This is a genomic window from Paraburkholderia ultramafica (assembly GCF_902859915.1).
GTDB classification, from domain to species: Bacteria; Pseudomonadota; Gammaproteobacteria; order Burkholderiales; family Burkholderiaceae; genus Paraburkholderia; species Paraburkholderia ultramafica.
This window is the reverse complement of sequence record NZ_CADIKK010000041.1, coordinates 1-56,782: the sequence shown is the minus strand read 5'-3', so window position 1 is coordinate 56,782 and position 56,782 is coordinate 1. Positions and strand designations below refer to the sequence as shown.

At 61.3% G+C, this 56,782-nt stretch carries 54 protein-coding genes, 3 tRNA genes and 1 pseudogene (1 of these 58 cut by a window edge); 19 read left to right on the top strand and 39 right to left on the bottom strand.

Annotation, left to right across the window (positions count from 1 at the left end):
* The 4 genes from glmM to HV744_RS31070 form a co-directional block, all read right to left on the bottom strand.
* Positions 1-231 carry the 5' end (the start) of a phosphoglucosamine mutase gene (glmM, locus tag HV744_RS31085; protein ID WP_175153160.1) on the bottom strand. Its footprint begins 1,128 nt before the window's first position, so 231 of the gene's 1,359 nt are visible here — the first part of the coding sequence; the start codon lies at positions 229-231; the stop codon falls past the left edge of the window.
* Between the two features lie 27 nt (positions 232-258).
* A complete protein-coding gene (gene folP / locus HV744_RS31080) occupies positions 259-1,158 on the bottom strand; it encodes a dihydropteroate synthase (protein WP_175153159.1) in 900 nt (299 codons plus the stop codon).
* Positions 1,159-1,241: 83 nt separating this feature from the next.
* Positions 1,242-3,131 carry an ATP-dependent zinc metalloprotease FtsH gene (ftsH, locus tag HV744_RS31075; protein ID WP_064268398.1) on the bottom strand — a complete coding sequence of 630 codons (1,890 nt, stop codon included), beginning with the start codon at positions 3,129-3,131 and terminating at the stop codon, positions 1,242-1,244.
* Positions 3,132-3,321: 190 nt separating this feature from the next.
* Positions 3,322-3,984: an RlmE family RNA methyltransferase gene (locus HV744_RS31070; protein WP_175153158.1), complete on the bottom strand. Its 663-nt coding sequence runs from the start codon at positions 3,982-3,984 to the stop codon at positions 3,322-3,324.
* Positions 3,985-4,176: 192 nt separating this feature from the next.
* Between HV744_RS31070 and HV744_RS31065 the strand changes: the two genes are divergently transcribed.
* Positions 4,177-4,704 (top strand): YhbY family RNA-binding protein, encoded by a 528-nt coding sequence (locus HV744_RS31065; RefSeq protein WP_175153157.1) that lies wholly within the window; start codon positions 4,177-4,179, stop codon positions 4,702-4,704.
* Positions 4,705-4,850: 146 nt separating this feature from the next.
* On the opposite strand, the gene HV744_RS31060 is transcribed toward HV744_RS31065, so the two are convergent.
* The 7 genes from HV744_RS31060 to gloB form a co-directional block, all read right to left on the bottom strand.
* Positions 4,851-5,360 carry a DUF4149 domain-containing protein gene (locus HV744_RS31060; protein ID WP_175153156.1) on the bottom strand — a complete coding sequence of 170 codons (510 nt, stop codon included), beginning with the start codon at positions 5,358-5,360 and terminating at the stop codon, positions 4,851-4,853.
* Between the two features lie 19 nt (positions 5,361-5,379).
* Positions 5,380-5,856, bottom strand: a complete 477-nt coding sequence (gene greA / locus HV744_RS31055; RefSeq protein WP_175153155.1) for a transcription elongation factor GreA — start codon at positions 5,854-5,856, stop codon at positions 5,380-5,382.
* Positions 5,857-6,009: 153 nt separating this feature from the next.
* Positions 6,010-9,264, bottom strand: coding sequence for a carbamoyl-phosphate synthase large subunit (gene carB / locus HV744_RS31050; protein WP_175153154.1), 3,255 nt, complete (start codon positions 9,262-9,264; stop codon positions 6,010-6,012).
* Positions 9,265-9,461: 197 nt separating this feature from the next.
* A complete protein-coding gene (carA, locus tag HV744_RS31045) occupies positions 9,462-10,616 on the bottom strand; it encodes a glutamine-hydrolyzing carbamoyl-phosphate synthase small subunit (protein ID WP_175153153.1) in 1,155 nt (384 codons plus the stop codon).
* Between the two features lie 438 nt (positions 10,617-11,054).
* Positions 11,055-12,296, bottom strand: coding sequence for an MFS transporter (locus tag HV744_RS31040; protein ID WP_175153165.1), 1,242 nt, complete (start codon positions 12,294-12,296; stop codon positions 11,055-11,057).
* Between the two features lie 202 nt (positions 12,297-12,498).
* Positions 12,499-14,193: a transglycosylase SLT domain-containing protein gene (locus HV744_RS31035; RefSeq protein ID WP_175153152.1), complete on the bottom strand. Its 1,695-nt coding sequence runs from the start codon at positions 14,191-14,193 to the stop codon at positions 12,499-12,501.
* Positions 14,194-14,348: 155 nt separating this feature from the next.
* A complete protein-coding gene (gene gloB, locus HV744_RS31030; protein ID WP_175153151.1) occupies positions 14,349-15,140 on the bottom strand; it encodes a hydroxyacylglutathione hydrolase in 792 nt (263 codons plus the stop codon).
* 19 nt (positions 15,141-15,159) lie between these two features.
* On the opposite strand from gloB, the gene HV744_RS31025 reads away from it, so the two are divergent.
* The 5 genes from HV744_RS31025 (at position 15,160) to HV744_RS31005 (ending at position 18,542) form a co-directional block, all read left to right on the top strand.
* Positions 15,160-16,011, top strand: a complete 852-nt coding sequence (locus HV744_RS31025) for a class I SAM-dependent methyltransferase (RefSeq protein ID WP_175153150.1) — start codon at positions 15,160-15,162, stop codon at positions 16,009-16,011.
* Positions 16,008-16,457, top strand: coding sequence for a ribonuclease HI (rnhA, locus tag HV744_RS31020; RefSeq protein WP_175153149.1), 450 nt, complete (start codon positions 16,008-16,010; stop codon positions 16,455-16,457). Before HV744_RS31025 ends, rnhA begins: the two co-directional genes overlap by 4 nt.
* 71 nt (positions 16,458-16,528) lie before the next feature.
* Positions 16,529-17,263 (top strand): DNA polymerase III subunit epsilon, encoded by a 735-nt coding sequence (gene dnaQ, locus HV744_RS31015; protein ID WP_175153148.1) that lies wholly within the window; start codon positions 16,529-16,531, stop codon positions 17,261-17,263.
* 48 nt (positions 17,264-17,311) lie between these two features.
* A tRNA-Val gene (locus HV744_RS31010) sits at positions 17,312-17,386 on the top strand.
* Between the two features lie 265 nt (positions 17,387-17,651).
* On the top strand, positions 17,652-18,542 hold the full coding sequence (locus tag HV744_RS31005; protein ID WP_343056481.1) for a site-specific integrase: 891 nt from the start codon (positions 17,652-17,654) through the stop codon (positions 18,540-18,542).
* 46 nt (positions 18,543-18,588) lie between these two features.
* Here HV744_RS31005 and HV744_RS31000 read toward each other — a convergent pair whose 3' ends face one another.
* The 7 genes from HV744_RS31000 to HV744_RS30970 form a co-directional block, all read right to left on the bottom strand.
* The gene (locus tag HV744_RS31000; RefSeq protein ID WP_175153146.1) at positions 18,589-18,759 is read right to left on the bottom strand and encodes a hypothetical protein; all 171 of its coding nucleotides are present in this window, start codon (positions 18,757-18,759) and stop codon (positions 18,589-18,591) included.
* Between the two features lie 111 nt (positions 18,760-18,870).
* On the bottom strand, positions 18,871-19,101 hold the full coding sequence (locus HV744_RS30995) for a hypothetical protein (RefSeq protein WP_175153145.1): 231 nt from the start codon (positions 19,099-19,101) through the stop codon (positions 18,871-18,873).
* A gap of 54 nt (positions 19,102-19,155) precedes the next feature.
* Positions 19,156-20,118: a FitA-like ribbon-helix-helix domain-containing protein gene (locus HV744_RS37765; protein WP_246279275.1), complete on the bottom strand. Its 963-nt coding sequence runs from the start codon at positions 20,116-20,118 to the stop codon at positions 19,156-19,158.
* Positions 20,119-20,121: 3 nt separating this feature from the next.
* The gene (locus HV744_RS30985; protein ID WP_175153144.1) at positions 20,122-20,403 is read right to left on the bottom strand and encodes a hypothetical protein; all 282 of its coding nucleotides are present in this window, start codon (positions 20,401-20,403) and stop codon (positions 20,122-20,124) included.
* 143 nt (positions 20,404-20,546) lie between these two features.
* On the bottom strand, positions 20,547-21,629 hold the full coding sequence (locus HV744_RS30980; protein WP_175153143.1) for a hypothetical protein: 1,083 nt from the start codon (positions 21,627-21,629) through the stop codon (positions 20,547-20,549).
* Positions 21,630-21,794: 165 nt separating this feature from the next.
* Complete coding sequence (locus tag HV744_RS30975) at positions 21,795-22,322, bottom strand: DUF4411 family protein (protein ID WP_175153142.1); 528 nt, start codon at positions 22,320-22,322, stop codon at positions 21,795-21,797.
* Complete coding sequence (locus HV744_RS30970; protein WP_175153141.1) at positions 22,294-23,439, bottom strand: ImmA/IrrE family metallo-endopeptidase; 1,146 nt, start codon at positions 23,437-23,439, stop codon at positions 22,294-22,296. Before HV744_RS30970 ends, HV744_RS30975 begins: the two co-directional genes overlap by 29 nt.
* 249 nt (positions 23,440-23,688) lie before the next feature.
* Between HV744_RS30970 and HV744_RS30965 the strand changes: the two genes are divergently transcribed.
* Positions 23,689-23,982: a nucleotidyltransferase family protein gene (locus tag HV744_RS30965; RefSeq protein ID WP_246279274.1), complete on the top strand. Its 294-nt coding sequence runs from the start codon at positions 23,689-23,691 to the stop codon at positions 23,980-23,982.
* On the top strand, positions 23,979-24,428 hold the full coding sequence (locus HV744_RS30960) for an AlbA family DNA-binding domain-containing protein (RefSeq protein ID WP_246279273.1): 450 nt from the start codon (positions 23,979-23,981) through the stop codon (positions 24,426-24,428). Before HV744_RS30965 ends, HV744_RS30960 begins: the two co-directional genes overlap by 4 nt.
* 259 nt (positions 24,429-24,687) lie before the next feature.
* Here the strand turns inward: HV744_RS30960 and HV744_RS38340 are convergent, their stop codons facing one another.
* From HV744_RS38340 to HV744_RS30945, 3 genes are read right to left on the bottom strand one after another with little or no spacing between them, the layout of a single operon-like run.
* Positions 24,688-25,767, bottom strand: a complete 1,080-nt coding sequence (locus HV744_RS38340; RefSeq protein WP_343056480.1) for a 3'-5' exonuclease — start codon at positions 25,765-25,767, stop codon at positions 24,688-24,690.
* 46 nt (positions 25,768-25,813) lie between these two features.
* Entirely contained in the window at positions 25,814-26,125 is a 312-nt protein-coding gene (locus HV744_RS30950) for a hypothetical protein (RefSeq protein WP_175153138.1), read from the bottom strand.
* A 56-nt stretch (positions 26,126-26,181) separates the two neighbouring features.
* On the bottom strand, positions 26,182-26,667 hold the full coding sequence (locus tag HV744_RS30945) for a 3'-5' exonuclease family protein (RefSeq protein ID WP_175153137.1): 486 nt from the start codon (positions 26,665-26,667) through the stop codon (positions 26,182-26,184).
* 387 nt (positions 26,668-27,054) lie between these two features.
* On the opposite strand from HV744_RS30945, the gene HV744_RS30940 reads away from it, so the two are divergent.
* Positions 27,055-27,336, top strand: a complete 282-nt coding sequence (locus HV744_RS30940) for a hypothetical protein (protein ID WP_175153136.1) — start codon at positions 27,055-27,057, stop codon at positions 27,334-27,336.
* Between the two features lie 106 nt (positions 27,337-27,442).
* Positions 27,443-27,802, top strand: a complete 360-nt coding sequence (locus HV744_RS30935; protein ID WP_175153135.1) for a hypothetical protein — start codon at positions 27,443-27,445, stop codon at positions 27,800-27,802.
* Between the two features lie 46 nt (positions 27,803-27,848).
* On the opposite strand, the gene HV744_RS30930 is transcribed toward HV744_RS30935, so the two are convergent.
* From HV744_RS30930 to HV744_RS30920, 3 genes are all read right to left on the bottom strand, one after another.
* Positions 27,849-30,131, bottom strand: coding sequence for a DotA/TraY family protein (locus tag HV744_RS30930; protein ID WP_175153134.1), 2,283 nt, complete (start codon positions 30,129-30,131; stop codon positions 27,849-27,851).
* An 11-nt stretch (positions 30,132-30,142) separates the two neighbouring features.
* Complete coding sequence (locus HV744_RS30925; RefSeq protein WP_175153133.1) at positions 30,143-30,403, bottom strand: hypothetical protein; 261 nt, start codon at positions 30,401-30,403, stop codon at positions 30,143-30,145.
* An 886-nt stretch (positions 30,404-31,289) separates the two neighbouring features.
* Positions 31,290-31,640, bottom strand: a complete 351-nt coding sequence (locus tag HV744_RS30920; RefSeq protein ID WP_175153132.1) for a helix-turn-helix domain-containing protein — start codon at positions 31,638-31,640, stop codon at positions 31,290-31,292.
* A 192-nt stretch (positions 31,641-31,832) separates the two neighbouring features.
* On the opposite strand from HV744_RS30920, the gene HV744_RS30915 reads away from it, so the two are divergent.
* The 3 genes from HV744_RS30915 to HV744_RS30905 are packed head-to-tail and all read left to right on the top strand — an operon-like array spanning position 31,833 to position 35,135.
* Entirely contained in the window at positions 31,833-33,332 is a 1,500-nt protein-coding gene (locus HV744_RS30915) for a recombinase family protein (RefSeq protein WP_175153163.1), read from the top strand.
* The gene (locus tag HV744_RS30910; protein WP_175153131.1) at positions 33,325-34,239 is read left to right on the top strand and encodes a ParB/RepB/Spo0J family partition protein; all 915 of its coding nucleotides are present in this window, start codon (positions 33,325-33,327) and stop codon (positions 34,237-34,239) included. Before HV744_RS30915 ends, HV744_RS30910 begins: the two co-directional genes overlap by 8 nt.
* Complete coding sequence (locus HV744_RS30905) at positions 34,236-35,135, top strand: plasmid partitioning protein RepB C-terminal domain-containing protein (RefSeq protein WP_175153130.1); 900 nt, start codon at positions 34,236-34,238, stop codon at positions 35,133-35,135. Before HV744_RS30910 ends, HV744_RS30905 begins: the two co-directional genes overlap by 4 nt.
* A gap of 411 nt (positions 35,136-35,546) precedes the next feature.
* On the opposite strand, the pseudogene HV744_RS30900 reads toward HV744_RS30905, so the two are convergent.
* From HV744_RS30900 to HV744_RS30885, 5 genes and pseudogenes are all read right to left on the bottom strand, one after another.
* Positions 35,547-35,954: pseudogene (locus tag HV744_RS30900) on the bottom strand (3'-5' exonuclease); the annotation flags it as partial.
* 12 nt (positions 35,955-35,966) lie between these two features.
* The gene (locus tag HV744_RS38335) at positions 35,967-36,131 is read right to left on the bottom strand and encodes a hypothetical protein (protein ID WP_343056479.1); all 165 of its coding nucleotides are present in this window, start codon (positions 36,129-36,131) and stop codon (positions 35,967-35,969) included.
* Positions 36,132-36,415: 284 nt separating this feature from the next.
* Positions 36,416-37,390, bottom strand: a complete 975-nt coding sequence (locus tag HV744_RS30895) for a site-specific integrase (RefSeq protein WP_175153129.1) — start codon at positions 37,388-37,390, stop codon at positions 36,416-36,418.
* Positions 37,391-37,847: 457 nt separating this feature from the next.
* Positions 37,848-39,275, bottom strand: coding sequence for a shufflon system plasmid conjugative transfer pilus tip adhesin PilV (gene pilV / locus HV744_RS30890; protein ID WP_175153128.1), 1,428 nt, complete (start codon positions 39,273-39,275; stop codon positions 37,848-37,850).
* 305 nt (positions 39,276-39,580) lie between these two features.
* Positions 39,581-40,561 (bottom strand): hypothetical protein, encoded by a 981-nt coding sequence (locus tag HV744_RS30885; protein ID WP_175153127.1) that lies wholly within the window; start codon positions 40,559-40,561, stop codon positions 39,581-39,583.
* Positions 40,562-41,032: 471 nt separating this feature from the next.
* Between HV744_RS30885 and HV744_RS30880 the strand changes: the two genes are divergently transcribed.
* Complete coding sequence (locus HV744_RS30880; protein ID WP_175153126.1) at positions 41,033-41,629, top strand: hypothetical protein; 597 nt, start codon at positions 41,033-41,035, stop codon at positions 41,627-41,629.
* Between the two features lie 722 nt (positions 41,630-42,351).
* Complete coding sequence (locus HV744_RS30875) at positions 42,352-44,229, top strand: ABC transporter ATP-binding protein (RefSeq protein ID WP_175153125.1); 1,878 nt, start codon at positions 42,352-42,354, stop codon at positions 44,227-44,229.
* 26 nt (positions 44,230-44,255) lie between these two features.
* Here the strand turns inward: HV744_RS30875 and HV744_RS30870 are convergent, their stop codons facing one another.
* The 3 genes from HV744_RS30870 to HV744_RS30860 all read right to left on the bottom strand — a co-directional run bounded on the left by HV744_RS30870 (position 44,256) and on the right by HV744_RS30860 (position 47,033).
* Positions 44,256-44,720, bottom strand: a complete 465-nt coding sequence (locus HV744_RS30870) for a DUF2214 family protein (RefSeq protein ID WP_175153124.1) — start codon at positions 44,718-44,720, stop codon at positions 44,256-44,258.
* Positions 44,721-44,872: 152 nt separating this feature from the next.
* Positions 44,873-45,727, bottom strand: a complete 855-nt coding sequence (locus HV744_RS30865) for a hypothetical protein (protein ID WP_175153123.1) — start codon at positions 45,725-45,727, stop codon at positions 44,873-44,875.
* Positions 45,728-45,968: 241 nt separating this feature from the next.
* Positions 45,969-47,033: a glycosyltransferase family 4 protein gene (locus HV744_RS30860; protein ID WP_175153122.1), complete on the bottom strand. Its 1,065-nt coding sequence runs from the start codon at positions 47,031-47,033 to the stop codon at positions 45,969-45,971.
* Between the two features lie 698 nt (positions 47,034-47,731).
* On the opposite strand from HV744_RS30860, the gene HV744_RS30855 reads away from it, so the two are divergent.
* Positions 47,732-49,567, top strand: coding sequence for an ABC transporter ATP-binding protein (locus tag HV744_RS30855; protein ID WP_175153121.1), 1,836 nt, complete (start codon positions 47,732-47,734; stop codon positions 49,565-49,567).
* Between the two features lie 122 nt (positions 49,568-49,689).
* On the opposite strand, the gene otsA is transcribed toward HV744_RS30855, so the two are convergent.
* Both otsA and otsB read right to left on the bottom strand, forming a co-directional pair.
* Positions 49,690-51,150: an alpha,alpha-trehalose-phosphate synthase (UDP-forming) gene (otsA, locus tag HV744_RS30850; protein ID WP_175153120.1), complete on the bottom strand. Its 1,461-nt coding sequence runs from the start codon at positions 51,148-51,150 to the stop codon at positions 49,690-49,692.
* Positions 51,151-51,205: 55 nt separating this feature from the next.
* Positions 51,206-51,955: a trehalose-phosphatase gene (gene otsB / locus HV744_RS30845; RefSeq protein WP_175153119.1), complete on the bottom strand. Its 750-nt coding sequence runs from the start codon at positions 51,953-51,955 to the stop codon at positions 51,206-51,208.
* Between the two features lie 360 nt (positions 51,956-52,315).
* Here otsB and HV744_RS30840 point away from each other — a divergent pair, with 360 nt between their 5' ends.
* Genes HV744_RS30840 through HV744_RS30830 form a run of 3 tightly spaced genes read left to right on the top strand, consistent with a single transcriptional unit; the run spans position 52,316 to position 54,391 of the window.
* The gene (locus HV744_RS30840; protein ID WP_425497889.1) at positions 52,316-53,011 is read left to right on the top strand and encodes an SCO family protein; all 696 of its coding nucleotides are present in this window, start codon (positions 52,316-52,318) and stop codon (positions 53,009-53,011) included.
* 18 nt (positions 53,012-53,029) lie between these two features.
* A complete protein-coding gene (locus tag HV744_RS30835; protein WP_175153118.1) occupies positions 53,030-53,491 on the top strand; it encodes a copper chaperone PCu(A)C in 462 nt (153 codons plus the stop codon).
* A gap of 9 nt (positions 53,492-53,500) precedes the next feature.
* Positions 53,501-54,391, top strand: coding sequence for a cytochrome c oxidase assembly protein (locus HV744_RS30830; protein ID WP_175153117.1), 891 nt, complete (start codon positions 53,501-53,503; stop codon positions 54,389-54,391).
* A 71-nt stretch (positions 54,392-54,462) separates the two neighbouring features.
* Here the strand turns inward: HV744_RS30830 and HV744_RS30825 are convergent, their stop codons facing one another.
* The 5 genes from HV744_RS30825 to HV744_RS30805 all read right to left on the bottom strand — a co-directional run bounded on the left by HV744_RS30825 (position 54,463) and on the right by HV744_RS30805 (position 56,747).
* Positions 54,463-54,963, bottom strand: coding sequence for a GNAT family N-acetyltransferase (locus HV744_RS30825; protein WP_175153116.1), 501 nt, complete (start codon positions 54,961-54,963; stop codon positions 54,463-54,465).
* Between the two features lie 243 nt (positions 54,964-55,206).
* On the bottom strand, positions 55,207-55,956 hold the full coding sequence (locus tag HV744_RS30820) for a TraB/GumN family protein (RefSeq protein ID WP_175153115.1): 750 nt from the start codon (positions 55,954-55,956) through the stop codon (positions 55,207-55,209).
* Positions 55,957-56,177: 221 nt separating this feature from the next.
* The gene (locus tag HV744_RS30815) at positions 56,178-56,327 is read right to left on the bottom strand and encodes a hypothetical protein (RefSeq protein WP_175153114.1); all 150 of its coding nucleotides are present in this window, start codon (positions 56,325-56,327) and stop codon (positions 56,178-56,180) included.
* A gap of 166 nt (positions 56,328-56,493) precedes the next feature.
* Positions 56,494-56,567 (bottom strand) — tRNA-Cys (locus HV744_RS30810).
* A 104-nt stretch (positions 56,568-56,671) separates the two neighbouring features.
* Positions 56,672-56,747 (bottom strand) — tRNA-Gly (locus tag HV744_RS30805).
* Positions 56,748-56,782: the final 35 nt, after the last annotated feature.

Genomic DNA, 56,782 nt, shown 5'->3' with positions numbered 1-56,782 from the left:
GACGCCGGCCGCCGAGAAGCCCGCCTCGAGCGCGGCTTCGAGCATGTAGCCCGACACCCGCGTGTCCTTACCGATCAGCACCGTTGGCCGAGCGCTCGATCTGGCTCTGCGATCCGCGCCCGCGAGCACCTTGCCGGCGGCGTAACCCAGCCGCAGCACAAATTCCGGCGTAATAGGCCCTTCGCCGACCTTGCCCCGAATCCCGTCCGTTCCGAAGTAACGACGTGTCATGTTTTCTCTCCCTCGTTAGCTTTGGGTTCAACCGCGCGCGCGGCTGTGATTCGCCGCGTCGCGCATAGCTGCCCATACTTTCAATGCGTCTGCTGTTTGCGCGACATCATGGACGCGCAGAATCGCAGCTCCCCGTTCGGCCGCGCACACGGCTGCGGCAATACTGCCGGCAATGCGCTCCGCGGCCGGACGCCCGACCACCGCGCCGATCATCGACTTGCGCGACATGCCCGCGAGAATCGGATACGGCGGCACGGCTTGCGGCGCGGTGTCCGGCAAATGCGCAAGCAACGCGTAGTTATGCTCAAGCACCGCCTTGCCGAAGCCGAAGCCCGGATCGACGCTGATGCGCGCACGCGCAATACCCGCTTGCTGCAGCGTCGCCACCCGCTCCTCCAGGAAACGCCGAACCTCGCTCACCACATCATCATAGGCGGGCTCGCCGAGCTGCATGGTCTGCGGTTCGCCGAGCATATGCATCACACATAGACCACATGCGCTGTCGCGTACCGCGTCGATCGCGCCGGGCATCCGGAAACCCCATATATCGTTGATCAGATCGGCGCCTGCACTCAACGCGTGGCGCATCACCTCCGGCTTATACGTATCGACCGACAACGGCACGTTCGCCCCGCGCAGTTGCTCGACCAGCGGAATCACTCGCTCCAGTTCTTCGTCGAGTGGTACTGGCGGAGCGCCGGGGCGAGTCGATTCGCCACCAATGTCGATGATGTCCGCGCCCTCGAGCATCATGCGCTCGGCCTGGCGCAGCGCATCGCCGCGCATCGCGAATTTGCCGCCGTCGGAAAAGGAATCGGGCGTGACGTTCAGGATGCCCATGATCAGCGGGCGCTCGAAGGTCAGCTTGAAGCGGCCGCATTGCAGCGGCTCAGGGATGGGAAGAGAAGATAGATCGGCTTTCGACACGTAGCAATGCTTCACGTAAAACGGATAAATGCAAAACGGGCCGGTGTGAAACACACCGGCCCGCACTTTCTACTGGTCGCCTATCAGGCCGGCGCGGTCGCGCTGCCCGGCTTGACCTCAGTGCCCGGGCTACCGCCCGACGAGGCGTCGCTTGCCGACGGCGGCGAGCTCTTCGGCGAACGCGGCGGACGGCCAGCCATGATGTCGTTGATCTGATCGGCGTCGATCGTTTCCCACTCCATCAGTGCGGCGGTCATCGCTTCGACCTTGTCGCGGTTTTCATCCAGCAGGCGCTTCGCGAGAGTGTACTGCTCGTCCAGCACGCGGCGGATTTCCGCGTCGACCTTCTGCTGCGTCGCTTCCGAAATGGTGCGCGTGAAGCCACGGCCAAACGGCGTTGCGTCGTTTTCGTCGTCGACGTAGACCATCGGTCCGAGCGCGTCCGTCATGCCGAAGCGAGCCACCATAGCGCGAGCCGTTTGCGTCGCCTTGTTGAAGTCGTCCGACGCGCCGGTGCTGATCAGGTTCAGGAACAACTCTTCCGCCACCCGGCCACCGAACAGGATCGCGAGACGATCCAGCAGATAGTCCTTCGAGTACGTCTCGTTGTCATGCTCCGGCAACTGCCACGTCACGCCCAGCGCGCGGCCACGCGGAATAATAGTAACCTTGTGCACCGGATCGGCCTTCGGCAACAGCTTGGCGATCACCGCATGGCCCGACTCGTGGTAAGCCGTAGCGCGCTTCGACTCTTCGCGAATCACGGCAGACTTGCGCTCCGGACCCATGAAGATCTTGTCCTTCGCATCTTCAAAGTCCGTCATTTCGACGATGCGCTTGCCGCGGCGAGCCGCGAACAATGCCGCTTCGTTCACGAGGTTCGCGAGATCGGCGCCCGAGAAGCCCGGCGTGCCGCGTGCAATCACTGCTGCGTCGACGTCGTTCGAAATCGGCACCTTGCGCAGGTGAACCTTCATGATGTGTTCGCGGCCGCGGATATCCGGCAAACCGACATACACCTGACGGTCGAAACGGCCCGGACGCAGCAGCGCCTTGTCGAGCACGTCCGAACGGTTCGTTGCAGCGATCACGATCACGCCCGAGTTCGCTTCGAAGCCGTCCATCTCGACCAGCATCTGATTCAACGTCTGCTCGCGTTCGTCGTTACCGCCGCCCATGCCTGCGCCACGATGACGGCCAACCGCGTCGATTTCGTCGATGAACACGATGCACGGTGCATGCTTCTTGGCCTGCTCGAACATGTCGCGCACACGAGCCGCGCCGACACCGACGAACATTTCAACGAAGTCCGAACCCGAGATGCTGAAGAACGGCACCTTCGCTTCGCCGGCGATAGCGCGCGCCAGCAGCGTCTTACCGGTTCCCGGCGGGCCGACCAGTAGCACCCCGCGCGGAATGCGGCCACCCAGTTTCTGGAATTTCTGCGGATCGCGCAGGAAGTCGACCAGTTCGGAGACTTCTTCCTTGGCTTCGTCGCAGCCGGCGACGTCGGTGAAATTGATAGCGTTGTTGTTCTCGTCAATCAGACGAGCACGCGATTTGCCGAACGAGAACGCACCGCCTTTCCCGCCCCCCTGCATCTGTCGCATCATGTAGAACCAGAAACCGATGATCAGGATCGTCGGCCCGAGGTAGTACAGCGCGGACACCAGCGCATTCGGTTCGTCGTCAGCCTTGCCGCTCACCTGAACGCCATACTTCATCAGATCGCCGACCATCCAGATGTCGCCGGGCGACACGATCTGGTACTTCTGGCCGTCTGCTGGAGTGACCGTGAGGTTCCGCCCCTGGACAATGACGTTCTTGACTTTGCCGTTCTTCGCGTCGTCCATGAACTGCGAATAGGAAACGCCTTCCTGGACACGGGGCTTGTCGAACTGCTTGAACACCGTAAACAGCACCAGTGCGATAACCAGCCACACTGCTGCCTTCGAAAACATATTGTTGTTCAAAGCACCACTCCTTCACTTAGACGGGCGCCTACATTTGCCTTGCGGCACCACGAAAGCATTCTAATCCAGTCCGCAGACCCCTGCCATAAGGTTTCGCTACCACAGAAATAGTGTAGCGCGCCATTAAAGCGCCAATTTCAGCGCCATGAGCACTCTACCGGCAGATGCGGAACCGTCCTGCAGCGCCCCTCTATGCGGGCCGCTTGAGATGCTTACCCAAAATAAACGTTTCTGACGATTTATCCCGCGACGCCTTCGGCTTGCGGGCCGCCACCACCTTGAACTGACGCTTGAACTTTTCGACAATCTGGCTATAACCGCTGCCGTGGAAGCATTTGACTAAAAGGGCACCATCCGGTTTCAGGTGATTTTGTGAGAATTCCAGCGCGAGATCGCACAAATGCTCGATTCGCGCGGCATCCGCCACCGCCACTCCGGACAGGTTGGGCGCCATATCCGAAATTACAAGGTCGACCTGGCGTTCTCCGACCAATTCTTCCAGTTGGCCCAGCACCGAGTCCTCGCGGAAGTCGCCCTGGATGAAGTGAACGTCGGCCACCGGCTCCATCGGCAGGATGTCCAGCGCGATGATCGTACCGTCGATACCGCCTTCCCGCTCGGCGTCGCGCTGCGTACCTTTGGCGAGCTTGTTGCGCGCGTACTGGCTCCAGCTGCCCGGCGTGGAGCCAAGGTCGACGATCACCTGCCCCGGGCGGATCAGCTTGTCCTGCTCGTCGATTTCCTTGAGCTTGTAGGCCGCGCGGGCGCGATAGCCCTCCCGCTGCGCCATTTTCACGTACGGGTCGTTGATGTGGTCATGCAGCCACGCGGTATTGAACTTGTTTTTTGCCATTAAAGATTGAACTCTTGCTGCGTGGTGTCGCGCTTTAGGGGATAATACGCGGTTAATTCGCGCGGCCACCGCCAAAACTGGCGATCATCCGCGATTCTGTTGTTCTGACGCGCCGCCCTGTTGAATCGACCCGATCGAGCAAATCGACCGGGAACGCAGGTGCCGCCATTTTAGTCGAGTCTTCCACTTTCCATGCCAGCCCTCAAAGTCTCTTCCGACCAACGCGCCGAGTTGCGCTCCCAGGCACATGCGCTCAAACCGGTCGTGCTCGTCGGCGCCGAAGGCTTGACCGACGCTGTGCTCTCCGAGATCAAGGTTCACCTTGATGCTCATCAGCTCATCAAAATCCGCGTATTCGGCGACGAACGCGAAGAACGCATCGCGATCTATGAAGAGATCTGCGACAAGCTGAATGCCGCGCCGATCCAGCATATCGGCAAGCTGCTGGTGATCTGGAAGCCGGAATCGGCGCAGCCGGCGGTGAAAGCGAAGCGCGGCGCGTTGCCGAGCGCCCGCGAAGCGGCCGTTGAAGCCAAGCCGGGCAAGGGCCGCGCACCGCGCGTCGTCACGGTCGTGAAACCCAGCGAAATTCCGATGCGCAAGCCGAAGGCAAAAGCGGTCCTGGTGCGCGGCAATGAACGCGTCACGCAAGGCGGCAACATCAAGCGCGCCAAGAAGCGTCAAACCAGCGCGAAGCGCTCGCATCAGTCGTCGAAGTAAGCAAGCGGCGATAGGTGCGGCGAGGTCCGCACCTTGATATAAGCTAACCTGAAAACGAAAGGCTGAATGCTCAGGCGAACGCCTGGGCAAATCCGCTAAAACCGGAACGGTCGGCCAGCAAGCGCAAGCGGTCTCCGCTCAGCATCTCAGCCCGTCACTTTCCCCGCGGCACTGTGAGCGCCCGGCTCCGTCGCCGCTACGCCGATGCTCGCAGGCAGCTTCCACACGAGCGCCACGCCCAGCAGGCTTTCGATCAGATAGAACAGACTCGACACGCCGTGCAGGATGCCGAAGCGCGTCGCATAAACCGAATGCCCGACGTCGCTGCCCGCTTCGAGCGCGGCCACGCGCATTGCATTCATGAACGGCTGCAACGCGAAGTAACCCACCAGCACGCACACCAGCATGCCGGCGATCAGCCAGCGCAAACGGCGATAAGCATCGCTGCCGCGGCGAACCAGCAAGTTGGCAAGACCGAGCAGCAATATGCCGCACACTACACCGAGCACGCCCTGAATGCGAAACAGCTGTGCCGCCACCGCGCCCGCCGTCATCCGGTCGAGCGACGTGAACAGCACGGGCGCGACGGCATAGCCGATAGTCAGCAGACTACCGACCCACACCACCGTCAAAAGACGAAAAAATCGATGTGGCATCTGGGACACCCGGGTCACCTCAAACGTAGCTAACCGCGATGATTTCGTATTCGCGCACGCCGCCCGGCGCCTGCACCGACGCAACGTCGCCTTCCGACTTGCCGATCAACGCGCGCGCGATCGGCGAGCTGATCGAGATCAGACCATGGTCGATGTCCGCTTCGTCGTCGCCGACGATCTGATATTTAACCGACGCACCGGACTCCAGGTCTTCCAGTTCCAACGTTGCGCCGAACACCACGCGACCGTCCGCGTCCACCTTCGACGGGTCGATCACCTGCGCGCCTGCCAGCTTCGATTCGATCTCGGCAATCCGGCCTTCGATAAAGCCCTGCTTTTCCTTCGCCGCTTCGTATTCCGCGTTTTCCGACAGATCGCCTTGGGCACGCGCTTCCGCGATCGAGTTGATCACCGACGGACGTTCAACCGATTTCAGGCGCTGCAATTCGTTGCGCAACATGTCCGCGCCGCGCTTAGTCAATGGAATAGTGCTCATAAACAACTCTAGAGGCAAAAAACGACCGTAAAAAAAATCACCGCGGTTAAGTGCATCCCGCGGGAGCCAGCGACCCGGGCAAAACCCGGGCCACAACACCTGCGGAACGCCGCTTAACCGCGGCACTTACATGTTGGACAGATATTCGACGCCTTAGTTTAGGCGAGCGTGGAGCCCTTGTAAATCATAGACTTCCAGGTTCTTCAGATAACGCAAACCTTCCACTGCGGCCCGTGCGCCGGACATCGTCGTATAGTACGTGACCTTGTTCGCCTGCGCGCTCATGCGAATCGAACGTGAATCGGCGATCGCGGCGCGCGTTTCGTCGACGGTCGTAAAGACCAGCGCGATCTCGCCATTCTTGATCATGTCCACAATGTGCGGGCGCCCGTCCTTCACCTTGTTGACGACCTTCACCGGCACGCCGGCCGCTTCGATCGCGGCAGCCGTACCCTTGGTCGCAACGATCGGATACCCGAGTTCGTGCAGCATGCGCGCGACTTCGACAGCCTTCGGCTTGTCGGCGTCCATCACGGTCAACAGTACCGTACCCGACTCCGGCAGACGCGAACCCGCCGCGAGCTGCGACTTGAACAGCGCTTCACCGAATGTCTGACCCACGCCCATCACTTCGCCGGTCGAACGCATTTCCGGTCCGAGCACCGGGTCGACTGCCGGGAACTTGACAAACGGGAACACGGCTTCCTTCACGCTGAAGTACGGTGGATCGATTTCCTTCGTCACGCCCTGTTCGGCGAGCTTCTGGCCGACCATTGCGCGCGCCGCGATTTTCGCGAGCGGCAGGCTGGTCGCCTTCGACACGTACGGCACCGTACGCGACGCACGCGGATTCACTTCGAGCACGTAGATGACGTCTTCTTTCGAGCCGTCCGCCTGCGGAACCTGCTGGATCGCGAACTGCACGTTCATCAACCCGATCACATTCAGCGCCTTCGCCATCGCGCCCGTCTGGCGCTTGAGTTCAGCAACGGTTTCCTTCGACAGCGAATACGGCGGCAGCGAGCAAGCCGAGTCGCCCGAGTGCACGCCCGCCTGTTCGATGTGCTCCATCACGCCGCCGATGAACACGGCTTCGCCATCCGAGATGCAGTCCACGTCGCACTCGATCGCGTCGTTCAGGAAGCGGTCGAGCAGCACCGGCGAATCGTTCGACACCTTCACGGCCTCGCGCATATAGCGCTCGAGATCGCGCGGCTCGTGAACGATTTCCATCGCGCGGCCGCCGAGCACGTACGACGGACGCACCACCAGCGGATAGCCGATTTCGTCGGCGAGCTTGAGCGCTTCGTCTTCCGCGCGCGCGGTGCGGTTCGGCGGCTGACGCAAGCCGAGGTCCTGCAACAGTTTCTGGAAACGCTCGCGGTCTTCGGCCGCGTCGATCATGTCCGGCGACGTGCCGACGATCGGCACACCGTTCGCTTCGAGATCGAGCGCGAGCTTCAGCGGCGTTTGGCCGCCGTATTGCACGATCACACCGACCGGCTTTTCCTTGTCGACGATTTCGAGTACGTCTTCGAGCGTCAGCGATTCGAAGTACAGACGATCGGATGTGTCGTAGTCGGTCGAAACGGTTTCAGGGTTGCAGTTGACCATGATCGTTTCATAGCCGTCCTCGCGCATTGCGAGCGCGGCATGCACGCAGCAGTAGTCGAACTCGATACCCTGGCCGATCCGGTTCGGGCCGCCGCCCAGCACCATGATCTTCTTGTTGTTGGTCGGGTTCGCTTCGCACTCTTCCTCGTACGTCGAGTACATGTACGCGGTTTTGGTGGCGAACTCGGCCGCGCAGGTGTCGACGCGCTTGTACACCGGACGCACGTTCAACTCGATACGGCGTTGACGCACTTGCGCCGGCTTCGCGCCGAGCAGCTTCGCCAGACGGCGATCCGAGAAGCCGCTCTGCTTCAGGTACTTCAGTTCTTCCTTCGACAGGCTGGCGAGCGTACGGCCTGCCAGCGCCTTTTCCTTCAGGATGATCTGTTCGATCTGCGCGAGGAACCACGGGTCGATCGCGGTCTCTTCGAAAATTTCCGCGGCCGTCATGCCGACACGGAACGCGTCGCCGACGTACCAGATGCGATCCGGACCGGCTTCGCCGATCTCGCGGATGATCTCGTCGCGGTTGCCGGTCTTTTCGTCCAGCCCGTCGACGCCGACTTCGAGACCGCGCAGCGCCTTCTGGAACGACTCCTGGAAGGTGCGGCCGATCGCCATCACTTCGCCGACCGACTTCATCTGCGTGGTCAGGCGTGAATCGGCTTCGCGGAATTTTTCGAACGCGAAACGCGGAATCTTGGTGACGACGTAGTCAATCGTCGGTTCGAACGATGCCGGGGTCTGGCCGCCGGTGATTTCGTTCTTCAGTTCGTCGAGCGTATAGCCGACTGCGAGCTTGGCCGCGACCTTGGCGATCGGGAAGCCGGTCGCCTTCGACGCCAGCGCCGACGAGCGCGACACACGCGGGTTCATTTCGATCACGATCATCCGGCCGTCTTTCGGATTGATCGAGAACTGCACGTTCGAGCCGCCGGTATCGACGCCGATCTCGCGCAGCACCGCGAGCGACGCGTTACGCAGAATCTGATATTCCTTGTCGGTCAGCGTTTGCGCCGGCGCGACGGTGATCGAGTCGCCGGTGTGGATGCCCATCGGGTCCAGGTTTTCGATCGAGCAAACGATGATGCAGTTGTCCTTGGTGTCGCGGACCACTTCCATCTCGTACTCTTTCCAGCCGAGCAGCGATTCTTCGATCAGCAGTTCGCGCGTGGGCGACAGGTCCAGACCGCGCTTGCAGATCTCTTCGAATTCGTCGCGGTTGTACGCGATGCCGCCGCCCGAACCGCCCAGCGTGAACGACGGACGAATCACGACCGGATAGCCGCCGCTGCCGGTTTGCGCGGCGATCTCCGCTTGCACCTGCAACGCTTCTTCCATCGAATGCGCGGTGCCCGATTTGGCCGAACCGAGGCCGATCCTGGTCATCGCGTCCTTGAACTTCTGGCGATCTTCCGCCTTGTCGATCGCTTCCGGCGACGCGCCGATCAGCTCGACCTTGTACTTTGCCAGCACGCCGTGCGCGTGCAGATCGAGCGCGCAGTTCAGCGCGGTCTGGCCGCCCATCGTCGGCAGGATCGCGTCCGGGCGCTCTTTGGCGATGATGCGCTCGACCACTTCCCACGTGATCGGCTCGATGTAGGTCACGTCGGCCGTGTTCGGGTCGGTCATGATCGTCGCCGGATTGCTGTTGACGAGAATGACCTTGTAGCCTTCCTCACGCAGCGCCTTGCATGCCTGCGCGCCCGAGTAGTCGAACTCGCACGCCTGGCCGATGATGATCGGACCCGCGCCGATGATGAGGATGCTCTTGATGTCTGTCCGCTTGGGCATAACGCTCTCGCTAATGTATTCCTGAATTCTTTCCGTCGGCGCGCGTCGGTGCTACGTTGCGCGCGCTCTGCTTTGCTCTGTTCCGTGCGGCTCGCGGAGCGTGCGCCTGGTGCGCGGGGCACACCGATCGCGTGACGAACCGCGCGCTGCCGGGCTGTGCTTTGGACACACCCACAGACAGCGCCGCGCCGCTTGCCTTACGCCGCCGCGCTCTTGCCGCCCTTCTTCGCGTCCATCAACGCGGTGAAACGGTCGAACAGATAGGCGATGTCGTGCGGACCAGGCGACGCTTCCGGGTGGCCCTGGAAGCAGAACGCCGGCTTGTCGGTCAGCGCGAAGCCTTGCAGCGTGCCGTCGAACAGCGAGACGTGCGTGACGCGGGCATTGGCCGGCAACGTGTCGGCGTCGACCGCGAAACCGTGGTTCTGCGACGTGATCACCACGCGGCCGTCTTCAAGATCCTTCACCGGATGGTTCGCGCCGTGGTGGCCCGTCTTCATCTTCATGGTCTTTGCGCCGACCGCGAGGCCCATGATCTGATGGCCGAGGCAGATGCCGAAAGTCGGAATGCCGCGTTCGATCAGTTCACGGGTTGCCGCGATCGCGTAGTCGCACGGTTCCGGATCGCCGGGGCCGTTCGACAGGAAGATGCCGTCCGGGTTGAGCGCCAGCGCGTCGGCCGCGCTTGCCTGCGCCGGCAGCACGGTGACGTGGCAGCCGCGCTCGGCCAGCATGCGCAGGATGTTGTACTTGACGCCGTAGTCGAACGCCACCACGCGGTGCTTCGGCGCATTCTGCTTGCCGTAGCCGCTGCCCAGACGCCATTCGGTCTGGGTCCACTCGTAGGTTTCCCTGGTCGACACGACCTTCGCGAGGTCCATGCCCGCGAGGCCCGGGAACGAACGTGCGAGTTCGATGGCCTTGGCTTCGTCGTCCGAACCGGCCAGGATCGCGCCGTTCTGCGCGCCCTTGTCGCGCAGAACGCGGGTCAGCTTGCGGGTATCGAGGCCGGCGATGGCGACCACGCCTTCGTCCTGCAGGTATTGCGGGAGCGTGTGCTCCATGCGGAAGTTCGACGCGAGAACCGGCAGATCGCGAATGATCAGGCCGGCGGCATGGACTTTCGTAGCTTCGACGTCTTCGGCATTCACACCGACGTTGCCGATATGCGGATACGTGAGGGTCACGATCTGGCGCGCGTAGCTCGGGTCAGTCAGGATTTCCTGATAGCCGGTGATAGCGGTGTTGAACACGACTTCGCCGATGGTATGCCCGGGGGCGCCGATCGAGTAACCACGAAAGACCGTGCCGTCGGCGAGCGCGAGCAGAGCGGGAGAAAATGACGGCAACACGGGAGACTCCTTGGGGGAACACCCTGTTGCCGACCAGCCTATCCGACTGCGAGCCGCAGCGAAACACATCCACGGGATGCGCGCGCAGACTCGCTCGCGACCTGCTGTTGACGTTGCAAGGGGCGCGATGGGCCCATTGTGTGGACGGATCGGCTGGCTGCGGGCCCTTCTTGCTACGCCAATGGCGCGCGGCGGATGAACGGTATGGGAGAGGTAGGCGCTAGGGTGCGGGTTGATAAGCTCAAACCTTGAAATTATAGCCTGAAAACGCCCTTCCTTCCAAATCCGAGATGGCAAGCTGATGTGGAGAAGCCCATCCGCAAGTCGGCCAAAGCCTTGTGGGGCTTGGCCCGGGAGCCGGCAAACAAAAATTCACCTGATCGGATCGGGATAACGCCGGCAAATTTGCCTCGCGCTGCGAACTGCCGCGCGGCAGGCTCAGGCCTCCTGCCCGGCGCGCACTTCGGACGGCCGAGCCAGCTTCCGGCTGGGCAACGCGTACCAGATCGCGCTCAACACCTGCAGCGTCACCAGAATCCCCCAGGCAGTCAGATGCGCGGCCGCCGGATAATGGCCGCCGCTCGCCTGCCAGTGCGACAACACCGCGCCGACACCGATCTGGAAGCCGAAAATCAGCAGAAAGATAATCAGCGTCAGCGTGGTATTGACCCGGCCGATCATCTGCGCCGGGAAGTGCCGGGCCATCGCAGCGTAGCTGAGAATGCCGGTGCCGCCGAAAATCCCGTACGCCGCCCACAACAGACTCGCGGGCAGCGGCGCCTTGAACATGATCAGCAACTGCGTCAGCAGATAGAGCGCCATGCCGACGCCGCAGAACGCGTAAAGCGAGATGCCGCGCCGCTCCAGACTGCGCGCTGCCGCGCCGAAACCGACGCAGCCGGCCATCATCGCGAAGCCGAGAATCGACACCAGCGCGGCGGCCTCGCGTGGCTCGAAACCCTGCACGTCGCGCAGCCACGCGCCGACCCACAGCGACTGCATCGCGTAAAAGACGCCTTGCGTGACGACCGAGAACCACGCGATTTTCCAGAACGCGACGCTGCGCAAAATATGCAAGGTGCCTTTGAACTGCGCGCCGAGGCTTGCCTGATGATGAGTCTCCTTCGTGTCCGGCGCGAGCGTCCACTGCGCGAGCGCCACCAGCACGGTCAGCAGACCCAGCCCGACGCACACCGCGCGCCAACTGGAGAAGCCCAGCACCCACGTGAGCGGCGACCCGACCATCACGCCGCCCGAACCGCCGATCGCCATCACCAGCCCGTTCATCAGCGGCAGGCGCGCACTCGCGAAGTGCTGCGCCAGCGCCTTGAAGGCAGCGCCAAGACACACGGACACGCCGACCCCGATCAGCAGGCGCCCGATCATCATCACGCCGAGGCTTTGGGCAGCGCCGAACACCCAGATGCCCAGCGCGGCAAATAACAACGTGACCGCCGTCACCCGCCGCGCGCCGAAGTGATCGAGCAGCACGCCGGCAGGAATCTGCGCCCCCGCAAAACCGAGGAAATACAGGCTGGTCAGCAAACCCAGATCGCTGGCCGACAAGCCGAGATCGTGCGTGATGAACGGCGCGAAGCCAAGGTTGACGCCGCGAAACACGTAGGAAATGAAATAGCCGGCGGAAAAGAGGAAAAAGACGCGCAGTTGGGTCGACGACATAAGCTTCGAAGTGGGCGGCCGACGTGGCCAACGCACGAACGATAAAGGAAATACGCCCGCTTCGCCCGAAATGATCTGCACCATGAAAAACGCCGTCACCACAGGTGACGGCGTTGGAAGAAACACGGTGCGTGATCGGAGCGCAATTCATGCGCTGCCCCCCGCAACGCAGGTGGTCACTACCGTGGGAGCCGCTATTGGTCTACTTAACCTTCTTCGCGTTGGCCGCGGTCTTCGGGTGGCTCTCTACCGCAGCCTTCGACGCCTTGCTGGACGTGGGAGCCGGCACCTTGGTCACCTTGCCCTTGCTGACGCTGGATGCCGTCGGCTTGCTGACTTTCCCCACCGGTTCGGAGACCTTCACCACGGCTGAGCGGCCACGACCCTTGTGCTTGTCGTAGCGCGACTCGCTGCGCGTGTCCGCGACGCGGGTGCCGATCTTCTCGACGCCGCCGCCTTGAACGTCGGTCGCGATGCGTTCGGGACCCGGCTCGCTCGGGATCGCCTTGCCGACCGGCACGTGCAGCACGACCACCTGCCCACGCGACACTTGATCGCGATGCGTGTGGTTCCATGCCTTCAACTGGCCGACCGACACGCCATAACGCACGGCGATGGCCGCCATCGACTGATTGCGGCGCACGCGGATCAGCATCTTGCGGGTATCGGGGACGTCGGGCTCCATCGCCAGCACCGCGCTTTCGGCAACGTCGGCGCTGATGTCTTCGTCGTCGTCCGAACCGCGCGGCACCACGATCGTGGAGCCGGGTTTCAGACGCATGCCGACCGGAATCTTGTTCACTTCCATCAGCGTGTCGGGGTCGACGCCGATCTTCTGCGCGATCGCCGCCGGCGTCGCGCGTTGGTCGACCGTGTACGTGGTCCACGACGACAGCGAGCCGGAATAGGTTTTCAGATTGCGCTCGAAGGCGCTGGCGTTGTCGAACGGCAGCAGTATTTGCGGCTGCGTCGCGCCGAGAATCACCGGCTTTCGGAACGACGGGTTCAGCGAGCGGAATTCATCCGTGGAGAGATTCGCGAGCTTGGCGGCCATCTCCACGTCGATATCGTGCGAGGTGGTCACCGTGACGAAATACGGGTGGTTCGGAATCGACGGCAACGCGAGCCCGTACATCTGCGGGTTCATGACGATGTTCTTCACCGCCTGCAGCTTCGGCACGTAGTTGCGCGTCTCGTTCGGCATGCGCAGGCTGAGGTAGTCGGTGGGCAGACCCGCCGCTTCGTTACGCGCGATCGCGCGCTGCACGTTGCCCTCGCCCCAGTTGTACGCGGCGAGCGCCAGCTGCCAGTCGCCGAACATGTCATGCAGACGCGACAGATAGTCGAGCGCGGCGCTGGTCGAGGCCAGCACGTCGCGGCGCTCGTCCTGCCACATGTTCTGCTTGAGGTTGTAAGTGCGTCCGGTGCCCGGCATGAACTGCCACATGCCGGCGGCCTTCGCGACCGACAACGCCTGCGGGCTATACGCGGATTCGATGAACGGCAGCAACGCGAGCTCGGTCGGCATATGGCGCGCTTCGAGCTCTTCGACGATGTGGTACAGGTACTTCTGCGAGCGCTCGGTCATGCGCTGCACGTAATCGGGACGCTGCGCGTACCAGTTGACCTGCATGTCGACGAGGTCGGTTTGCAGGTCCGGCATCTGGAAACCACGGCGAATACGGCCCCACAGATCGGCGTCGGAACTCGTCAGCTGACTGACCGAACCCTGGTCTACGTTGATCGTTTCCTTGGCGGTGGCGGTCTTGCGAAGGGCGTCGGCTATGGCTTGCTGAGTGGCGGGATTGGTTGCGGTGGTGGAACTGCTCGTCGTCGGCCCCTGACTCGCGCAAGCGGCGAGTGTCAGGACCAAAAACGCACTGAAGATAAATCGCATGAACGTCTCGGCTTCCACAAGGGCTGGAATTTGCCGCCGATAGTACGAAACGGCAACGTTTACGTCAATCGGAATATTAGTGAAAAAAATCAAGGAAATCTTGGAGTTGGCGAATTTTTCCGATTCTTCGCGTGAAGAGCACTCAATCGGCCGGATCAACGGAAGCGGTTCTTCCATTCGCGCATCAATGTGAATGCCGTCAACCGATCGGGCACTTTTTCGTGCAACTGGTCCTGCAAGCTCGCCTGAACCGCCGGATGGTCGGCGCGCAGGAACGGATTCACCGAGCGTTCGTGGGCGATGGTGGTCGGCAGCGTCGGCACGTGGCGCGCCCGCAGCTCGCTCGCCTTGTCGCGCCAGGCTTGCAGTTCAGCGTTGTCCGGTTCGCAGGCGAGCGCGAAACGGATGTTCGACAGCGTGTACTCGTGCGCGCAATGAACCTCGGTTGCGCCCGGCAGCGCGGCGAGCGCATCCAGCGACGCGAGCATCTGCTTCGGCGTGCCTTCGAACAGCCGGCCGCAGCCGCACGCGAACAGCGTGTCGCCGCAAAAGACGTGCGGCGTGCCGCGCGGGTCGGCCGCCTGAAAATAGGCAATGTGGCCGCTGGTGTGACCCGGCACCTCGAGCACGCTGAATTCGAGCGCAAGCGCCGCAATCGTCACGTGATCGCCACTTTTGAGACGCTGCGTGAGATGCCCGATCGCTTCACCGGCGGGGCCGTAGACAGGCACGGCCTGGCCGTTCAGCAGATCGGCCACCCCGCCGACGTGGTCTTGATGATGGTGCGTGAGTAAAATAGCGCTGAGCCGCCACCCGCGTTTCGCCAGATAGGCGCGCACGGGGGCAGCCTCACCCGGATCGACGACGACCGCATGGTGTCCGTCGGAAACGACCCAGATGTAATTGTCTTCAAACGCCGGGACCGGTACGTACTCGAGCGCATTCATAGGCGACGCATTCTTTGATATGACTGACCGATCGATTATAGACTGGCCCGCCTGGACCGATTCGCCGCCTGGCCGCTACGTGCTCGACTGGGAACAGACCCAGCTCGACCGCGTGGTGTCGGACGTGTTCGGCTATCATGCGCTGCAACTCGGCCTGCCGCAGTTGGACGCGTTGCGCGAAAACCGCATGCCGTGCCGCGGCCTCGTGCTCGACGCCGCCAGCGGGGCCAGCGCGCCCTACACTTTTCCACGCGGCTTGCGGCATGCCGGCAACGGCCTCGGCAACGGCGCGGCGCAAGACGGCCCGGCGGGCCTGCCCGCGCCGGCCGGACGCAGCGCGGTCTGGTGCGACCTGCTGGACCTGCCGTTCGAAGCACAGAGCGTCGATCTGATCGTGATGCCGCACACGCTGGAATTCACGAGCGACCCGCACCGGCTGCTGCGCGAAGCCGAGCGCGTGCTGATGCCCGAAGGCCAGCTGATCATTCTCGGCTTCAACTCGCTGTCGCTGTGGGGCGCGCGGCAGTCGGTCGGCACGATGACCGGGCGGCCGTTCGTGCCCGCGGCGGTCGACCTGATCGCCTTCACGCGCCTGAAAGACTGGATCAAGCTACTGGGCTTCGACCTTGAACGCGGACGCTTCGGCTGCTATCGTCCGCCGCTCGGCAGCGATCAATGGCTGTCCCGCTATGGTTTCATGGAAGCCGCCGGCGACCGCTGGTGGCCGATCTTTGGCGCCACCTACCTGATCAAGGCGATCAAGCGCGTGCGCGGCATGCGCCTCGTCGGCCCGCTGAAAGTGAAGAAACCCGTGCTCGCCCCAGGCCTCGCGCCTGCCGCCACACCGAATACACGCAACCACACTCAATGACTTCCGATCTCATCGACATTTATACCGACGGCGCCTGCAAGGGCAATCCCGGCCCCGGCGGCTGGGGCGCGCTGCTGCGCTTCGGCGACCAGGAAAAAGAACTGTTCGGCGGCGAAGCCAACACGACCAACAACCGCATGGAGCTGATGGGCGTGATCGCCGCGCTCGAAGCGCTGAAGCGCCCCTGCAAGGCGGTCGTGCACACCGACTCGCAGTACGTGCAGAAAGGCATCAGCGAATGGATTCACGGCTGGAAAAAGAAAGGCTGGATCACCGCGGCCAGGCAACCGGTGAAGAATGCCGACCTGTGGAAGCGGCTCGATGCGCTGGTCGCGCAACATGAGATCGAATGGCGCTGGGTGCGCGGACACAATGGGCACCCGGAAAACGAGCGCGCCGATCAACTGGCCAATCGCGGGGTCGCGTCACTCGCGCAAATCGGCTGAGCGCCGCGCTGCGCGCGCCCTTTCCGCGGTCTTTTTCTTCGCTGCAATTTTCTGAGGCAGGCTAATCCGACATGCGTCAACTCATCCTCGATACCGAAACCACCGGCCTGAATGCCCGCACCGGCGACCGGATCCTCGAACTCGGTTGCGTCGAGCTGGTGAACCGCCGGCTCACCGGCAACAACCTGCACTTCTACATCAACCCCGAACGCGACAGCGATCCGGGCGCGTTGGCCGTACACGGCTTGACCACGGAATTCCTCAGCGACAAACCCAGGTTCGGCGAGATCGCCGACCAGTTTCGCGACTTCATCCAGGGCGCGGATCTGATCATTCACAACGCGCCGTTCGACATCGGCTTTCTCGATGCCGAGTTCGCGTTGCTGGGCTTGCCGAAGGTGAGCACCTACTGCGGCGAGATCATCGACACGCTCGCGCGCGCCAAGCAGATGTTCCCGGGCAAGCGCAATTCACTCGATGCGCTGTGCGACCGCTTCGGCGTCAGCAACGCGCACCGCACGCTGCACGGCGCGCTGCTCGACTCGGAACTGCTCGCTGAAGTCTATCTGGCGATGACGCGCGGCCAGGAAAGCCTCGTCATCGACATGCTCGGCGAATCGCATGCCGGCGGCGGTGCGCATGCGCCGCGCGTCGCGCTCAATTCGCTGGATCTGCTCGTGATCGCCGCCACCGACGACGAAGTCGCCGCGCACCAGGCGGTACTCGACGGTCTCGACAAGGCGATCAAAGGCACAAGCGTGTGGCGCCTCGAACCTGCGCCGGCTGCGGATGAGCAAACTGCTTAAAAAGTGCTAGACGACCGCGAAAATCCCTGACATAATTCGGCTCTCTTCGGGTGGTTAGCTCAGCGGTAGAGCACTGCCTTCACACGGCAGGGGTCACTGGTTCGATCCCAGTACTACCCACCAGAATCGGAAGGGCCGGCAATCGCCGGCCCTTCTTACTTTCTGGCGATCGAACACCCTCCTCGTTCGATTTCTGTCCTCCCCTGAATCGGGTTGTTTGCCACAAATTTGCCACTGTTCACTTTGGCGAGGCATTTGCATGGCAACGATTCGGCAACGAGGGAAGTACTGGGAAGCTCAAATTCGGCGACGTGGGTGGCCATCACTCTCGCGTAGTTTCGATACCAAGGCCACCGCTGAGGCTTGGGCACGCCGCGCAGAGTCCGAGATGGACCGCGGTGTATTCGTCGACCGGACAGAAGCCGAGCGAAACACATTCGACGACCTACTGAAACGGTACGCTGAAGAAGTTTCACCGCACAAAAAGGGCGGCGCCGGCGAAATCTTACGAATTCGCAAGATTAGGACGGATGCGCTTGCCCAATACAAAATCTCCGCCATTACCAGCAAAATCATTGCTGACTACCGCGACCGCCGGATGGCGAAGGTATCCGGGTCTACCGTGAACCGTGAGCTCACGCTTATCGGGCACGTTCTTAATGTCGCTCGCAAGGAATGGGGAATCCACCTCGATACGAACCCGGTATCTGTCATCCGTCGCCCGCGCGAGAACCGAGCGCGCAATCGCCGGCTCTCACCTGATGAGGAACAACGGCTACTCGCCGAGCTCGCGCCCAGCCCCCGTGACGATCAGGGCCGTTTCGAAGCCGGTGGAAGCCGCAACGAGTGGATACGCCCGGTGGTCATCATCGCTATCGAAACAGCGATGCGTCGCAGCGAAATCCTCTCGCTCCGGTGGGCGGATGTTTTTCTCGAAGACCGCTATGTCAGACTCCATGACACGAAAAACGGCGAGGCGCGCGATGTCCCGCTTTCCAGTCGAGCCGTGGCAACACTATCCGCGCTGCCGCGCCATGTCAGCGGTCGCGTCTTTCCGACCACACCCGACGCCCTGAAAAAAGTTTTCGTCCGTGCGTGCGAGCGCGCGAAGCTAGAAGACTTCCACTTTCACGACCTCCGGCACGAGGCGACGAGCCGGATTGCCGAGCGCCTCGACAACATTCTCGAACTGTCGGCCGTGACGGGGCACAAGACCGTCCAAATGCTTAAGCGGTACTACCACCCACGGGCGACGGACCTCGCGCTGAAACTAGGCTAGCCCCACACGATGCACGATCCGTCATCGCAGCGCACGGCGAACTTGCTCATCGATTTCCCTCTGGATGGCCTGCGTCATCGGCGTGTTGTGGCTGCACGCCGAGGATCGCGCCCGTTTTCAACAGATACGCCGACCGGCGATCGAGCTCGCTCGGCCACGCGCGCATGCGCAGTCGGTGCCACAGGTTTGGCCAAGGGCTGAAAATCAACCGGTCCATGAAGTACGCCGCGAGCGTCACGTGTTCAACGCATAGGTTCGGGTGGTCGATCGAGTGGGCGCTCGCGCTATCCTGACTGGTCATGTGGGTTGCCCCCGCTTTTCCATGCCGTTATCGGATATTGGGATCCACCGCCGCAAGCAATGCGAAGTCGTACTCCAACCCGCGGAGGTCGCTAGCGACCTGTGCGAGTCGCCGCTTCACGTCCTCGAATCTAGGATCAGTCAAAACAGATGATGCAAGCACCTGAGTCTGAACCCCGTTCGCGGCCGATGCGACAATCATCAGCAGCTCATCCGCCGTTGAGGCGGCGCCGACGTTCCATTCTTCGACGATAGACACTTCTGTTTTCTCCTTTGGCTACCGGCCGTTTCCATTGATCACCATCGATCCTTTTTAGGCGATGCCGAACTCATGCGGGAACAGCGGATGCTGCTTTCGGGCGATCTGTTCACGCAATTGGTTCAGGCGATCGTCATTCGACACGACGCGGAAGATCCGCTCGCAGATCGCTTTCCAGCCCACCCAGTAATCGGCGTGCTCGCGGAACTGTCCCTCGTCCCAAAAATCCTCCCACCAGGGCCGCTCATAGCCGTCTTGCAGTGGCACCAGCGGATGTGTCGCGCCTCCCCGGATTGCTTTGCACGCTTCGCTTGGCAACTGGTAGCTCTTGACGAGCACTCGCGTGCCGCGGCGTGACGTGTAATACGCGTATAGCAACTGCAGGGTCACCGAGAGACAGGAGAGCGCGCGCTCTCCGCCAGCGCCGATCGCGTCGGACACATGAATCGGCGTCGTCCAGGTTGCGCAGCGCCAATCGTCGTACTGCTTGATGATCAGCAACTCGCCGGCCGCGCTTTCCTCGCGCACCAAATGCAGGAACGTAACGGGACGCTCGGCGTTAAGATCAAGCAACTGCTCGACGGCCTCACCGGCGCTTTCCGATAGACGCTCGGTATGCACCTTGAACATCTTGCCGTCGCCATGTTGTAGCCAGTCGCGGGAACATCCCAAGTAGTCAGCGATGGACGCGAGCTGCGTGAAGGTCGGCTCTTCCTGGCCGATAAACCAATCCTCAACCTCCGAGGCTCTATCCTCGCCGATTGCCTGCGCGATGTGCGATGGTTTCAGCGTCCGCGTGCCGCGTACCTGGTTGACCTGTTCGAGGACGTTGGTTAGCCGCGTGCCGACTTCGGCTACGCGCGTGTTGCGGATTTCCCGCTCCACTGTAGGCTGCACGTGCGATCGGAGCGCAATGCGCGCTTCGGCCTCGACTGAACGATCGTTGCGCGCAGCGAGCGCCTCAAGGGCCGTCAATACCTCTTCCGGGATGTTGCGAATCGCCATTTTGCCGAACATGATTCACCGTGATATCAAAATGATAGCGTTTTGATTATTCATACAAAACGCAATGACGTCAATATGATTCAGCGCGTTAAGCATGGCGGCATAGCCACCAACCCCGGCGAGCCACGCAGAGAACAGCACCGAATCACAGCTCACTTGGCGACGCTTGATGCGGTGACGGTGAAACGACTGATGTTTGATGCGTGGTGACGGAAGGGGGTCACCATTCGCACAATCCTCGACATTGCCGACGACGTGCTCGCCGTTGTTTGCGAGCGCGCGCGGAGCGACAGGCATAGCGTCGGCTAGGTGCTCTAGCAGCTGGGGCGGCCGCGCTGCAGCCGGCCGCCCCAGCTCCACGGAGCTGGAATGGTTTTCCCATGTTCCCGACCGTCCCAACTTGCGCACCTTTGACCCTCGCCCCTCACGCGGTCGCAGACTTACCCCCGGGAGCGTGCAGTGCCCGGGCTCCGCTTTTCTGATCGTCCGAAAGCAGACACTAGAGAAGATGTGGTTTCTTTTATGATGGAGTTGATTTTATCGCTTTCCACTCTTATTTTCTCAAGCTCTACGGTTGTCTCACCTTTCTTTAAAATGTGATTTCGCTCTGTATTCGAGAGATTTTTTACAATTTCGGCCAAGAGTGATTTGTCTTCTGCGAAGAAGACGGCTTGAAGTGCCACATGTTTTGCCTCAACATTGGTTAATTCGTTCTGAAAATATTTTACATCATCCAAATTTGATTTGTACAATCGGAGGAAAAAATAAGCAAATAGCTCTATCAAAACAACCAGCGTGAGCCTAGGGAAGTAGTGCGAAAAGAAATCCCATGCACTGGCCACCCCTATCGGGGATGAAGTTAGGGTTAAAACTAAAGTTGTCACGCCGGCCGCAGTTATCAAGATGCCAAGGAATAAATTGGCATTTCCTCGGCGCTTTAATGCGTCAATCTCTGCAGAGAGTCGTTGTCTTGTGGTAGAAAATTGCAAGCGTATCGTTCGATCTCGCATCCGTGCTGAAAAATTTTCTTTCGCGCGGGCTTCCAGCTCAGAAATGGCATGCCCGATACTTTGGTCTGTGAGTTTTTCAGACGCGGTCTTATAAAGACCCTGGCGATCCGCCTCGGTTACGTTGAGTGTTTGATTTCGCAGATGTTCCAGTTGATCATCTATTTTTTGAAATCTATTTTCGATTTTATCGGCTAGGCTTAAGGTCCGCGATTGCTCGGATGGCTGTGGTTCCGCATCCAGATAGGCAAAGAGTTTCCTTCTCAAATAGGAAACTATCGCCGCCGCCAGTAGGAAAATTGAGCCAATTGACTTTATGTAACTGAGGTCGAAACTTATTTTGAAAAATTGAAGCGCCAAAGCTAAGGGCTCCCAAAAACTATTGGGTGCGATCCAGATGGCGACAATAAACAAGATCGGAAGCCCGAGGCTGGGTAAAAAATCAATAGCCCAGAAAATCAAGTAATCCCAAACAGAATTTATTGCCCTTTTATCGTTTTTCTTTGCTGTATTCATATTCGAATCGGATTACATAGAAAATGCGGTAGTGAAAGTCGTGATGTTTAAATTCTGCAGTTTCGATGAGAGTATGCCACGAGTGGAAACGCATCGCCCGCGGCGCGTTTATTCTTTCCCGGAATCAAGGTCGGCATCCTATCGACACTCGTAGGTGTCAGCACGCTACATCTGAAACGAGAACGTTCCGTGCGCGTGGAGCTGCAGCAACTCAAAGAGCGTGATGGTTTTCACGCCCAAGGCAGCAGCAGCGTCAGGCAACTTGATTGACTTCTTGCTAGCGGGTTCAGCTTTCTCGTTGGTGACTACCGTCACGTCTGTTTGTGTGGAGGCGTACGCGATCAACCAGGCGTCAGCCGACTTCACATCCAGGAATTTATCCTGGGCAGCCTGGAGATATTTGGGCGTGCGAGTCGTTGCCCACACTGCCAATTTTCGCCACTGCGCAGTCGCGGGTTTGCTGGATACGAAAAAATCCGATAGTTCGGGCCGTTGTGACCAGGAGTGCAATACGTCTTCCTGTTTTCCGACCTGAAGTTCGTCCCGCACCTTATCGATGCTGAGAATCTTTCCGACCTGATGCGCCTGTAGAATCCAATCCCAAAACGCTCCGCAATACTTGGGGTTGTAATGGAGATTTTTTGCGCTGATCAAGACGTCGGAGTCAAGCAGAAAGCGCTCGTTGCTTGGCATGGAAGACCGCTACGTTATTTGGATTCGTATTGAGCAGTTGACCTGCTTCCCGGAAACTAATCCCGCCGGAGGTCGCCAGCGCTGCAACCTTGCGCGAAAACGATTTGCTGTTGCGGACAGCCAGTGTCAAATAGAAATCACCGCCGCCTTCCCCGTCCTTGCCGGCCGATCGTTTGCGCGCGTCTTGATAGAACGCGTCGTACACGTCATGCGGTACGAGCCGCAGATCGAGCGCTCGTCGCACAACAACGAGACTGCTTACCCGGAATTGCTGCCGCAGCAGCGTGACCTTTTCGGTTGCCGTTCCTCGAGCGGCCGACCATGCGCTCGCAAATTTCTCTTCGGGTACGAGTACTTCGGCCGCTATCGCATTGCACAGTATCTCGTGCTTGTTGTGACTCGCTGGCGAGCTGTCAGAGATACCAGATTCACCGAGCCAGATATGTGCCAGCTCGTGCATCAGCGTAAACGGCCAAGCGGCGGGCGCATCTGCCCCATTGACGAAAACCACCGGCGCCAATTCGTCGGTGATCACAAAGCCGCGAAACTCAGATACGGAAAGGGGCCGATGAGTGTTGTTGCCGACAATGCCGTTCTTGAAGATAAGAACCCCTGCCGCTTCTGCTTTGGTGACGAGAAACGAATATAGATCGTCAGCGTTGCGAGCTGCGGCCCCGCCGGCTTCGAGCTTCAACGTGGCACGAATATCATCCGCAACCGCGCGAGCCTTGATCCGTTGTCCCTTGAAGCGGCCGACGAACGGGAGTGGTGCCGCTCCCTCGCGCAACAGGTACTCTCGATACCAAGCCTGCTTGAACTCCATGTCATCAAAGACATCGTAGAAGTCCCTGCTGAGGGGCTGCTTGTCTGGCAGCGTACGAAAATCTGCAATCGGCAATGGCTCGCGTTTAGCTGGGGGTTCCGGCAAAAACAGGTATCCGAATGGGACGCCGGCTTCCTTCGCGAACTTCATCGCTTGCGCGGCTGTAAGCTCGCCGCGCTCGATGTTTGGTGCAGCTCGAGTCGAGACGCGCTCCGCCAGCTCACGTAAGGAGCTGCCCGCTTGATGGGCGGCCCAATCGAGCACAGTTGCAGATAGATGGAGGGCGTCGGTCATTTCAGCGTAGGACGGTTTTCATGGATTCTAGCATCCGAGCCATTCCGGCTTTCGGATGCGTCGCAATGTTAGCTAGGCCTCGTGGATGCATGGCGCGATTGCGGCCCAACACGGCGCATGCTTTTCCTAGCGAAAATCGGATCATTGCCGAACGACGTCGCCCCGAAGTAAGCTGCTCATTCCTCTCCCAATGCACAATCCGCCAGCGTCATGAGGCCGTCTGAAGCGCTCGCTAGACACCGTGTTGAAGTGCTTCGCATACTTGATGCGGCCGGCGTGCAAAGCGTCCGGGTATTCGGCTCGGTCGCACGTGGCGAGGATACGGAGGAAAGCGATCTTGACCTTTGGATCGATGCACCACCCGGCTTCACGCTGCTCGATCTCGGCAGGCTGATTGCCGATCTTAAAGAGCTTCTTGGAGTGCCGGTCGATATCGGAACAGGCTTTCGGACACAGCGGATTGCGGATGACGTAGCGCGTGACGCCAAGCCGTTACGCGTCTGGCTTGCGTCGATGGCCGACGGAGAAGGAAATGCTACATGACCGACGACGAATTGCTCGCCCGGCTTCGGGATCCCGAAGACAACTATGTTGAACGCAAGCCCGACGGCGTCAACCAGGAGCAGCTGCGAAGGACGTTGAGCGCGTTCGCAAATACGCTGGCGCCCGATCAGACCGGCGTGCTTTTTATCGGCATCCACGATAGGACGGGGGCGGCCATCGGCGTTGCGAACTCCGACGCCGTTCAGCGACGCGTACGTGAGGCTGCGGAGACATGTTATCCGCCGATTCGCTATACGGCTCGGGTTCTGAATGCGGAAGGCACCGCAGTCGTCGCGGTCGAGATCTGTGGGAGCGATGAGCGGCCGCACTTTACGGGCCCGGCATTCGTTCGACGAGGCTCCGAATCGGTGAATGCCTGGCCTGAGCAATTCGACGAGCTGATCGCCAGCCGTAACGACAAAGCGCGCGCTATTTTGCACATGTGAGGACGGCCGGTCACGCTCGAAAGTCGTGGTCGGCGTTTGCAAGATGATCGGCCAGCCCCCGGTGCACGGGAGCAGACCGAAGGGCGCGTCGAGCACTGCGATGCGCACCACGTGCGGCTGAACGTTTGCGCCGCAGGTGTGCCCGGGTGGTCGACGGCCGAACCTCTTTCGCGCCTCGAGGTGAGCTACGATAGGCGGCAAGACCGCCCCATGCTGATCTTGACGCCATAAATGTGATGGACCGCGGCCGCGGTGGCGCCTACCGGCGAGGAAATCGGCTCAGCAGCCAGTCGGACCAATCCCACGCGTACGCACACTCGCCTTCACCGACGATCGCCGGACAGCCCGAACCTTGCAATGCGGTGCGAAACTCATCCCGCCACGGTTGCGGAATGTCGGCGAGTCGCACGTAATACGGACACGGACGACCGTCAGCGCGCAGTTGCACCGAAACCGCCTGCAGCTGCGCGGCTACTTCCACCCTTAACCCAAGAGGCGCGTCGAAATCGGGTGCGGCCGCGACGCGCCCCGCGAGCGTGCCAAAGCGCCTCGTCCGTCCTGCCTGTTGCTGATCGCCGCGACCTTCGTCCAGGAAGCCGGGCGAACTGCCCATCCACTCGCCTTCGATATGGTCGCCGATCGCTTCGTGCATCTCGTCGGTCGTCACGGGTCGTGCTGGCTTGGGGATGACGCCTTTGAGGGCTGCCACGCCAGCGGCCGGGATGGGATTACTCAAAACCCACGGTAGCAGTCGGGCAACGTTCAGCGCGTCGTCAAGGGCACGATGATGTGTGCCGGCAAGGGCGAGGCCGACCAGCTCGCAGGCCTTCGCCATACCCACTTCCTTGCCAATGCGCTGCCTCTTGGCAAAAAGGCGCTTGGCATTCTGATGCGGCAGAGCGATGGGCATGGCGATGCCGTGCCGTGCGCTATCCCGTTCGAGCTGCTTGCGGTCATAGGCTCCCCAACTCACCCAAACGGAACCGGCCTGCCGGTGTTTCGCGACGAACGAGCGCAGTCCATCGGCGACCGCCGGAAACAAGGGAGCGGTGTCCACGTCGGCCTGCGTAATGCCGACGAGCAGCTGCGTGCAGAACGGTGTCAGCGTTGGATTGACGATCGGCCGCACGAGCGTTTGGAAGCGATCGAGGACGGCTCCATCGGCCGCGATCCAAGCCGCACCAATCTCGATCGTTTCCATGTCAAACGACGGCATGTTTTCGTCGCACGTGGCCTCGAGATCCACAACGAGGATCGTCGACGGCGTAGCGATAGCACCGAATTCGCGTCCGACCGGCGCGGCGCTTTCCCATGCTGCCAGATCTGGGGGCAGGTTCAATTCACATCTCCCTGTTTTTTCCCGACAGTAGATGTTGCGGATAGCATCAGCGCGCGCGTCGGGCTTCGAGGTAGACCGCTTCCTCGTAGTCTGGGTCGTCGCGCTCTGTTGCCGAGGCCTCCGTGTGCTCGCCTTCCATGCCATTATCGCGCGGCAAGTATCGAGAACCACCAAAGCCCTCTTGCTCGCGATAGCCACCGTTGGCAATGATCGGGCGCAACTGCGCGCCAAGCACATCGTCGAAGCCGCCCTCGTAGCCCTCGACGATCACGCGGGCGTCTGCCGGCAGGGAATTGAGGTGTTCGATCAGTCCACGGACAGTGAGCGCGGGGCGCATCTCGTCGTTATCGGAAGTCATTTCTGGGGCTCCTGGTTACATTGGGCTATCTGGTCTCGCTGGCCATTCCCATTCGTTTATATGAAGGCGAATCGATTCGCCCGCGCGTCATGCAGCGCGTGGTGTCGCCCGCCGTGTTCGCGAAAATACGCTTCCAGCCGCTCAACGTCGATCTTTCCACCGACGTGCTCACACTTCCAGCCGGCCGGCATGTCACCATCGAGCAGATCCAGAACCAAATCGAAGTCGCCTTGATAATCGAAAGACAGGACCGGCTTCGGCTTCGTAGGCACGGCGAGTAACCATGCCCGCAGTTCGTCGCGCAGTTGCGCGGCGGGCATAGAGCGGCCGGGAAACTGGCCGAGTTGCGGCAGCACAGCGGCTCGCACGAACTCGCTGCAAGCGGATTGCTCGAAGTCAGAGCACTCACCATAAAATTCGCTGCCGTCCTCCCCCACGATCGCCGCACTAATGAGCTGGCAATCGATGAAGTCCGTGAACTCGGTATCGACAAAGTAACGCGTTTTCCACGGGCTACGCGGAGCTGTCACACGTACGGACATGGTCACCTTCGTCGAGTGTTAAGTCATCGTCAACCTTATGTTCCTCGCCGTCCAGCCTTGCGCCGGCGACCGTCCAACCGGGAAAGTCGGCGGTGTTAGTCATTCGTCAATCGGCGGCGAGTTGCGAGGCGGCTTGGCTCGCTGGATGAGTTGGCGCAGCCACTCCAACCCATATTGATCAACCTTCGCCCATTGCTCGGCCGAGAGCCTTATCGAGCGCTGGACGAGCTTCTGCCCATCGGGGAGTCGAGGGCGGCCGCCAGGGTGTTTGGGCTTCGTTTCCATGTCGCATATTGTACAAAAGGAAACGAATCACAAAACTCCTTGTGTTTTCGCAGTTTGAGAATCACAATAACTATACTAGATCCTACGCAGAAGGTGATAAGCATGATGATGACGACGTCAATTTCATCGGTGTCAGCCGTATCAGACCTTGTGCTCGACGATCTTGTCGGCGAGGTCTTTCCCGCCGCGCTCGACGACGAAGTTGAATCGTTACGTGAGTCGGCAAGGCCGAGCGTCGATGGGGTTATTCTGGCACTGTGGCAGTCCCAGGCAGCGTTCCACCTCGCAGCGAAGACAGAGACCACTCGGCTCTGGAACACAGACCCGAGAGCCAGCGCTGTGTTTCAACGCTTCTTGCGCAATGTCGAAGCGGCGCTCGACTGAGAGGCCTGATAAACTCGGGCTGGCAAAGGCCAGTGTGTGTGCAGGCGGCGGTCATTCGGATGCAGACTCTCGAAGCAACCGCCAGAAGATTCAAAGGTGTGATCGAATGTCGACCAGCGATTTTATCCAAGGCCAGAATCAGGGGATGGCGATCGCTCGCGCAGCGAGTCGCGATGCCAATTTGGCTGTTTCTCGAGCTAAAGGGGTGGTCGGCGAGTGGAAGTCCTACGCCGACGGGTTGAACTCGAAGCTAGCGGACGCAGAGCTGTCAAAGCTGCAGGTTGAAGCGCAGCTTGCACGTCGCGACGTTCAGCAAAAGGCACTTCGCGAGGCGCTTGCTCAGGTCGCACCTAACCATCCCTTGCTTACGCTGCTCAAAAAAATGGGTGATGAGGCGGAAGCGGCCCACTTTAGGCAAGCTGGCTACTTAGTGGATTTCGAGAGCAGGACGTTCCGAAAAATCTGACTCAGACAGCATCAAAAAGGCCGGCAAAACGCCGGCCTTTTTGTTTCTAGTCGAAAGTGCCGCCGGTTAGATGATTGTTTGGCATCAGATCGGTTAATGGCTGTCCCGAACCAGCGACCCCACTGCTTGGCGTATCGAGTTTCGCAGCTTCCGCCGCTGCACGTCCTGCACCTTGCCCAATTCCTTGACGAGCGGTCTTCACTCCATCTTCAAACCGGTGCCCTGCTTCTCCGGGCTCACGATCCGCGATGCCTTCGGCAGCAAGTCGGCCACCAACCCAACGCAGCACGTTGTCCGGTACCCAGTTCGTCAGGGCGAAGACACTGTGAATCACCGTGGTCATGATTAGGGCGTAGATGGCGACATAGGCCATGAATCCGACCAGACCAGTGAAGGAGTTGTGCTCAGCCCCCGATACCGCTGTCATATAGGTCAGGTTGACGAAGCCCGTTATCGGCTGCGCCAGCCAGATCGACCCAAAGAAACCGAGCACAGTTAGCGCAGGCCGTAGCGTCAGCCCGAGGGCGAGCATGTAGCCGGGCCCGGCTTGGCCGACCGCATCGTGGCCCTCTGGGTGTGCGTGTGCCACGCCCCAGATTTGAGCCGCAATCACACTTTCGAAGCAGAGCACTAGCCATTTAACGACGGCTGACACCCCGCAGATGTAGGGGATCATCGGCACGTAATACGCGCACACGAGGCCTGCGCCAAGCACGATCATGACAATAGATGTCAGGACACCGGAGATCGATGCGAGTGCAGAACCAATGTTGAAGATGTTGCCGATAGTCAGCTTCGAAGCGTTGCTATCCCCGACCCCCGACACCGTGAACATCGTAGCGACGATCGCCTCGGCGCCGCCGACGATGGTGTCGCCAACCGCCTTCACTTGGCCGACATGGCTCAGATTACTGCCGGCGAGCAGCTGCGTGAACTTGTTGATAGCCCCTTGCGCCGGGCGAGACAGCAGCCGTTCCAAGTCGGCCCAGCTGCGCGGGATTTTTACGTCAGCCTTGGCTTGCTCGTCATAGGCCTGCTGTACGGCGTCCGCACCGTTCTTCGAATATTCGTCGAGGACCAAGAGCGCATCATGATAATTTGTCAGCACGGGCCCTACTTCTTTGTCGTCGATCGTGACCGGCGCGCTCTGTGGCAGCGTGTTCAGCGCCGACTGCATCGCGTCGTTCAACTGGATCAGATGGTTGTACCACGTACCCACGAAGATCCAGCCTGACGCTTTAGCGAGGGTAATGAAGTCGCTGCGCGTATTGTTTTGCGCGGCATCCATTGCCGATTTCGCGGCCGTGGTCAGTGTCGTTTGGTATCGATTGGCCGCCGCATCGAGCGCACCAACCGCCGGCTTCTGGCCCGCCACAATTTGATCGGCCACGGGCCGCAGATCCGTCATCATCTGGCGCACGGCTTGATCGTGCGCTTGCATCAGTGCAGACTTGGAGACAGCCGAACTGCCGCTTCCTTTGGACGATGCAGCTGATTCTTGCCATGTCAGGGAGCCGCACACAGCCGGATTCTGATAGCTGTTGTCGTTCGCAGCCCATTCGTATGCGGTCACAGTGTATGTGGCGTTCGAAAGGTCGCTGGCCGCCGATGCGATGGCCCCGAGGGGGCCGGCGGCTACGCCGGCGGCCAGGCCTTGACCCATGCTGACCTCTCCGCCGTTCGTGACTGTTGCCGCGTGCTCTTGCTCCGTGATGCGCGTTGCCCGGCCCGAGGCCTTATATTGCTGATTCATTGCCGCAGCGCAGGTTTCTGCACGCAAGATGCTCGCTGCCAGTGCGCGCGTCGACGGCAAATTGGGCTGGCTCACCATGTTGTTTTCCGCAACGTAGTCAAGCCCTCCACTAAGCACGGCATCGCCGATGCCTGCCCCCTGGATTGCCAGCCATAGCACGAGGACCTGAATAAGCGAATAGCCAGATGCGACCGGTAACAGCATGCCGCTGCCGGCGACGGCGCGAAGAGGAACCCACACCGACGACATTTTGGAACCGAGGAATTCGCCATCGTGCGCGGAATCGACGGTTCCCTTGACCGTTGTGTAGACCATGTACAGCATGCCGACAAATAGCACCGCGGAATTGAACGGCTGGAGCATGGCGCCAAGCGTCGAATTCACGGCCCCCCCTTGGGCGTCTCCACTCGCAGCTATCGTGTCAATCACGGAGCCGAAAACTTCCCTCAGGAACCCGACCGCCGCATCGCCGGCCGGGGGCGTGAACGCATGAAGGCTTATGCCGGCGCTGCCATCGGCGGCCACTGCTGTAGCCGATGCAGCCACCAGCGCCGCGAAAAGAAGGATCTTTTTCATTGTCGCCTCGATCAAGCAACGCGCGCGAGGAACAGCATAGCCACGGCGACGATGACGAAGATCGATGCATTGGTTTTGAGGTTCAGCCGCTGATCGAGTGCGCCGAGGTATTCGCTCGGACTCGATTGGAACGGCCAGCGCCAGCTCCACAGGGTGCAGAGATCCGTGACCAGAAGAGAGAACCACCACGCTCCACCGCCCAGCAGGGCGACGACGCCGACCCCATGCCGGCCCGTCGCGATCCAGCCCGCCGCGCCGGCAGCGAGCGCCACGCAAGCGGCAGGCCAGTGCCACCAATCCCGCCGTCGCATGATGATTCGGTGGAGGCCGAGAGGGAGCCAAAGCGAGACAGCGAGCAGGACGACATAAGCTAATCCAGTTCGTAGCAACCAACGGACGGTCCTCGAATAGTTGGCTTTATCAGATGTTATCGGCATCGCGTCTTTTTAAAGGTGAAAGCTTATGGGGATTTCGTCAATAATTTCGTTATACGCTAACGAAATATGCTGTTAAATCAATATGTTACATATTCTACATCTATTGATATAACAACGAAAGTGATGCTTTTAGGATTCTGATGCGATGTGCGTGCGATGCGATCCCCAAAGGTTTTCACCTTTCATTGCTGGGCGGCAATATTCCGGAATGAGGCCGGTTGCTCGAATAGCCGGCTACGTTCTGGATGGTGGCACGGGATGCGCCGACCAGATGCGGCAAGTCGAGCCCGAGCTGCACCTCAAGAACCAGCCGGGCACAGATCATCGTTGCGTTATAGGCGCCTCCCAACTCGCGCGCTCAACCTCGGGTAATCCGCAAAGGATGCGCTACAAAACGTCGACGACGTTCGGTTTTTCAGGGCTTGTTGACTGACGCGGCAACGGAGCAGTTCGACAAGGTCCTTCGGGACCTGCCTAGCGGAGGGCGCACGAATGTCAATTGCGGGGCCTACGCGCGCGACCGCGGGCTCAACGGCGACTTCGTTGAAATCGTATTTGCCGGATCCGTCAACATGGTGTTGAACGCCAACAACCCATAAAGGCGAGGCGCTCGCGGCCGCCCCCGCAAGCTTATCCATCGCCACGGCAGATCAAACCCTGTTCAGCGCGGCCGGGCTCAACCGAGCCTAGCCGCTAGCCATCGCTTCCTTCGACGCAACAACTAGGAAAGGCGACAGGCGGTCAGCAGGGCGAGCGCCTCCCGCAGAAGCGCTACGGACGCATTGACGTCTGACGTCGGCCCGTCCGCTCTGCCGGTCATGGACAGGTAGGCGAAGTGAACGGCCGGGGAATGCTTCGCCAATGCCACCAAATGCGGGCCGCTCGGGCCGCGCACGCCGCCCAGCCAATTCTGGACCGTTCGTTCACTCGCTCCTGTCCAGCGGGCGAGCTTTTTGATTGTCTGACGGGAGCCGCCGAGCTCTTCTTTGAGCGCCATGGCTATCGCCAAGGGATATTCCGCGCCGATTTCTTCTTTCTTCCCGCGCAATTTCTTGCGTGTTGTCGGCAACATTTTTCGCGCCTCCAAAACTATATTCCCTCAACGCAAGCAACGAAACGGGACCGGCCTGTCTCCCCTCCACAGGAGCATCCAGCAAAAATAGCCGACCCCTCGCGGTTCACGGGAGGCAGGGTGGAACGAGCATCGCGCAACAAAGCCCCGCAAGACACCGGCGGCCGAGGCCGCGCGGCGGCGTATGTGCGAATGTCGACGGAGCACCAACAATACTCAACCGAAAATCAGAAAGACGTCATTCTGGCGTTTGCCGAAAGCAGAAACCTAGACGTCGTGCGCGTCTATGCGGATGAGGGCAAAAGCGGCCTGCGCCTTGACGGGCGCGACTCCCTCAAAGCCTTGCTGCGGGACGTGGAATCGGGAGCCGCAGATTTTTCCGTTATCCTCGTCTATGACGTCAGCCGGTGGGGCCGCTTCCAAGACCCGGACGAGAGCGCGAGCTACGAGATTCGATGCAAGCATGTGGGCGTGAGGGTGCTCTACTGCGCAGAGCAATTCGAGAACGACGGCAGCCCGGTTTCGAGCATCATCAAGAGCGTCAAGCGGACGATGGCGGGCGAATACAGCCGGGAGCTCAGCGTGAAAGTACACGCTGGGCAATGCCGGCACATCCGCAACGGCTTTCGCCAAGGCGGGCCGGCCGGCTACGGCTTGCGCCGTGTCCGCGTGGACCAGTCTGGCGTCGTCAAAGGCGAACTGAGCCGCGGAGAACACAAGGCCATCCAGACGGACCGGGTCATCCTCATTCCAGGGCCGGCCGACGAACTGGCGATCGTGAGAGGCATCTATCGCCAGTTTGTCGAGGAGGGGCGCTCCGAGACGGAAATCGCCGCGGCCCTGAACGAGGCCGGCGTCCTCACGGATCGCGACACCCTGTGGACTCGGGGAACCGTTCACCAGATCCTCATCAACGACAAATATGTCGGGGACAACGTTTGGAACCGCGTGTCGTTCAAGCTCAAACAAGAGCGCGTCCGAAATCCGCCGGCCTCATGGATTCGCGCGGACAACGCGTTTGAGCCGATCGTCGATCGAATCATTTTCGAGGCCGCTCGCCAAATTATTCTCGCCCGTTCCTACCGCCTGACCGACGCCGACATGCTGGACGCGTTGCGCAAGCTGCTGCTGCGCTACGGCTATCTTTCCGGGATCGTCATCGACGAGGCGCTCGGCTGCCCTTCGAGCAGCGCCTACACGAGCCGCTTCGGCAGCCTGCTTCGAACATACGACCTGATCGGCTACACGCCCGCTCGCGATTATCGTTACGTTGAGATCAATCGCCGTCTGCGGGAGCTCCACCCCGAGGTCGTCTCGCTCGCAGAGCGGGCGATGGCCGAGGCCGGAGCGCGGGTGGAGAGAGACACCGTGTCCGGGCTGCTCTGGGTCAACGAAGAGTTCAAGGTGTCACTGGCCCTGTCCCGTTGCCGTCCGACCGAGGCCGGCTCGAATCGCTGGATCATCCGCTTCGACAACGCGCTTCGGCCTGACATCACCGTCGCGGTTCGAATGGAGCTGGACGCGAAGTCGATCCGCGACTACTACCTGTTGCCGGCCATCGACGTCTCGTCGGACATCGTCCGCTTGGGCGACCACAACGACTTTGGATTCGAGGCTTACCGCTACGAAGATCTCGGCATGCTTTGCCATTTGGCGCGCCGGGTCCCACTGAAGGGAGTCAGCTATGAATGACCGCGTCGACAAGATCGTTTCCGCGCTTTCGCGCAGCGAGCATATCACCTTGATTCCGGTTGAGCGGCTTCGAGTGCTGAACCCCCGGACGCGCAATCCGTATTTCTTTTCGCAGCTCGTCGAGAACATCGCGTCGGTCGGGCTCAAGCGGCCCATCACGGTCGCACATGGCGGATGCGACGCCGAGGGCGAGTGGCACGAGGTGTTGTGCGGGCAGGGGCGCCTCGAAGCGCTCAAAGCGCTGGGCGAGACGCTGATTCCTTGCTCGATTGTCGAAGCCAACGAGATCGACCGCTACCTCATCACGCTGACCGAGAACATTGCGCGGCGACGACATTCGACCGCCGAGCTTTTGAGCGGCCTGCAGGTTCTTCGCGCGAAGGGCTACACAACGGAGGAGATCGCCAAGAAAACCAACCTGGACGACACCTACATCAATGGGATCTTGCAATTGTTGGAGAAGGGCGAGCAACGGCTGATACAGGCGGTTGAAAAGCGCGTTATGCCGCTGTGGCTCGCCGTCGAAGTCGCCCGCGCGCCGACCGAGGAGGTCCAAGTCGCGATGGTCGCCGCCTACGAGTCCAAGACGCTGAACGGAGACCAATTGCTGCGCGTGCGGAGGATCCTCAGCAAACGGGAAGTGTCGGGCAAAAAAATGCACGGCCGCCCGGCGCCTCGAGAAAAGCCAACCCCGCAGAAACTGCTGCGGACTTATAAGAACGAGGTCCGCCGCCAGAAGATGGTCGTGCAGAACGCCAATCTGCAAGAGCAGAGGCTGCTGCTGATCACCTCCGCTCTCAGGCGCTTTCTTGCCGACGAGCATTTCAGGACGCTCTTGCGCGCCGAGGGCGTCAAGGACATTCCCGAGGCGGTCGCTTCTCGCATTCCACCGGAGCTTATGCCATGAGCAACGTCAGACACGGATTTGAGGCACAGGTCGTCGAGATTCCCCTTGAGCGGATCATCGCGGACTCCCAGTTGACCAAAGGCGCCCTGGCGACCTCGAAATACAAAACCATCCTCGGCTCCATCGCGGAGTTGGGCGTGATCGAGCCGCTCGCGGTGTTCCGCTCCCCTCGACGGCTAGGCGACTACGAGCTGCTCGACGGGAGGCTGCGACTTGAGGCGCTCAAAGAGCTAAGCCGGGAGACCGCACCCTGCATGGTCTCGACCGACGACGAAGGCTTCACGTTCAACCGGCACATCACTCGCCTGTCGGCCGTTCAAGAGCACAAGATGATCCGCGCCGCGCTGGCCAAGGGCGCGTCGGAGAAGCGAATCGCCGAGGTCCTACGAATGGATGTCCGGAGCATTCGAGAGCGGGCGACTTTGCTGGACGGCGTCGCGCCCGAGGCCGCCTCGATCCTCAAAAACCGGCAGGCCGCCCCGAAGGTCTTTTCGGTCTTGAAGAAGATGAAGCCATATCGGCAGATCGAAGCCGCCGAAATGATGGTCGCGGCCAACAAGTTCACGGCGACTTACGCGGAGATGATTCTGGTCGCCACGCGAGTCGAGGCGCTGGTCGATGGGGCGAAGCCCAAAAAGAAAAATGAAATCTCGCCGGAAGACCTCGCGAAAATGGAAAGCGAAATGGAGCGGCTGCGGCAAGACTGCCAAGCTGTCGAAGACGAGATCGGCGACACGATGCTGTCCTTGGTCGTCGCCAAAAGCTTCATGGCGCGCCTGCTTCGCAACGAGAACATCCAAGGGCACCTGAGGCGCCACCACGGCGATCTGCTCGCCAGCCTTGTTTCGACAATGGACGCGATTGCCGCCGACAATCGCGTCACCGAGCGAGAATGAGGCAGCGTTCTTCGCGGAGCGATGGAGAGGGCCCTAGGCAAGAAGTCGAGCGTGGCGCCTTCGCTCGGCGAACCTCCTGGCGCTGCATTCCGCATTCGGCAGACGCTTGGAGGAGGCACAAATCGCACGAGATCAACAGCGGAAGCGGCTCTGATCGATACCGTAGCCAGCTCATGGCAGGCCGATGAATTATTCTTGACCCTCGCCTTGGTCCGTGGGTCAAGGGCGCAGCGGGCGCCAGCCCGTGGCTCAAAGAGCCACCCTTGACGCGCGGAACTAGGCCCAACGCTCCCGGCATGTCCGGGGGATGCAACACAGCCCCCGGACAGTGCCACGCGGCGAGCGGGTTTTGACGTTGATGCAGTGACGCATGCGGGTGTTCGGGTGTTCGTGCACGCTGAAGGTGAAAGTCTATGGGGCGTTGGATGTCCCCTCGCCGAGCCTCTTGAGCCGCTGCTCTCCGAACACCCACGGCAGCAGACGAGCCACATTCAACGCATCATGAAGTGCTCGGTGATGCGTGCCTTCGAGCGCAAGGCCCGCCAGCTCGCAGGACTTCTTCAGTCCAACCTCTTTGCCGATTCGCTGTCCCTTGGCAAATAACCGCTTGGCGTTCTCATGCGGGAGCTTGATCGGCGGAGTGACGCTATGGCGAGTGCTGTCGCGCTCGAGCTGCTTGCAGTCATACGTGCCCCAGCTTGTCCAGATTGAACCGGACTGCTGGTAGCGCTCGACGAAATGGTGCAATTCGTCGGCAGCGGCCGGAAACAACGGTGCAGCGTCCACGTCAGCCTGAGTAATACCCGTCAGGCGGGTGCAAAACGCGGTGAGCTACGGATTTAAGATCGGGCGGACGAATGACTGAAAGCGGTCGACCACGGTGCCGTCGACGCCTACCCAGCAAGCACCGATCTCGATCGTTTCCATGTTCTCGGGCGTGATCGCCTCATCATCCGAACACGTTGCTTCCAGATCCACTACTAGGATGTTGTTCAATTTTTAGCTCACAAGTGGCCCGAGACCTGCGCGGGTGGGGCGAGGCCGAGCGCAGGCGGCTGTAACCGCTCAAACTCGCATTTCGATGCCCCGATCGCCCGCTCGGATTGGACGTTCCTGGACGGAACACAGCTAAGGTCGGTGCAGACCGGCTGGCGTGCAAGCGCCTCCGCGTCAGGCACGCCACATGGATTGTCGGCCAGAGGCGCTGCCTGGGCGAATGTGCAAATGGAACCTATGAATGCTAGGTGAAGGATGTATCGTTGCATTTTCGTCTCCAAGCATTAGAGAGCAAATGTACGGGAACGTCGTGGACCGTACGGATACGGACGAGCTTTAGCTCGGACCCGGCGAACTTCAGAATCGACGGGCTGCACGCGAACGGCCGATTGACCGCTTACCGCACGAGAGTAGTGCCTGCCGGCGGTCTCATCAGTCGCATGGCCCAGAATTGCAGCCACCTCTTCCTTCGTGTGGCCGGCGAGCTTAGCGTCCGCAGCAAACTGATGCCGAAGCGAGTAGAGCGTCGGGTATTTCTTGCGGCGGCCGAAGCAGGCTCTTGTCGCTCGCTTCATATAGTGGGTGAGGGATGTTTGCAGCTCGTCGAACCGCATCTCACTCAGGTGTCCCTCCAGCATCGCGAACATCTCCAGTAATACCTCCATATCGGCCGCCGTTGCTTTCGACAGGTCGAGCGTCCGGAACTCTCCGTTCGCCCGACCATTCGTCGCTTTCCCGTTGCGTAGCGTCAGGCACGGTAGACCGGCAATCTCTGTCAGGCCGGCGGACTCCCATTCGCTGGGGCGCAGTCCGGTCAACTGGGCGGCCAGCAGCCAGGTACGAAGGGCGTTCGCGAACTTGTGCCGGCCTACGTTGCCGGCCAGGTAGTCGACGAACTTATCCAGATCCGTTTGCTTGAAGTGTTTCTGTTTGGTCGCCGAAGTTCGGGTGCCGTACTTGAGCGAGCCGGTCGATGGCTCCGAGTCAAGCGCGGCAATGGCGGCCTGCAGTTCTTCGACTGCGACGGATTCGTTTGATTCGTTGGCGAGCCCCTGAAAATGGCTACGGAGAGCGTTCTTGTATTGCTTCCAGGTGTTCTTTGCGATCGTTGGCTTACGTCCGATCAGGTGGTCGACAATGGTCATTGGCGGCATCGAAAAGTGTGAAAAGTAGCCGAGATCACGAGCAGCTCGCGAACGGATTTGCATAGCCTTGATCGCATACGCCATTTCTGTTTTCGGAGTTCTAGTGCTGGTCATCAGATTTATTCTCTTGGTGTCCGTACGTTACTTGGCGTTCCGCCTTCGCTCCTGCGGAGCTCCGCCGAGCGCCAAGTTAACGTCTGTGGTTGCTCGATTGCGTCACATGTGACTCGGATGGCGCAGGATTCTCTACTTGGAAAACAAACAAATGGGCCACATTTGGCGCGCAGGGCAAATCCGCGACGACGAAACAGAGTCACATGTTGCGTATTTGCTTTGAGGATTTCGCCCAATTGGGTCACATGTGGCGCGAAGATCGGTGCTATGCCACCAAATTGAGTCACCTGTTGCTCCGCTGTGTACGCGGCAGCTGCCGCGATTGGGTCACATGTGACCCAATCATCTCTTGCCGCGAACAGAAATGGGTCACATGTGGCCCAGACGCCGCCTCGAGCTAGGAGTCGGGCAACTTGTGATGGAGCGATCATCCTCGTACCTTGTTGCGAGACGATAATCATTGTTGGTCGAGGCAGAAGATCACCGGGCCGTTAGAACCGTAGTTCATTCCCAGAAAATCCCACATCTTGCTTCCATAGGCGTTGGTGCCAGCATAAGCATTCAACCCTGTCCCGCCGTATGAGTTACCCCCACCGTCGGCGGTAGCACAGTACATATGGACCCCGAGGTCGGTCGTTGAATTCGGTGGAAGGATGTAGCCGCTGAGATACAACGTCCCACCGCCTGCAGGCTTCCACACGCCAGATTGACAAAACAGTGGCCCACTGCCAGAACTCCCGATCAATGTGCTTCCGCCACATGGAGCGCCGGCGGTCGCCGCTCCGTTCACTTGAATGTATTCATCTCCTTGGATGCGGCCTGTTGCGTGTAGACGACCGTCACCGCCGCCGCCGCCAACGACCACTTCCCCGCCCGGGTTCCATGGTTTCAAAAAAAGATTGCTGTTCGGCGCCGTGTCGTAATATCCCGTTCCCGTCGCCCGCAGTGCCCCGCCGATGTTGGCGTCCCCATTCATGTTAGTCGTGCCATTCACCATTGCTCCGTTCGCAGTGACGGTTCCTACAGAATTGATGTTCCCTACGATAGCCACGTCAGCTGCGGAGCCGTCGTGGTGCTGTACAAAGAGGCGGCCGTCCTGGTATAGCGCGGAATTCCCGCTGTTGTCGCCGTAGAAACCACTGTTCCCAATCTGCAAGTTGTTACCGGGTGGCAATACTACTTTCTGCGCGTTGACGGTGGCCGCGTTGTTGACGTTGTTCCCTCCCATGTCGATGGCGGTGTTCATCTGGTTCAGTTCGGGATGGCCCGGAACCACCTTGCGATACAGATAGTCGCTGACGAGCGAGCCGTTCTGGAACATCAACGAATAGACCATGTGTCCCGCGCCCGGCGAGCTTGGGATAGTCATCGGTCCCCACGCACCATACGTCCCGACGGCTGCATTGGGGTTGGTCGACGAGATGTAGCCGCCGGCGCCGCCAACGAGTTGCGAAATCTTTCGCATGTTGCGCTCGCTGATGGCCTGCCCGCCCGAGGTCACAATCAGCGTGTCGAGGGAGCCCGGCGTCGTCTGGTAGGCCTGAACCGTTACGGTCTGCTGGTACGGATTCTTGGCGGAGAAGCCGGACGCAAAGAGCTGTGGATACTGACTTTGCAACATAGGCACCGTGATCGTCGCCGGCGTGGCGGCGCTCGCACTTGCGAGCACAACAGCATAGTTATCTTTGATATATTGCTCAGCAGCCCGAACGACCTGCTTATCATGGTCGGCCGTCACCTGATTTATCTTGTTGTCCGCATCGTCCGAGAGCCAACCCCAAACTGCGGGCATAACGAGGCTTGCGACGATAAGAACACCCAGTGTTTCAACGAACGTGATGGCGCCTCTCTGGCGAACAACGCCCGATGTCGATTTCATAGTCATGGTGGGTATCTCGTTACGCACCCGCGAGCGGGCACAAAAGCGTCGTGAAGGACAGGGCGCTGGTGCGCTCGCGACCGCCGGTGGACGGCTGCGCTGCCCACACCGCAAGGGCGTGGACAGCCCCGGCCGAGCGGCCGGGGTGCCGCACCCGCCCACCAGCTCCCCGCGGCCGAGCCCTACGGGCCTGACGCGCCGCGTAGCGGCTTGCCCCATGGTGAAGAAGAAAACACTGGAGCACCCCGGTGGTCATCGTCGATCGCATCGCAGTTGCAATTGAATTACCCGTCATTTCGGTGGAGTCCCGATCACTTAATCAGACTACGCACGTGCGCCAATTTCTCTCTCGCGACGTTCGACGCCGTAGGAGGCGGAGCAGCTTCCCTATCAATCGCCATCGCGCGCTCCCGTCTTGCCCGCACGCCGTGACAGAAGTTCGGGCGAAACTTGCCGTTCTTGTGGAGCCCAACCATGTGGTCTAGCCAAGCGCGGTTGTCCGCGATTCCGCGGCGCTTTCTAAGGGATGCAGCTTCCAATGCACCAGAAAACTCGTCGGCTATCTCCTGAGCAGCCGCGCTATCCAACTGCGATTGCGACAGCGCTTCCAGCAGGACTTCTCTGTAAGGCTCCGCCCATTTATCCACCACCACTACCACCCTCCTCGGCGGACAAGCTGCCGGCGTGTAATCGTTCGCCGATTGAACACCCACGGATCCGAGCTTCGTACCCTTACTGCGACCGCCCGAAGAGCGCGCCGACGTGGTAGTTGTGTGCGTAATCTTTGAAGTAGTCTCTGTATTAGCCGGCGCGCTCCCTCCCATCTGGCCGGCACGAACTCTGCCATCAAGCTGGTCCGGAATCTGCCATCCAGTTGGCGGGAATCCTGCCAACTGGTGGTTTTGCAGCAAGAACTCCGTCAGGCGGTCAAGGTTCACTCGGTAGTACATCCTCGCAGGCACCCCTTTCAAAGCCTCTTCGAGCAGGCCAAGCTCCTTCAGACGCCGCCTTGCTGACTCTTGCCTCGTGCGTGATAAAGCCGTCTCCCATTCCCAGCTTTGCCGCGTACCGTCGAGCGGTGGCAGCAAGCGACCGTCGGGATCTCGCTGTGCGTCGCGCAATTTGAAGAACCATTTGGATGGTCCAATCAGGGACTGCCAATAGCAGGCCTGGCAAAGAAAGACGGTCGCCTCCACATCACCGATTGCACGCGCGATCGCTGGCGAAAAAGGAATGACCTCGCGATTTCCCAGCAGCTGGGCGACGAGGTGGGTGAGCCGGGTTTCAGTCATCACCTAGCTCGAGTTAGCTGACGACGACAGGCATCCGGCGTCGCCCCGTCCGCGGGCTTGGATTCCCCACTACCGGCTCAGTGCGTTGCGTCCGCGCGCCGGCTCGCAACCACTCCCTGATGTCCCCCACCCGCCACCTGAGCCGGTTTAGACCCGTCAAGGGGGCTGGGAAGCCTTTGATTCGCTTTTGCCGAATCGTGATTTCGGCAAAGCCGGTAAAAGCCGCCACCTCGGCCACGCCGATCAGAACGTCGTCCTCGAGGCGTGACACGCGCGACGCTAACGCGTAGTCTCTCTGCTGTGCTTCCATTAGCTATCTCCAAAGTTCTGCAGCTCACGTTCGCACTGTGATTCACGAGTGCAGAAACTAGGGAGGACAAAAATCCGACAGTCAGGCAGATCGTGAGAAACTGGGCGCTTAGGAAGGTATTGCAGGACTGGAAGAAACGCGGGGTGCAAAAGGCAAGAGCGATGCAACCCGCCGAGGCAACCTCGTCGACGTTGCGGCATATTCGCCAGATGGCGTGCCGAAAATCCGGCGTCGCCGACTGCGGCTGCTGGTCAGGTGGCGAACTGGCGATTCCCCTCGGACAGTATCCTTGCCGCGATTGCAACGAGCCCGGCATCGCAATGCGGGAGTTCTCCCATGCACTGTTTGGGTCAGGCAGCGGCGGAAATTTCAAGGAAGAGCGGGTGATGCGCCGTTGGATGTCCCCGGACGCCCCGGCTCCGATGGCGTTGAATGACTACCGGCGAGCACTTGCAAATGCCTGGGTTCACGGCTGGCTGACTTCAGGCCAAGCCGCTTCGATGCTGCAGGCGGCGCTTGAATTAGAAGCGACCTCCTCGGCGTTGCGTCGCCTACTGAAACGTCGCGGTGCGAAGCCCGTGTGCGAAGCCGCGTTTCACGAGGCGGTCGACGTCGAGCTAGCTGAGATCGAGGGTGAGTTGATGCTCAAAGCGAAGGTCGGCATCACGCGACCAGCCGCGTGCGCCCCCGAGGCCAGGCAGTCGGCGATCACATGGCTCAATGCCACAAATTCGCCACGCGAGGCATGCTCGGACTAACTACTCCGAGCGAACGCCTGCTAACGTAAGCTATTGTCCAGAAAGCCAATTTTTGCTAACCTCAGCTTACGGTAAAGGCACCAATTCCGATTCACACGGCAGGGGTCACTGGTTCGATCCCAGTACTACCCACCAGAATTTTGGTGTGTCAATCACCGAAGATTAAAGGGCTTACGCAGCAATGCGTAAGCCCTTTTCTATTTTCCGCGCGCGGTTTCGACGTCCTCGTTTTTCGAAGCCCGGCTGGAGAACTTTGAGTCCAGCGCACGTCTCATTCGAAAAGCGCGACGCACTGCAACTATCCGCCCCATTTCGCAGCGGCAATGAATAAAAGCCAACGGACATATCGCGGCGCGATTTCCTCATCGAGTTTCGTCGCGTCAACAGCGAGAATTCGTACGATTGCGACCGCCGGATACTGCTGATATAGTCGGCTCTCGGTGCATTCGCTCCGCCCATCTTCTCCACCTCATTCGACCAACAGGGAGGCGTCACATGTTCGCAGTGCATTTCGCTCTCCCCCGGCTGGTCGCGCGAGCGCTCTCACGACCTTAAAAGTCGTCAGATCGTCGCTTATGCGCGTCCGTCCAGACAGGCGGGACGCGCAAATCCCAGACAGTTCATAGCCCCATTGCCAGTGCAGTCCGGCACGCTTTGACTGTTTCATCCTTTCGCTTCTGACTGGAACCTCGGCGCGTTCGTGCGTCGCCGGGTCGTTGCAAATGGCTAACAAAAAACTCGACTTTCGCGGACAGTCCTTCAAGGATGTCCTCGGCTTCACCTTCCGTCACTGGGCGCAACAGCCGTGGCGCATCGTCGTCATCGCGGCGCTGGTGCTGCTCTCGGCATTGGCGGATGTGCTCACGCCGATGTTCGCCGGACGCCTCGTCGACGCGATCGCGTCCGGCCCGGCCGCCGATCACGCCGGCTGGCATGCGGCGCTCACGGCCTTCGGCGTGCTGGCCGCGCTCGGCCTCGGCGCCACACTGCTTCGCCAGGGTGTGTACTTCAACATCATCAAGCTCACGCTGAAGATGATGAGCGAGATCGCCGCGAACGCGTTTCATCGCGTGCAACGCTTTTCGACCGATTGGCACGCCAACAGCTTTGCCGGCTCTACGGTGCGCAAGATCACGCGCGGCATGTGGGCGCTCGACCTGCTCAACGACACGCTGCTGATCGCGCTGCTCCCGTCGCTGGCCATGCTGGTCGGCGCGACGGCGTTGCTCGGCTGGCGCTGGCCGATGATGGGCGCGGTCGTCGGGATCGGCTCGGTGCTGTATCTCGCGGTGACCGTGGCGATGTCGCTCGGCTTCGTCGCGCCGGCCGCGCGCCTCGCGAACGCATGGGACACGCGCATGGGTGGCGCGCTCGCCGACGCGGTCAGCTGCAACGGCGTGGTGAAGGCTTTCGGCGCCGAGGAACGCGAGGAAGCGCTACTGCAGCGCGTGATCGGCAAGTGGCGTCACCGGACGCGCCGCACGTGGGTCCGCGGCACGATCAACGGCGGCGTTCAGGGTGGCATGATGGTGGCGATCCAGGCCGCCATTCTCGGTACGGCGCTGCTGTTGTGGGTGCGGGGCGAGGCCAGTGTCGGCGACATCACTTTCGCGCTGACGATGTTCTTCATGCTGCAAGGCTATTTGCGTGATGTCGGCATGCACATCCGCAACCTGCAACGCTCGGTCAACGACATGGAAGAGCTGGTGTCATTGGAAAGCCAAGCGCTCGGCATCGAGGACCATCCCGGCGCGGGTCCGATCACGATCGGCCAGGGCGAAATCCGCTTCGAGCACGTCACTTTCCACTACGGCGCGCATAGCCAACCGCTCTACGACCACTTCTCCGTGCGCATCGCGCCGGGCGAGCGCATCGGGCTGGTCGGGCATTCGGGTTCGGGAAAGACGACCTTCATCAAGCTGATCCAGCGCCTGTATGACATTTCCGGAGGCCGGATCACGATCGACGGTCAGGACATCGCTCATGTGCGGCAAGCGTCGTTGCGCAGCCAGATCGCGATCGTTCAGCAGGAGCCGGTGCTGTTTCACCGCTCGCTCGCCGAGAACATCGCCTATGCGCGGCCCGGCGCGAGCCGCGCCGAGATCGAGCGCGCCGCGAGGCTCGCGAGCGCGCACGGCTTCATCACCGCGCTGCCCAATGGCTACGACACGCTGGTCGGCGAGCGCGGCGTCAAGCTCTCGGGCGGCGAACGTCAGCGCGTCGCGATCGCGCGGGCATTCCTCGCCGACGCTCCGATCCTGATTCTCGACGAAGCCACATCGAGCCTCGACAGCGAAAGCGAAGTGCTGATCCAGCAAGCGATGGAACGGCTGATGATGGGCCGCACGACGCTGGTGGTCGCGCACCGCCTGTCCACCGTGCGCGCGCTGGACAGGTTGCTGGTGCTGGACAAGGGCAAGGTCATCGAGGAAGGCAGTCACGACGCGCTGATCCGGCGCGAGAACGGCCTGTACCGACGCTTGTTCGAACGTCAGGCGCTGGAGCTCGTCAAGGGCCTCGGCGAATCGGACTTCATGCGCGAGACTGCCGGCACCAACGCGAACAGGATGGATGACTCGAGCCTGGTAGTGGGAAAGTAAATCGCAGCGAACGTGTGGGCTCGCGACTACACCACGCCGGCCGGCAACCCGATGCCGCGCGCCATCCCCGTTGCCGCAAACACCATCAGAACCAGCAACACCGTCTGGATCACACTGTAGCGCGCATATGAACGCGCATTTTTCAGATTCGGCGGCACGCCTTTACGGACCGACGCGCGCCAGCGCATCAGCGCGAGCATCGACGGGATTTCGAGGATCAGAATCAGCACGAGCAGCGTCATCTTGACGTGGAAGAGCGGCTCATGCAGATAGTAGTCCGCGCCCTTCTCGTAGCTGCCGAACACGCGCATCAAGCCTGTGACGATCAGCACCAGTGCGGAAATGCCCCACCGGGTATCCGCGCGAAATAGCGAGCGCAGCGCGGCAGGCACGGAGGCGCGGCGCAGCGCCCACGTGCGCCGGAGAATCGACGCGAGCGCAAAACCGTAAGCGAGCAGATGAAGGGCGGCAAGCAACCAGCGAACCAGCATAGCGACTCCTGCAAAAGACGCGACACGATCGATGTATGTCCTACTTACCCGGGCTGAAGGGTCGGGCACCATCACTTCATTATCAGCCAAGGCTCGATTTACGACGTGCTCATCGGCCACACGGTGTGGTCGACTGCACAAAGCATGCAGCTTCAGACTTGCCGCAGAGTTGTGTCAAGCGCACGGGCGGCGACCCGATCGCCTTCGGTCATCAGCGTGGCGCGAAAGACGGTTTGCCGATTGTGGCCCGCGGCGGCCGGCGAATCCCACAGCAATTCGACTTTCGGACGGCGGCCCAATGTGCCGCGCGCGAGCGCCGGGGCCGCGACCGAACCCAGCGGAGCAGCCGTTGCACCCGGCTCGCCTAGCGCGCCGAACGCGACCGCGGGGGTGGGCGTCGGCGTGGCCCGGAGGTCCTGCCCGGCGGCCCAGCGCACGGACAATTCACGCGCGTCGTACTGCCCTACCTTGCGGCGCTCGGCCCATACGATCACGGTGCGCGTGGCCGGATCGAGCGCGACCGCATAACGGCCGATCGCAAAGCGCCGCGCGGCAATGTTGGTCCGCCACAGCGGACGCGGCCGGCAGATCCACACGACGGCCGCGTACAGGAGCGGCGCGGCCAGCAGCCAGCCGTTGGTGGCCGCCACCGCTTGCACGGCGCGCCGCCAACCGGCGCTCGCCACAAATGCGCCGACCGACCAGACCGCAAACAGGAGCCCAAGAAAAGCGAACAGACGCAACGCCTGGCGCAGCCATTGCGGCAGCGGATGAAACGGACGCTCGGCCACGGCACGCGCGCCCGGCAGGAAGATCAGCAGGAACAGGAAAACCAGGTTGATGCACGCCCATGGCGACGACACCATCGCCGACAGCGCAGCGGCCAGATCCATCTGCGCCATCGAAAAAAGCCAGCGAGCGACAAGCACGAGACCGATGGCGCGCAACGCGAAAATCGTTCCGGCGCCAGGCGCGGCATTCGCACGCGTCTCCTTCGTTCTCGCCAAGGCATCCTCCTGTCGTCGGCGCGCCGCAGCCAGATTTGCGGCAGGGCCATTATAGGGATATTACCGAGAGTGGCTCATTCTTACCGGTCCGAAATCCACACTTTCGGCCACTCACTACAAAAAACGCGGCGCGCATGCAACAACGCCCCGTGAGCGGGTTGCTCACGGGGCGTTGCTGGTGGCGCTGGCGAGCGCCCGAAAGCGCTCCTTCATCCCACCTGACTGCCTGACCTGCCGCCAATCAGCTCGCGTTGACTTCACGCAGCACGGTGCGGTGCTTCTGACGCAGCAGTTCTTCGTAGGTCGCGACGTAGTTCTTCGCCATCACCTTCGATGAGAAGCGCGACTCGAACGCCTTGCGCACGTTGGCGCGCGGCAGCGTGTGCAGACGCTTCACGGCGGCAACCGCGCTGATTTCGTCTTCGACGACAAAACCCGACACGCCGTTTTCGATCACTTCCGGCACCGAACCGCGGTTGAACGCGATCACCGGCGTACCGCAAGCCATCGCTTCGATCATCACCAGACCGAAGGGCTCCGGCCAGTCGATCGGGAACACCAGTGCATGCGCGTTGCCGAGGAACTCACGCTTTTCGGCTTCGCCGATTTCGCCAATGTATTCGACGTGCGGGAGCGCCATCAGCGGCTTGATCACTTCTTCGTAATAGGCACGATCGGCCTTGTCGATTTTGGCGGCGACCTTGAGCTTCATGCCTGCCTGGCCGGCGATACGGATCGCACGGTCGAGACCCTTCTCCGGCGAGACGCGTCCAAGGAATGCGAGGTAGCCCGGCTCGACGTCCTTGATCGGCGTGAGCACGTTTTCCGGCAGGCCGTGATAAACGGTTTGCAGCCAGTTCGCCTGTTGCAGCGGGACGCGCTGGTTGTCCGAAATCGACACCACCGGCACGTCGCTGAACGTGTTGAAGATCGGCTGCAGTTCCGGCAGATCGAGACGGCCGTGCAGCGTCGTCACGAACGGCACCGGCTGGCGCGCGAACAGCGAGAACGGGTAGTAGTCGATGTGGAAATGCAGCACGTCGAATTCGTCCGCGCGGCGGCGCACTTCTTCGAGCAGCAGCATGTGCGGCGCCATCACGTCGCGGATCGTCGGGTCGAGGCGCAGCGCCTGCGGCCAGAAGGCTTCGAGTTTCGCCGAGGTTTGCGAATCGCCGCTCGCAAAAAGCGTGACGTCGTGGCCCTGTTCGACCAGCGCTTCAGTCAGATAGGACACCACGCGTTCCGTACCACCATACAGCTTGGGAGGAACCGCCTCGTGCAACGGAGCGATTTGAGCGATTCGCATAATGGAGAACTCCTAGTAAAAAATCAGGCAAAAGTACTGCGTTGGGTAAAAGCGACTCGCTTGCTCGCCAGGGCAGTCTGGCCGGACATGCCGGCGCGGGCCTGATTCTTTCGAGAAATCCTGCGATGGATCGCTTGGGTAGTGAGCCCAGACCGGCTGATCACCGTCTGCGCATGCGCGAGTAGTAAACGCGCATGTGACACCTACGTTGACAAACTGTCAGATATTTCCGTGGGCTCTGCAGAGCACGCATTATCGATGCCGGAAATCTCGCTGCACCACAACATTTCAAAGTCTTTACGTTGTTACAAACGCGAAACACTTTGCAAACCATTGTTTTATAAGACAGTTCTACAGTGGCAACTGGCTTTCGGCAGCGACCGCCAGTGCGGCGTCTGTAAGCTCCTGCGTCAACTGTGCCGGCAGGCGTTGAAGAATTGCCGCGGCGCGTTTGAATGCAATCTGTAATTATATCTCGAAATTGTCCGCAACCTGCGTGAACCACCGGCCCAGCGACGGGTCGAGCAACTGCAGAGCGCGGAGGTCTATCGCGAAATCAGTCGCGTCAATGCCCGGATACACAGGGCGCAATCGCTTTTGCATGTTTACAATGCGAAGCATCGGCTTCGCGGCGAACCCACTTCCGTGTGGTCTGCGCTTTGCACGCACAACCTGAAATACATCGACTTCACGATCAATTGGAACACTTAACCATCGCCCAGCGTAACGCCCAGAACGCAAAGCTCGCGAGCTATGCGCACCGGCCGCTTGCGTTCCTTTTCCGCTTTATCCGCCGCCATCCGCTCGCGCATGCGACCGTGCTGTGCAGCGTGTTTGCGGCCGTGGGCTGTGCGCTCGCTTCGCAATATGCAATCAAGCATCTGATCGACGTGCTCGGTGAAGGCCGGCATCACCCCGGTCCGCTGTGGGGGGCGTTCGCCATCCTGGTCGGCCTGATTGCCGCGGACAACCTGCTGTGGCGGGTCGGCGGCTGGGTCGCCGCGCATACGTTCGTCGCCGTGACCGGCGACCTGCGGCGCGACCTGTTCCAGTATCTGAGCGGACACTCGCCGAGCTATTACGCCGAGAAGCAGCCCGGCATGCTCGCGAGCCGGATCACCGCGACCTCAAACGCCGTTTACACCGCCGAAAACACCACCGCCTGGAACGTGCTGCCGCCCTGCATCGCGGTGCTCGGCGCAATCGTCATGATCACCGCGGTGAATCCGTTGATGGCCGGCGGCCTGATGCTGTGCTCGGCGATTCTGTCGGTCGTGCTGTACAAGCTCGCCGGGCGCGGCTCGGCGCGCCATCACCATTTCGCCACCAAGGCGGCGTCGGTGGACGGCGAACTGGTCGACGTGATCAGCAACATGGGTCTGGTGCGCGCGTTCGGCATGACGTTTCGCGAGCAGCAGCGTTTCGGCGCGACGGTCAAGGCGGAAATGGATGCGCGCCAGCAGAGCCTGCTGTATCTCGAGAAGCTGCGCCTGCTGCACGCGGTGATCACCGCCCTGCTGTCGGCGGGCTTGCTGGGCTGGGCGCTGTGGCTGTGGGATCAAGGCAAGGCGACCTCGGGCGACATCGTGCTCGTCAGCTCACTCGGCTTCACGATTCTGCACGGCACGCGCGACCTGGCCGTCGCGCTGGTCGATGTCACGCAGCACGTCGCGCGGCTCGCGGAGGCCGTGCGCACACTGCTCGAACCGCACGGCATGCCGGACCGCGACGGCGCGACCGAACTCGTGCCGCAAGGCGGCCGGGTCGATTTCGAAGGCGTGACGTTCGCGTACCCGCGCCGCCGGGCGATTCTCGATCACTTCGACCTGCATATCGAACCCGGCCAGCGAGTCGGCCTGATCGGCAAGTCGGGCGCGGGCAAATCCACCGTGCTGGCGCTGCTGCAGCGCTTCTACGACACCCAGGGCGGCGCGATCAAGATCGACGGCGAGGACATTGCCGCGATCACCCAGGACAGCCTGCGCCATACGATTGCGCTGGTGCCGCAGGATATCTCGCTGTTCCACCGCACGGTGTACGAGAACATCGCTTATGGCCGCCCCGAAGCGAGCCGTGAAGAAGTGATCGCGGCCGCTCGCGAAGCGCGTTGCTCCGACTTTATCGAGGCGATGCCGGAAGGCTTCGACACGATCGTCGGCGACCGCGGGGTGAAGCTGTCCGGCGGTCAGCGTCAGCGGATCGCGATTGCGCGGGCCATCCTGAAGAACGCGCCGATCCTGCTGCTCGACGAAGCCACCTCGGCGCTCGACAGCGCGTCGGAAGAAGCGATCCAGAAGGCGCTCGACCGGCTGATGGTCGGCCGCACAGTGATCGCGATCGCGCACCGGCTGTCGACGCTGAACAACTTCGACCGGATCATCGTGATGAGCGCCGGCAAGGTCATTGACGACGGCAGCCCGGAAGAGTTGCGCCAGCGCCCGGGCCTGTATCGCGACCTGCTCGCGAAGCAGTATGGCAAGGCCACCACGCTGCACATCGGCGGCAAGAAAGTCGACGAACAGCACGTGGTCTGAGCAACCCGCCGCGCTGTGAGTGAATGACCAGCCAGTAAAAAAGCCGCTCAGTTCAAAGAGAGCGGCTTTTTCATTTTGCAAACCCGAAGCAGACGGCCCCAAAGAGCCTCAACCGACAGCACCTACCCAGCGAGGCTTTCGCGCACCACCCGCTTGCCCGCTGCGGCACGCCCCTTCGCGCTTCTGGTGCTCTTTACACCAGCGACGCTCTGCAAATCGCGCATGAAGTTATCGCGCCACACCGACACATTGTTCTCGCGCAACTGCACCATCATGTCGCGATAGCGCGCCTGGCGCTCCGCGAGCGGCATCGCGAGCGCCGTGGCGAGCGCCTCGGCCATGCCGTCGATGTCGACCGGATTGACGATCAGTGCCCCCTCCAGTTCCTGCGCCGCGCCGGCAAAGCGCGACAGCACCAGCACGCCCGGATTCTCCGGATCCTGCGCCGATACGTACTCCTTGGCGACGAGGTTCATCCCGTCGCGCAACGGCGTCACGTAACCGACGTGCGCGGTGCGAAACAACGCGGCCAGCACCGAGCGCTCGTACTGCTTGTGGATGTAGAGGATCGGCGTCCAGTCCAGTTCGGCGAAGCGTCCATTGATGCGCCCCGACTCCCCTTCAAGCTGCAAACGGATGTCCTGGTACGCGTGCATGTCGGCGCGCGTCGGCGGCGCGATCTGCAGGAACGACACCTTGTTGCGTTGCGCGGCCGAGTGCTCGAGCAGGCGCTCGAACGCGCGAAAACGTTCGACCAGTCCCTTTGAATAATCGAGGCGGTCCACGCTCATGATCAGCTTGCGCGAATGCAGCGTCGCCTTCATCGTGCGCACCGGCTTGCCGCGCTCGCCGGCTTTCGCGAGTTCGGCGATCTCGTCCGGATAGACGCCGATCGGATAAGCCGCCGCGCGCAATGTGCGGCCGAACGCGTGGACAGTCAGCGGGCCGCTGGCCGACGCGTCGACCGAGCCATTCGCCTCATTGACGACGTAATCGCAGAACGCGCGCAGGTCCGGCGCGGTCTGGAAGCCGAGCAGATCGAACGAACACAGCGCCTCGACCAGTTCGCGATGCGGCGGCACCGCGAGCAGCACCTGCGAAGCCGGAAACGGAATATGCAGAAAGAAGCCGATGCGGTTCTTCACGCCGGCCGCGCGCAGCGCTTGCGCGAATGGAATCAGGTGATAGTCGTGAACCCAGATCACATCGTCTTCGCGCAGCAGCGGCACGAGTTGTTGCGCGAGCCACGCATTGACGCGGCAGTAGCCCTCGAAGTCGTGCCGGTCGTATTGCAGCAGGTCGGCGCGATAGTGGAACGCCGGCCACAGCGTGGCGTTCGAGAAGCCGCGATAGTACTGGTCGTAGTCGCGGCGCATCAGCGCAACGGTCGCGAAGGTCACCGGACCGCGCTCCTCGACCTTGATCTGCGGCTGGCCCGAGCTGAGCACGTCGCCGCTCCAGCCGAACCACATGCCGCCGGTTTCCTTCAGCGCGTCATACACGCCGACCGCCAGACCGCCCGCCGCCGGGCCGCCCTCCGAGATGGGCGCCACCCGGTTCGATACGATGATCAGTCGGCTCATGAAGCGGGATTCCCGATGCAGTACGTTGTTAGCGTTGAGCGATGCGGCGCCGGCATCATGCTGCGCGCGCCGCCGCGACTATCGATTCCAGCCAGTCGAGCAGCGCCGGGACCGATTCGATGCGCGTGTGCGCCATCGTCTCGCCCGCGCCGACCTTGATCGACAGGCCGCCGCGCTCGTTGACGACGGCGAAGCCTTTCTCGTCGGTCAGATCGTCGCCGGCAAACACCGGCTGGCGGCCGACGAACGGCGGCTCGTCGAGGAACGCGCGCATCGCGCGGCCCTTGTCGACATCCTTTGGCTTGATCTCGTAGACCATCTTGCCGGGCTGCAGCACGTACGAGCCGGGGTAGTCGGCCACCAGCCGCTGGGTCGCCTCGCGCGCAACCGGCTCGCGGTCCGGCGCATTCCGATAGTGCAGCGCGAGCGCCGCGCCCTTGATCTCGAGCAGCATGCCGGGGTGTTCGTTGACGACCTGCGCGAGCACCTGCTCCATACGCAAGAGCCGCTCGTCATGGAAGCCGATGCGCTGCGTGTCGCCGTTCGCATCGCGCCGCTCGGCGCCGTGCAAACCGGCAATCGGCAAATCGGGCATGCCGAGGAAAGCGTCGATGCTGTCGATGCCGCGGCCCGACACGATCGCGACCGCGCCGTTCGTCAGGTTGCGCAACCCGGTCAGCAGCTCGATCACGCGCGGTTGCACCAGCACGCCGTCCGGCGTGGGCGCGAGTTCGACGAGCGTACCGTCGAAATCGAAGAAAAATGCCGTCTCGCTCGGAGACAGAACAGCCGGAAGTGCTTGCATCGCCTGGGTTCGCCTTTCAGCCTTCTGCGGCCGGAAAAGTGTGCGCATCTTACCGCGCATCCGTCAATTTTTCGAGCAAGTAAGCCGGGACTCAAGCCCCGCCGGGTGCCACGCGCCCCGCCTTGCGACGATTGCGTTCAAAAAGGGAACAATCCGGCTTCGGCCAGCTTTCGCCCGGCTGCGTCAAATTGCCTCGCAAACCGCGCGCCGTGGGCGCTGCGCGGCGTCGCCGGCGATTTTGCGCTACAGTCGCTGCCACGCAGACGATTGCCGTTGGCGCCATATTTGCACACTATCTAGTGGACCACGCGCCGCACGAGAATCAGGCGGAATCCAGCGGCGCCATTCATTGGCGCCGTGATGCGCCGCTCTTCAATCGAGTCATTGAACCCTGCTTTGTTCCCGACCATCTCATCCCGACACCCGCAGCCGCCGCTCGCCGCACCGCGCCGGCGGTGGTCCTCGCGCCGGTTCGCGCTGACTGTGATGATAGGCGCACTGACCGCGCTCGCCGGCTGCACGCATCGCGCCGAGCCGTGGCAGTTGGCCAATGTGACCGGCCATCTGCCGGACCTCGATTTCACGCTGACCGGCGACGACGGCCGTCCCGTCAACGGCGATTCGTTCAAAGGCCGCACCTCGCTCGTCTACTTCGGCTATACGCATTGCCCGGACGTCTGTCCTGAGACGATGGGCCGGCTGATGCAGGTGCTCGGCAAGCTCGGCCCTGACGCGCAGAAGGTGCGTATCCTGTTCATCACTGTCGATCCCGCGCGCGACACGCCGCAAGCGTTGCACGATTACGTCGGCGCGTTCGACTCGCAGCACGCCGAAGGGCTGACCGGCACCGACTGGCAGATCGAGTCGCTCGCCAAGCGTTATCGCGTGGCGTATCAGATGGAAAAGCGCGACCCCGGCGGCAATTACGAAGTCACTCACAGTTCCGCCGTCTACGTGTTCGACAGCCAGGGCCACGCGCGCCTGCTGGCCACCGATCACGACACTCCCGATACGATCGCGCAAGACCTGCGCCGTATCATTGATGACCGCTCCTGACCTTTCCCGAGTCCATTCATGTTGATCAAGAAAAAAACGTTCGCTTCACTGAGCTGCGCCCTCGTCCTCTCGTTCGGATTCGCTGCGGCCGCGCATGCCGCCGGCGCCAACGCGATCAGCGTCAAGGACGCGTGGGTCCGCTGGCTGCCGAACAATCTGCCCGCCGCCGGCTATGCAACGCTGGTGAACGCGAGCGACAAGCCGGTCGACCTCGTCGATATTTCGAGCAACGACTACGGCGACGCGATGCTGCATCAGACCGTGTCGAACGGTTCGTCGCAAAAGATGGTGATGGTCGACAAGCTGACGGTGCCCGCGCACGGTCAGGTATCGATCTCTCCGGGCGGCTATCACGTGATGCTCGAAGACGCGAAGCACAAGGTCGCACCGGGCGACACCGTCCATCTGACGTTGAAGTTCTCCGACGGCGAAACGCTCGATACGCCGTTTGTCGTCAAGTCGCCGGCCCAGACCAAGTAACGTGCCGCGATGAATCTGCTCTACTGGCTCGATCCCTGGGAGTTCTCGCCGACCGTCGTGATCGCGCTGCTGGTGCCGGCGATCCTGTTCGCGCGCGGCGCGCGCAAGGCGCAAGTGTCGCTCGCGCGGCGCCTCTCGTTCTGGTTCGGGCTGGTGGCGTTGTATGTCGTGCTGCATACGCGGCTCGATTATTTCTTTGAGCATGAGTTCTTCATGCATCGCTTGCAGCATCTGGTGCTGCATCACCTCGGGCCGTTCTTCATCGTGCTGTCGTATCCGGGCGCGGCGTTGCGCGCCGGTATTCCGTTCAGCTGGCGGCAGCGCTTCGTACGGCCCGCGCTGGAGACGCCGGTGGTCCGCAAGCTGCTCGACGTGGTGATGCACCCAGTTGTCGCGGTCACGTTGTTCGTCGGGCTGATTTACTTCTGGCTGATGTCGCCGATCCATTTCGTCGCGATGCTCGACTGGCGGCTTTATCGCGTGATGAACTGGAGCATGGTGATCGACGGCCTGCTGTTCTGGTGGCTCGTGCTCGATCCGCGGCCGGCGCCGCCGGCGCGTTTGTCGCCGGGCAAGCGCGTGCTGGTGGTGATCGCCGCGATTCCGCCGCAGATCATCCTCGGCGCGTTCATCTTTTTTACGCCGCACGAGCTGTATCCGATCTACTCGATCTGCGGCCGTGCGTTCACGTGGCTCAGCCCGATGCGCGATCAGCAGATCGGCGGGCTGCTGCTGTGGATTCCGGGTTCGATGATGAGCGTGATCGGCGCGCTGATCGCGCTGCGTCACTGGATGCGGCTGTCGGCTCGCGGACGCCTGCGCGCTGAACGGCGCGCGAAGACGGCGCGCGGGTTGGCGCATAGCGCGTCAGCGTCAGCACCGGCGCGCGGCCAGCGCTGATGGCGGCCGATTGAAGCGAAGCACTTGAATGAAGCGCGCCGGCGCATAGGCGCCGAGGCTCGATGACAAGCTCAGGCCGAACGCATCCACACATGCGGGATGCCGTCCTCGTCATGGATCTCCGAGACCGGCGCAAACCCGAATGCGCCATAGAAGCCTTGCAGATGCGCCTGTGCGTGCAGACGGATCGGCGTAGCGGGCCATTGCGCGCGGATATGCGTGAGCGAGCGTTCGAGCATCGCATTGCCCAGACCGAGACCGCGGAATTGCGCCATGGTCAACACGCGTCCGATACGCACGTCGGTGTCGGCAGCATCCGGCAGCAGCACACGCAGATAACCCGCCAGTTGCGGCAGCGCTCCGTCGATGCCAGGGCCATAGGCAGACAGATGCCAGGCCTGCATATCGAGCCCGTCGATATCGCCATACACGCAGTTCTGCTCGACGACGAACACCGCGCTGCGCGCGGCCAGCATCTCATAGACTTCGATGCTCGTGAGGTCCGCGAAGGTTTTCCAACGCCATTCGAGTTGGGCGAGCCGCGTGGCGGCGGTTTGCTGCGATTCAGTCATCAGTGCTTTCAGAAAAGGGGCGCCACTATGCGGGCAACGAGCCGCAATTATGCCGCGCGTGGCGGCCTTAAGCTATGAAGCCATGCCACGCATCAGCCGCGATGCGTGGCGGGCCGGATCAAAGGGCGTCTGACCCACGCTATAGCGGATCTGATAGCCACGCTGTGCTTCGGGTTGTCGCCACACGCGTCACACAGAATCTCACGGATGCGGCCGCACGTTGGCAGCCGAGCCGCTGCGTGCCTAAGAGACCACTTCGACAGGCCGCGCAAGGCACTCGATCAAATTGCCGGGGCCGCACAGATGCAGCGCGCCGACAACTACCAGCGTCCGCTCGCGCTGTTCGGGCAACTCCTGCAAACGCGCGGCCCATGCGCGATTGCGCGCATCGAGAACGGCGTGGCGGATGCCCGGCAGGTTGAACATCGGCGACTCGACGGCGATCTGTTGCACCGCTTGCAGATCGCCCTCCAGCCAGGCCGCGTGCATCCGTTCGAGCGTGCGCTGCGGCTCGTCGTGATCGGCCATCAGCAAGCCGAGCGCCGCGCCGACGGCCTCCAGCGGAATCGATTCGAGCGCCGCCGCCACGTCCTGCGCGGTCTCGAGATAGCGATAGGGTTTGGCTTGCGCGCTCGCCGAGCGCAGCATGCGCGGCTCGACTCCTTCGACGGCCTGCTGGAGCAGCGTCGGCGCGACGATCAGCGCTGCCCACGGACGCAGTTCGTCGAGCGGCGCCAATGGGCCCTCGACAGGCCACAGAGCCCGGAGTTGCGCCCATGCGTCGGCGGACAGAAACGGTTGCAATTGAACGGCGCCGCGCTGAGCGTCGGTCTTCAGAAACGGCAGGATGGCCGGCGGATCGGATTCGAAGACCAGCGCTTCGGCCCACTCATAAGCTTCGGCGACCCATGGCGGGGTTCTGCGGCTCGTCGCGGGAAACAGATGCATCGAGCCGAGCAGGCGCACGTTCGTGCCGGTGAGTTGTAGGTACATGCGGCCTCGGTATGAACAGCCAATCGCGCAAAAAAAGCGCGCGCGCTGTTCTGCAATTCAATCGATAACGCGCGGCACGGCGCGCCGGTTCATGGCTCCACGCCATGCGGTCCGCACCGTGAACGCGACGAACAGTAGAAAGACGATCTGCGAAAGATACAGTTCCATCCGAATCGGCTGATGCAGCGCGAACCGGGAATTGTGCGCCACATCCGTCACAATCACGGCGAGCAGAGTATCAGCCCTGCTCGCGGCATGACCAGCAGCAGCAGAGCGGTCAGCGGATCGATGAAGAGCAGCGGGCTCCGGTAGATTCGCGTGAGCGGCGCGACGCCACCGTAGTCCCATCCGAGGCTGTGAGCTAACACCATTTGCAGATGCGTCCACGTGGCGGCGCCAAGACAGAGTACGTAGATCCACGCGCAGGTGGAACGAACGGCGATGGATATCCTGGATGCGCATGTGCAGCGAATCTTGAAGTAGCTGCGGAAAAAAGAAAAGCCCCGACAAGTCGGGGCTTTTCTTTACATCAACTACTGGAGGCGCGAGCCGGAGTCGAACCGGCCTAAACGGCTTTGCAGGCCGCTGCATAACCGCTTTGCTATCGCGCCGCAAGCGGACTGGAACCTGGCTGCAGGCTCGCAGTTTTGTCTGGTGGACGATCGGAACGACCGGCCCATCAAACAAAAAGGGAAGCGCTGCTTCCCCTTATGTATGGAGCGGGAGACGAGGCTCGAACTCGCGACCTCAACCTTGGCAAGGTTGCGCTCTACCAACTGAGCTACTCCCGCATCGTGCTGCTAACTACTGCCTTATTTACTGCAAC

What these genes read in the sequence shown, in the direction of transcription:
- HV744_RS31070 (WP_175153158.1), bottom strand. Translation starts at nt 3,984, where the DNA reads ATGGCAAAAAACAAGTTCAATACCGCGTGGCTGCATGACCACATCAAC.
- HV744_RS31065 (WP_175153157.1), top strand. Translation starts at nt 4,177, where the DNA reads ATGCCAGCCCTCAAAGTCTCTTCCGACCAACGCGCCGAGTTGCGCTCC.
- HV744_RS31060 (WP_175153156.1), bottom strand. Translation starts at nt 5,360, where the DNA reads ATGCCACATCGATTTTTTCGTCTTTTGACGGTGGTGTGGGTCGGTAGT.
- greA (WP_175153155.1), bottom strand. Translation starts at nt 5,856, where the DNA reads ATGAGCACTATTCCATTGACTAAGCGCGGCGCGGACATGTTGCGCAAC.
- carB (WP_175153154.1), bottom strand. Translation starts at nt 9,264, where the DNA reads ATGCCCAAGCGGACAGACATCAAGAGCATCCTCATCATCGGCGCGGGT.
- HV744_RS31040 (WP_175153165.1), bottom strand. Translation starts at nt 12,296, where the DNA reads ATGTCGTCGACCCAACTGCGCGTCTTTTTCCTCTTTTCCGCCGGCTAT.
- HV744_RS31035 (WP_175153152.1), bottom strand. Translation starts at nt 14,193, where the DNA reads ATGCGATTTATCTTCAGTGCGTTTTTGGTCCTGACACTCGCCGCTTGC.
- gloB (WP_175153151.1), bottom strand. Translation starts at nt 15,140, where the DNA reads ATGAATGCGCTCGAGTACGTACCGGTCCCGGCGTTTGAAGACAATTAC.
- HV744_RS31025 (WP_175153150.1), top strand. Translation starts at nt 15,160, where the DNA reads ATGACTGACCGATCGATTATAGACTGGCCCGCCTGGACCGATTCGCCG.
- rnhA (WP_175153149.1), top strand. Translation starts at nt 16,008, where the DNA reads ATGACTTCCGATCTCATCGACATTTATACCGACGGCGCCTGCAAGGGC.
- dnaQ (WP_175153148.1), top strand. Translation starts at nt 16,529, where the DNA reads ATGCGTCAACTCATCCTCGATACCGAAACCACCGGCCTGAATGCCCGC.
- HV744_RS31005 (WP_343056481.1), top strand. Translation starts at nt 17,652, where the DNA reads ATGGACCGCGGTGTATTCGTCGACCGGACAGAAGCCGAGCGAAACACA.
- HV744_RS31000 (WP_175153146.1), bottom strand. Translation starts at nt 18,759, where the DNA reads ATGGACCGGTTGATTTTCAGCCCTTGGCCAAACCTGTGGCACCGACTG.
- HV744_RS37765 (WP_246279275.1), bottom strand. Translation starts at nt 20,118, where the DNA reads ATGTTCGGCAAAATGGCGATTCGCAACATCCCGGAAGAGGTATTGACG.
- HV744_RS30985 (WP_175153144.1), bottom strand. Translation starts at nt 20,403, where the DNA reads ATGCCTGTCGCTCCGCGCGCGCTCGCAAACAACGGCGAGCACGTCGTC.
- HV744_RS30980 (WP_175153143.1), bottom strand. Translation starts at nt 21,629, where the DNA reads ATGAATACAGCAAAGAAAAACGATAAAAGGGCAATAAATTCTGTTTGG.
- HV744_RS30975 (WP_175153142.1), bottom strand. Translation starts at nt 22,322, where the DNA reads ATGCCAAGCAACGAGCGCTTTCTGCTTGACTCCGACGTCTTGATCAGC.
- HV744_RS30970 (WP_175153141.1), bottom strand. Translation starts at nt 23,439, where the DNA reads ATGACCGACGCCCTCCATCTATCTGCAACTGTGCTCGATTGGGCCGCC.
- HV744_RS30960 (WP_246279273.1), top strand. Translation starts at nt 23,979, where the DNA reads ATGACCGACGACGAATTGCTCGCCCGGCTTCGGGATCCCGAAGACAAC.
- HV744_RS30950 (WP_175153138.1), bottom strand. Translation starts at nt 26,125, where the DNA reads ATGACTTCCGATAACGACGAGATGCGCCCCGCGCTCACTGTCCGTGGA.
- HV744_RS30945 (WP_175153137.1), bottom strand. Translation starts at nt 26,667, where the DNA reads ATGTCCGTACGTGTGACAGCTCCGCGTAGCCCGTGGAAAACGCGTTAC.
- HV744_RS30940 (WP_175153136.1), top strand. Translation starts at nt 27,055, where the DNA reads ATGATGATGACGACGTCAATTTCATCGGTGTCAGCCGTATCAGACCTT.
- HV744_RS30935 (WP_175153135.1), top strand. Translation starts at nt 27,443, where the DNA reads ATGTCGACCAGCGATTTTATCCAAGGCCAGAATCAGGGGATGGCGATC.
- HV744_RS30930 (WP_175153134.1), bottom strand. Translation starts at nt 30,131, where the DNA reads ATGAAAAAGATCCTTCTTTTCGCGGCGCTGGTGGCTGCATCGGCTACA.
- HV744_RS30920 (WP_175153132.1), bottom strand. Translation starts at nt 31,640, where the DNA reads ATGTTGCCGACAACACGCAAGAAATTGCGCGGGAAGAAAGAAGAAATC.
- HV744_RS30915 (WP_175153163.1), top strand. Translation starts at nt 31,833, where the DNA reads ATGTCGACGGAGCACCAACAATACTCAACCGAAAATCAGAAAGACGTC.
- HV744_RS30910 (WP_175153131.1), top strand. Translation starts at nt 33,325, where the DNA reads ATGAATGACCGCGTCGACAAGATCGTTTCCGCGCTTTCGCGCAGCGAG.
- HV744_RS30905 (WP_175153130.1), top strand. Translation starts at nt 34,236, where the DNA reads ATGAGCAACGTCAGACACGGATTTGAGGCACAGGTCGTCGAGATTCCC.
- HV744_RS30895 (WP_175153129.1), bottom strand. Translation starts at nt 37,390, where the DNA reads ATGACCAGCACTAGAACTCCGAAAACAGAAATGGCGTATGCGATCAAG.
- pilV (WP_175153128.1), bottom strand. Translation starts at nt 39,275, where the DNA reads ATGACTATGAAATCGACATCGGGCGTTGTTCGCCAGAGAGGCGCCATC.
- HV744_RS30885 (WP_175153127.1), bottom strand. Translation starts at nt 40,561, where the DNA reads ATGACTGAAACCCGGCTCACCCACCTCGTCGCCCAGCTGCTGGGAAAT.
- HV744_RS30880 (WP_175153126.1), top strand. Translation starts at nt 41,033, where the DNA reads ATGCAACCCGCCGAGGCAACCTCGTCGACGTTGCGGCATATTCGCCAG.
- HV744_RS30875 (WP_175153125.1), top strand. Translation starts at nt 42,352, where the DNA reads ATGGCTAACAAAAAACTCGACTTTCGCGGACAGTCCTTCAAGGATGTC.
- HV744_RS30870 (WP_175153124.1), bottom strand. Translation starts at nt 44,720, where the DNA reads ATGCTGGTTCGCTGGTTGCTTGCCGCCCTTCATCTGCTCGCTTACGGT.
- HV744_RS30860 (WP_175153122.1), bottom strand. Translation starts at nt 47,033, where the DNA reads ATGCGAATCGCTCAAATCGCTCCGTTGCACGAGGCGGTTCCTCCCAAG.
- otsA (WP_175153120.1), bottom strand. Translation starts at nt 51,150, where the DNA reads ATGAGCCGACTGATCATCGTATCGAACCGGGTGGCGCCCATCTCGGAG.
- otsB (WP_175153119.1), bottom strand. Translation starts at nt 51,955, where the DNA reads ATGCAAGCACTTCCGGCTGTTCTGTCTCCGAGCGAGACGGCATTTTTC.
- HV744_RS30840 (WP_425497889.1), top strand. Translation starts at nt 52,316, where the DNA reads ATGCGCCGCTCTTCAATCGAGTCATTGAACCCTGCTTTGTTCCCGACC.
- HV744_RS30835 (WP_175153118.1), top strand. Translation starts at nt 53,030, where the DNA reads ATGTTGATCAAGAAAAAAACGTTCGCTTCACTGAGCTGCGCCCTCGTC.
- HV744_RS30830 (WP_175153117.1), top strand. Translation starts at nt 53,501, where the DNA reads ATGAATCTGCTCTACTGGCTCGATCCCTGGGAGTTCTCGCCGACCGTC.
- HV744_RS30825 (WP_175153116.1), bottom strand. Translation starts at nt 54,963, where the DNA reads ATGACTGAATCGCAGCAAACCGCCGCCACGCGGCTCGCCCAACTCGAA.
- HV744_RS30820 (WP_175153115.1), bottom strand. Translation starts at nt 55,956, where the DNA reads ATGTACCTACAACTCACCGGCACGAACGTGCGCCTGCTCGGCTCGATG.
- HV744_RS30815 (WP_175153114.1), bottom strand. Translation starts at nt 56,327, where the DNA reads ATGGTGTTAGCTCACAGCCTCGGATGGGACTACGGTGGCGTCGCGCCG.